This window comes from Pseudoalteromonas amylolytica (assembly GCF_001854605.1).
GTDB lineage: Bacteria > Pseudomonadota > Gammaproteobacteria > Enterobacterales > Alteromonadaceae > Pseudoalteromonas > Pseudoalteromonas amylolytica.
This window is the reverse complement of the sequence record NZ_MKJU01000005.1, coordinates 173,015-230,685: the sequence shown is the minus strand read 5'-3', so window position 1 is coordinate 230,685 and position 57,671 is coordinate 173,015. Positions and strand designations below refer to the sequence as shown.

Below are 57,671 nucleotides of genomic sequence, written 5' to 3'. Positions count from 1 at the left end.
TGGGATGGTATTGATAATTAAAAAGAGAAACCGATTTTGCTCTTGAGGAAGAACCACAACATCAGCTTGAAGCTTTTTTAAGGTTAATGTAATTCGAGTGTGGGCCCACGAGTGCAGTAATGGCAGTGTCGGTTCTTCTGAAAATCCAAAGTACTGCTCTACGGGCTGATTTTTAACCTCATCAACTTTCAGCATGAGTTGCATTATTGCGGCATCATTTAGGTCCAGTATGGTTAGGTCATCACCGATGAGCAGCGCAGGGGTTTTGGTTATCTCTAGTTTCATAGCGGTTGCCAATCCAACATTATGTTGTGTTACGAATGTACGTTACATTTTTCTACAGCCTTCAAAATGGATTGCTTTGTTGAAGGTTTTGCTATGTAGGCTGCAAGCCCTAAACTTGCCCACTTTCTAATCAGATCTTTATTTTTATTACTCGTTAACGCAATAATTGGGATGGATTTACAGTTTGGTATGTTGCGTATGTTTTTGGTGGTATTATAGCCATCTAATTCTGGCATGAATAAATCCATAAAAATTAGGTCATATTTTTGTTTTCTAAGCATTTTTATTGCGGTTAAACCACTACTTACACTTTCCACATTATGTCCCTCATCGCGGAGTATTTTACTGATCATCTCGCGATAAATTTCGTTGTCTTCAACCACCATAATTTTTGAGGTTTTAGGTCTACTTTCTACTTCTGGCTCGGGCGCAGGGCTCGGTTCCAATTGGTCTTCGTAACTCTCTTCATAGCTTGGTTGCTTGACTGCGGTAACAACTCTGGCTTCTTTGAGTTGTGATGCGTGGTGACTGGTATTGGGAATGGAACGTTCAGTTAATAGGGCGGACAGCTCTGCGACAGATATTTGTTTGTTCTTCAGCCTGCTTGTAAGTTCAGCAACACTATCTGAGAGCTGTGTTTCAAGTTTGTCCAGCAAAGGGGTAATATGTTGTTTTTTGAGTTCCTGAATAAGCGCCGTTTGTACTTCATTGATGCCTTCTGTTTGGTCTAGATTGTCTCTGGCGTCTTTGAGCGTTTGCTCAGCGGTTTTGTGATACTCGGCCGCATCATCGATGAGCTGCTTCAGTTCATCATCAATTCGACCAAAATGTTCTTCGCTAATATTAGTGACTTCACTGGCTTCTTTGCTGCGAATGAGAGCATTGTGTAAGATCATTCTCAAGCGATAGTTTTCATACATGGGCTTGTATATAAAGTAATCGCGGAAAATGCTTTTCATACAGCACCTAAAACCAACACCTGATTCTTTGTTTTCACATAACAGAATATTTTCATGGGGGTAGTCCAACACCCCTTGCTTGGCCAGTTTACTGTATAGTTCAACACTGCGACTAACACTCGACATGGCGATAATAATCACAAGCGGAGCGGCTTCTAACAGCACTTCTTGCATACTGTCGTAGTTACTGAGCGTTCTAAATGCTGTAATTTGTGATGAAATAACCTCAGTAACGCCCCCCAATTCTTCAACATCATCGCAAAGTAATACAACTTTGGGGTGCCGCTCTACGTGCTCAACTTCTTTACGCGCCATAATTTCACTTCCTAGTTAGCAATATAAGAAAAGGGTCAGCTCTTATTGTTTTTTCAACATCGCTTTTTTAACTAAGCTTGTTTTATGCAGTATTTAATATGCTCAGTATAGTTGTTAATTATAATTTTCGCGTACCGAGTAAGGTTTTTGTTGCTCTAACGTTTTTAAAAAGCTGACTTTTTTTAAAGGCAGTGCAAATAAGTAGCCTTGGCCATAATCAATTTTGTAGTGATTCAAAAAGCCTAGATCATTGGGGTTTTCGATTCCCTCTGCAACAATCTTTAATTGCAACTTATGAGCAAGTGCAACGGTTGCTTCAATGATCGCCTGTTTATCTTTATCTAACGCACAACCATGGATAAAGCATCTATCTAGCTTCAATTCACAAAATGGTATTTGGCTGAGTTGTTTTATCGAAGAGTAGCCCGTGCCAAAGTCATCAATAGACAGTGAGAACCCCTTAAGCCTGAGTCGCAGTAACACATCTAATGATTCCGCTAGGTTTTCAATCAATAGGCTTTCAGTTACTTCAAAAGAGATCATTTGTGGTGGAACGTTGTAGCTGCTGGCTAATTCTGCTAATCGTTCTGGAAGGTGGATATCTTCTAAGTTCTTGACACTTAGGTTGATGTTAAATGTTAGCCCCTTAAGTTGTGCAAAGTGCTCTTCTATAAAAGCAAAGGCTTCATCGACAACTAAGATTGAAAAATCGTGTACGAGATCCGAGTGCTCGACAATATCTATAAAGTAATAGGGCGTCAGTACACCAAACTCTGGGTGGTTCCAGCGTACTAAGAACTCCCCTCCCACGATATTTTCTTCGGGTAATGACATTTTAGGCTGTATATACAGAGACATTTGTTTGTTGTTGAGTGCCAAACTGACAGCATCGTAATCAAAAGTATGCGTACTTAACTCCGTATTGGATGGTGTACCTTCATCGAATAACGATGACATCAGTTGTTTTATCTGTATTTGCGTAATGGGTTTGTCGATCCCCGTAATAACGTTTAACTTGCGTAATTGAGCGAGGTTTTTAGCCATTTTTATAATGGTATTGTCTTCACCACTGAGCAAAACAATGGCGGACTTAACGTTGAGATCCGACAAGTATCTGAGCACCTCGATACCATCCATGTCTGGCATGTTGAGATCTAGAAAAATAACATCAACATGATGTTTGGCGATCATATCTAGCGCGTCAGGGCCATTAGTAAAACCAAAAAACTCTACGGAGAAATTGTGTCTTAGCAACAATCGTAGTTGTGTGAGGATCAGGCTATTATCATCTATCGCAACAATTTTGAATGTCTTTGTGGCATCCATTAAACAACCTTAAGAACTAATTTCAGAACAGGAGCTAATCACTAGAATTTAGTATAGATGTTATTTCAGAACATACTGCATTAAACAGGGAAATACATTGTGGGAACAAGCTATCGATTCTATCTTGGCTTTTATCCTTGGCAGCGGCTTCCAGCTCGTGATAACTCTTGGCTAATTTAGCGGCGCCCACTGCTTTGGCTGAGGATTTTAACTGATGTGCAAAACTTTGAACTTGGCTAATGTCAGACAGTTGTTCAGCGAGCGACTTCATCAGTGCTGATGAGTCAGACATGAAACTTTCCAAAAACTGGTGCTGTGTGCTTTTATCGTCACCCACAAACTCGCTTAGCTGCCCAAAGTCAATAAGCTTGTTGTGTTGGGTGTCATCATGATGATTTATGATGTGCTCAGGCTCTGTGCTCGATGCTACACAGGACATCCACTTATGAATAATTTGCTTTAACTTTGTCAGCTCAATTGGCTTGGAGATGTAGTCGCTCATGCCAGCTTGTAAACATTTGTTGCGCTCGCCACTGAGTGCGTTTGCGGTCGCTGCGATGATGGGGGTTTCTTTGGTTAGCTGGTTTTGTTTTTCTAGCTGACGAAACTCTCTGGTAAATGTATAGCCGTCCATGACTGGCATATGACAGTCTGTAATGATCAGAGCGAATGAGTAACTCTCTAAAAACTCCAATGCCATCGCTCCATGTTCAGCTATCATGCATTGGTATCCCAATAAGCTTAACTGACGCCTAAACACCTCTTGATTGTAAGCATTGTCTTCAATTATCAAGATCAGCTGATTGTTAAATTGTGCTTGCTCAATACTGGGTAGTTCAAGCTGGTTAAGTGTCGCGACAGGTTCAAGTTTAACTTCAGGGCTTATAATGCCTTCTCTAACAGCGAGCTGCTCAATGATTTTAAAACTATAGTAAGGGTTGTAGAAGATAGGTTCAAAACAGCTTTCTTTTGGTAGTGGGATGGTGAAGTTATCGCCAACAAGAATGATGTATACCGTGTTGTCATGCTTAGGCTGAAATTGATAGTCTGAGGTGACGATTTGCTGATAACGTTCTAACGTTACTATGATGTAGTTGACATCGAGTGAGTTGATTTTGCTGTTGTTTACATTCACCCAGCTGTCTATTTGACATTCCGCTCCATGGGCTATTAGATTGGCACGCAGATCCTGCTCGAACACATCATCATCGCCTAATATGTAAACTTTTGTGTTGTTAAAGCGAATTTCTATTTCCGATGCATCTTGATTGACTTCATGGCTTTGGTAAGGCAGCTCTACAGAGAATGTGCTGCCGACGTTTTCTTGGCTTTGGCATTTGATATGTCCTTGCATCATTGCTACGAGCTTTTGGGTGATTGACAATCCTAACCCAGTTCCGCCAAATTGTTGATGAATAGTGCTATCAGCTTGTGTGAAAGGCTGAAATAACCTTGTTTGTTGCTCATCTGTCATACCTTTACCGTTGTCTTTTACGCTGATCTGTAGCTGATTTTGCTTATCACTTATGCGGCCTACTTGTATTTCGATAACGCCAATTTTACTGGAAGTTGTTTTCGTGAACTTAATCGCATTGCCAATCAGGTTGAGTAAGATCTGTCTAATTCTTATGGGATCTCCTAACTGCCAATAACTAAGCTCTGGGTCAAACATAAAGTACAATTGTAGGTTTTTTTCTTTCACCTGATGAGAGAGCAACTCGGCAATTTCTTTGACTAAGTTACGCCAATTAAACGCCACTTTGTCTATGGCCATTTTGCCAGCTTCTATCTTAGAAAAGTCTAGAATGTCATTGATTATTCTAAGCAGCATTAAAGCGGAGTTTTTTGCGACTGATGTCAGGTGGTTTTGTTCCTGACTAAGTGGGCTTTGATGCAGCAGGTCCAACATGCCGACAACGCCATTCATGGGCGTACGGATTTCATGACTCATTGTTGCAAGAAAACGAGATTTGGCATCGCTTGCCAGCTCGGCTTTAGCCTTGGCTTCTTCTAAAAGAGTGGAATTTTTTTTCCGTTGTGTAATGTCGTGTTGGTACAACAAAATAGCTTTGTCATTATCAGTTTCAAGTGTGGTTATGATTACTTCATACCAAAGAGTGATCCCATCAACGTTGTATTCACATTCAAGCTCTTTGACATAGTTATCTTGATATTGAGCAGCATTGACTGCATCTAGCAGTGGACGTTTTTGTTTCAGTGGTAATGAATTTATAGCATCTAGGCAGCTATCGCCCACGCGAAAAAGTGTATTCAAAAATAGCCCCGCGTGAAGCTGATCCGTATGTTGCGATTTAAACCCATACTGATTAACAAGCTTAATTTTTGCTTTTGAATCAAGGAGCAAAATGAAAGCTGGGATACTATCGATCGTTTCTTGTAGCAGTTTTTCAGTTTTCTTGTTTTTCGCCAATGAAGATTCAAGTGCTTTGCGTTGTAACTCAGCCTCTTCCATCTTCCTCAAAGCAGCCTCTCTTGCTGCTCTAAGTGCTACTTGCTGTTGTTGTTGATGATGTTGCTCTTTGACCATACGGGTGACATTTTTAACTATTCCAACTAAGGTGTTGGTTGTGTGGCTACGTCCATTTTCTTGGGGGCTGTGAACCACCTGCCAATTTGCCGCAAGCCCAATATGAGTGATGTCGATTAGGTTTTGGGTGGTGAGCTGCATCTTGATTGGTTGCAGTTCATGATGTTTTTTAAGCTCTTGGAACAGGGCCTTACGGCTATGTGCTGTTAGGAAGCGTAATAAACTTCTCAAAGAGCATGTTTGTACATCGATGGATGGGTTGAGCATATTTGCCAGTTCATTTGAAATCAATACGTCTCTTTGACCAAACTGCCATTCCCAAGAACCCATATTGGCGATCTGCTGAGCTATGTTGAGTTGAATTTTGTCTTTCTCTAGTTGTTGCTCAGACTGGCTAAGTTTTTCAATTGCTCTATTTTGTACTCTAAAAGCGGCAAATAATGCACCACTGCTTAGCAATAAGAGCATAACTAATTGTATAGTGAACTCATTCTGTACATTGTCTACCAGCGAATTTATTGCAGAAATTTTTCGCTCTGATCCTATCCCAATACCTAATTCATTATCCCAGGCAAATACGCCTAACACACTTTTACCTATAAAGTTGTCATACGGTTGCAACATTTGCGTGCCCAATTGTGTGAGCGAAGTGTGGTTGTTAGAGAAGTTCTTTTCAAACCAAAGGCTTGTATATTCATGAAAACTGGTAACAATATGGCGTTTGTCAAAATAAAATGAGGTCGAGTCCGATGACAAAAAAGGTGACTTTAAGAGTGTTTTGAGCGACGTAAAATCGCTTTGTGAATACCATATCAAGTAGGGACGGGTGCCGTTTTGACTTACGGCGGTGGTTGTAAAATGTGCGCTCAGCGTGTCGTTCAGTAAAACCGTTGTTGAAACAATCTTTCCTTGTTTGGCGAGCTGTAATTTGGATTCTGCTTGCTGTTTAGCAACATCTAAGCTATCGCTACCGTTGATTAGCCAAGCTTGTTTACTAAGGTCATATATGGCTAGGTTATTGGCGCTCAGATATGTCTGGAGCGTTGTATTATTGTTCAACTCATTGTCGGATACTTTAGACAAATATGCTTGAGCTTCTGTTAATCGTATTTTAACGGGCTTGTACCAGACTTCTTTTGCACTTTGTAAGGTGTGGATAGCATTGCTTCTAAGCTCACCCGCTAATTGAGTATTTAAGTCATCGTTTAAGATACGTTGGCTAAAACGATGCGTCACTAATATAACGAGTATAAAAGTAACGAAAATAAGTGCTAACTGCCAGTAACTCAAAGGGAGGTTTTGACCATCTTTGTGGCTCATCATAATCCCCCATGCTTTGTACAAAATAACAGTGATGAGCAGCGCTAACGTCGCGATAGCAAATGTGAGCAAGACCAGGTGGTGCTGAGAGCTTGCTTTATTTTGGGTGGCGCTATGCAAGTGTTGCTGCGCAATAGAATCTGATAATTCAATCAATTGATTAATATAATCGGTACTAATGAGCCACCAGTTTGACGTCTCTAATTTTGCGTTACCTGTTGTTTGAAAGCGCTCAATTATCCCGTCAATGAGACCTTTTTCTGTGGTGTTTAAGAGCGCCAAAATAGCGTTTCTTAGCTTTTCGTTGGTAGAGACTGTTTGCAGCAAATGGTTGTGATTAGCATGTAAGTACAAGATATTCGCAATTTTTGTTGCACTTTTTTGATGGGGGGCATTTAAATAACGTCCAACATTAGCTCTTAGTTTACCGGCATATTCTATGCTATAGAGCAAATTCAAATAGCCAGAAAAGTCGCTGCTTTTAGTGTCTTTTGTCGCATTTATACCACTTTGCAATATGGTCAATTGGGTACTAAGCAGTGAATCAATTAGCTTAGTATAACGCTGGAATAGCTCACGCTCCGTGATTTCCTTGTTAAGTGCTTGAGCTCTTAGCTTTGCCAGCATTTTTGGTGCACTGTTTAATGCTGTGATAGGACCTTGTAAATGTGTAGTAACCTTCTGCTCACTAAAGTAGTGGGTCGCTTGTGTTAAGCGTTGGTCGGTATCTTTTTTATATTGATTGAGTACTTCAAAACGGCTTAGATCTTTTTGTGCATAAAAAATTAAGCTAGTTCCTCGCTCTCGTTGCAAGGAAAAGACAAGTTGCCCTACCAGTAGTTGTTGTTCGCTACTAAAAACAACTTGTGTGTGGGCGATATGAGCAAGTTTTGCTTCATCATAAAGACTTAGAAGGTGGTCAAGTGTTAAAAAGCAACCAAATAAGGCAATAAAGCAAAGTAACTTTTTGATCTTTTTTAGCATAGGAGTAGAACATAGCCAGTTTAATAAACTACTATAGAACAAGGTTAATAAATTGCTATCAAACACCGTTATGAAAAAGCCGCAAAAACCTAAAACCGAACCGTTGCGAATTCAAACACTTAATGAATTGGGGTTGCTGGATTCAGAGCCTGACCCACAATTAGACCGTTTAACTGAGTTTGTGGCACATGTATTTTGTGTACCTGTTGCTCTAATTAGCTTGGTTGACAGCGATAGGCAGTGGTTTAAGTCTAAAGTTGGGCTTGAGGCATGTGAAACATCTAGAGATGTATCATTTTGTGGTCACGCTATTTTGGGCCCTGATGTCTTTGTTGTACCCAATGCGCTTAAGGATGAACGCTTTAAGGATAACCCGCTGGTAACTGGCCCACCGTATATACGGTTTTATGCTGGAGCACCATTGATACATAATAATGGTAGTGCACTAGGAACACTGTGTCTGATCGACATTGAGCCTCGTAATTTCGATGACGACGATATTAAAGTGTTGCGTGAAGTTGCGGATAAAGTGATGTGGGAGTTTTGCCATTAGACAATTGTGGTTAAGTATTAGCCTAAATGAAGGAAAAAGCCGTGATCTATTAGGTTTTTGATGCGCTGCGATGCAAAAGTCGCTACAATTGTGATTTTATATCATTACCGACCTCGGTGCATATCAATTTTTAAGGTTTTCCCCCTGTAGATGACTGACATCACAACTCACCAAGCTTCTCGTAGAAGATTGCTGATTGCATTAGCAATCACTTGCTCATTCATGGTTATCCAGTTGTTTGGTGCATACTATGCTAACTCTTTAGCTGTACTTGCTGATGCTGGGCATCTTTTTGTGCACAACAGTTCATTATTTATTGCGGTTATTGCGTCCAGTATCGCGGTGTACTTGGCTAAGACGTTTAACGATGGCTATAAAAAAGCAGAATATATCGGCGGACTAATCAATGGGTTACTCTACCTAGCTATCTCAGTACTGATCATAATAGAAGGCTCCGAGCGGTTTTTTCACCACACTGAAGGGCATCAGTTAGAAGTTAACTCATACTTAATGTCTGTGATTGCTGCAATTGGCTTCCTTTTTCATGGCCTATCAACGTGGATATTATACAAAGGCAGAAAAGACAGCATTAATGTATATGCGGTGTTTTTACACTCATTTTTTGACTTGCTCTCCACAGTATCGACGTTCATTGCAGGTGTACTCATTTATGTTACAGGGTGGGAATTAATTGACATCATTTCCAGCTTGCTGATCTCGGTATTTGTACTGGTAACCGGCGTCAAGGTGATACGCAGTTGTGTGGTAGGTCTATTCTTTGTTGAGAAAAAACTACCTAAGATATCTGCATTGGAAAAAGCAATATCAGGTGCAGAGCATGTTGAAAGCGTGCACAATATCACGGTGAGCAAGCTAGAAGGGCAGTTGGCTGTAGGAGCGCATATTGTATTGAAACATCACTGTACGATAGAGCAGCATGACGCGTTATGTAGAGTAACGGTGGAAAAGTTACTTAGAAGCAAATTCAACGTTGAACAATGCGTTCTACAAATAGAAAGTCATCAATGTCCAGATCACTAAGGAAGTGACCCTTACGCGGGCGAGCAGTTGTGTTATTCAAATGTGCCCAAGTACCACAAATAAACTAGTAAAAACGTCGTAATAGGTTGGCAAATGGTGGGTTTTCTTTTACCTTTAGTAGGGTAGTAGCTCTGGGAATTTTCTGTGCCTAATTATCTTCACAAATATATGCCATTGATAATGACCGTCCTTCTGGGAATATCAGGTGGTTTAGCTAACTTATTGCCGTTTTTCTTTTTAGACTCCTCAGAGTTTCTTTTTGGTCAACTTTTTGTTTTATTAACTTTAATGCTATTTGGCTGGCGCTATGCGCTGGTTTGCGCCGCCATTGGGGCTGGGTTTATCTTCTATCGCTGGGGCCATTGTTGGCCTTCTTTGGTATTTGTGCTCGAAGTGATTTGGTTGCAAACATTGTGTGTGAGAAAGGGAAAGCCTTTTTTCATTCGGGGGTTGGGTTTTTGGTTAGTGTTCGGGATCCCGATATTACTCATTTTTGGCTATTACATTTTAAGTTTGCCCAACTTGGTGGTTATCACTGCATTAGCAAAGTATTTTATTAATGCGGCGTTATATCTGGCGATTGTAGATTTACTCAGTTTTTTCTTCATACGCCACTTGTGGCGTACACAGCCACTCAATGCAATTCTCAATTACACCATTAGTCTTCTAATTGTTTTGGTGGTGCTGATAACTTCAATCGTGTTGACGAACAATAGTAATAGTCGTATTGAATATGAAGTTAAAGAACAGCTACAAGGTTCAGCGAAAAACATTAGCGTGCAGCTTAGTGATTATCTTAAAGGCTATCGGCGCTCGGTTGTGGGCATTGCACAAAACGTCGAACAGGGCCTAGACAAGCAGGTAGCACTTAGAACCTTAATTGAGTTACAGCCAGATTTACGCACAGCTATTTCTGCTAATGCAAAGGGGATGGTTGATACTTTCTATCCCAGTGTTTTTAAAAATAACCGTATGGAAGAAGCGTTGTCTGTTGTAGATAGGGAGTACTTTGTACAGGCTCCATTTTATCCAAATGGATATATCTCTCCTATGTTAACAGGGCGTGGCTTTGGCAGTGACCTTATCATTGCAATTTCAGCGCCTTTATTTAACGACGGCCAGTTTGATGGGATTGTTGAAGCTTCTCTTATTTTCGACTCATTCGCTCGGTTCAGACCAAAAATTCTAGTAAATAGTGGTGATTTGATATTACTAGATAACACCAACCAAGTGGTATACAGCTCATTGGCGTCTTACAAAGCATTGGATATTTTGCCGACAGATGTATTAGACGCTTGGTTGGATGACACTAACTCCACTTATACCGACCCTCAAGGTAAGGTCCTATACCGTTTTGCGAGTAAAATTGAGGGTTTAAACTGGACGGTGGTAACACTACTTGAAGGTCATCATATTCGTTTTGCTGCTGCATCAGCATGGGGAAAGTCCTTAGTACTAGCATTAGTGATTATTGTGTTAAGTAGTATATTTGTCAGTCAGCTTTCTCGTTATTTAGTAAGACCTATTGCGGCATTGAGTGAAGATATTAATCACTTTGAACCCAGTTCTTTGTTACGTAACTCCGCAGGCGAGCACGCCAGTTGCTTAGAAGTAATTACTTTGCAACAACACTTTAATCAGCTTGCCTTTAAACTCAATATGAACTTTTCAAAGTTACAGCGAGCCAACAGTGAAAATGAAGAACTTAATAAAAAGCTGACAAACTTTAACCGCGAGTTAGAACAGCAAGTTAATGAAAAAACAGAAGAGTTACTGGCTGCTGTTGCCGCTGCAAACAATGCCAATAAAGCCAAAAGCCGCTTTTTAGCAAATATGAGCCATGAGATCCGCACACCTATGAACGGTATTATTGGACTAACGGGGATCCTTGTTGAGCAGAAAAAAGGCGACGAGGAAACATTAAAACAGCTCGAAATTGTTCATACTTCGGCGCAGAATCTGTTGCTGATCCTCAATGACATTTTAGATTACTCCAAAATTGAAGCAGGTGCACTAGCTCTTGATTTGCATGCAACAGATGTATTTAAGCTATTTGATACGATAGCGACGCTATTTGAGCAAGCAGGGCTAAAACAGCAGGTTATGTTCGAGTATCAACTATCTTCCAAGCTGCCGCCATGTTTGTTGATTGACTCTCTAAGAGTCAATCAAATCGTCAATAATTTACTTCATAACGCCGGTAAATTTACAGAGGAAGGAGCTGTATCACTATTGGTGGATTACCAAGATAATCATTTGATAGTGAGTATTAAAGATACAGGTATTGGTATATCACCCAACCAGCAAAAGCTATTGTTCAATGAGTTTACCCAGTTGGATGTGTCTACCACCCGCCGTTATGGGGGAACAGGGCTTGGGCTAACTATCTCACAGCGTTTAGCTGAGTTGATGGGGGGGAAATTGGAAGTTGACAGCGTGAAGGGTGAGGGCAGTTGTTTTACTTTGAGAATACCCGCAGCTGTGGCCCAGCTCCCCCTAGAGACAGACGCATTAGTGCATGTGCCTGATTTAAGTAATACATCAGTTTTGATAGTCGAAGATAATATCGTAAATCAGGTTGTACTTGAGAAGGCATTGCAAGACACACAGTGTATTTTACATAAAACCATGGATGGGGTTGAAGCCCTATCATTTTTAAAAGAGCACAGTGCAGATATTGTTTTAATGGATTGTCAGATGCCAAACATGGATGGGTATGAATGTACCGAACAGATAAGAAAGGAGCCGAATATATATGGTAAACCTTATATTATCGCCATTACTGCCAACGCATACAGTGAGGATCGCCTCAAGTGCCTACGAGTGGGGATGGATAACTTTGTTGCTAAACCTATTGAAAAAGACACTTTGTATCAAGCGATTGCAGAAGCACTGTCACACATTAATTAACCTCTGCGGTTTCACATCCAAAGATGATCTTTTGTTCAACATTAAGGCGTTTTTGCGAAGTAATAGCACGCTATTGCAAGTAAAGATAGTGTGCAAAATAGCCTTATTGGAACAATTCTCTTCTGTGTAGTTGAGGTTACCTAGCAAACCTATTCGTTAAATCTGCTCTATAACCTGAGCAAGCTCTTCAGCTCCAACAGGTTTTGAAAAGTAGTATCCCTGCATGTAAAAACAACCAAGCTCCTTTAAAAATGCCAGCTGCTCGGTATTTTCTACCCCTTCTGCGATACAGGACATTTGCAAACTTTCGGCGAGTAAGTAGATGGTGCGTATTATAGACTTATTACTGTTTAGACTGTCCATCTTTCTGACAAACCCTTGGTCAATCTTGATAATATCAATCGGGAATTGATTGAGGTAGGTTAAAGATGAGTAGCCTGTTCCAAAATCGTCCAACAGTAAAACAAACCCTGCTCGTTTTAGCGCTCTTAAAGACCGTTTTGCCTTATCAGTATCTTCCATAAGTGAGCTTTCGGTGATTTCAAGCCGCAGCACACTGGTACTCAAATTAAAAGAGTTGAGAATATTGACTAGGTTCTGAGCAACATCAGATTTTAGAATATGGACGGGAGAGAGGTTAAGTGATAAATAAAACTCACTGTCACGTTCGATAAACTCTCGTAGCTCACGCAATGCTCTTTTAAGGGCTTGTTCGGTCATTAATTCAATTAAACCAACCTCTTCAGAGATTGGAATAAAATCCATCGGAGAAACGTTTTCACCTTCATATTGCCAGCGCATCAACAACTCAACACCTATGACTCTGCCACTCATGATATTTACAATAGGTTGGTAATGGTTATAAATCTGCTCATCTCGATACGCAGTTTTTAGTGCATTTTCCAAGGTGAGTTTACGTGAAAACTGGGTATTCATTTGTGTTGTGAAAAACTTAAATCCGTTTCTGCCAGCTTGTTTTGCATGGATCATAGCTATGTCTGCGTTACGGATCAGCATTTCTGGTGTTTTTGCGTCAAAAGGATACATTGCCACACCAATACTTGCCGAAATACTCATTGTAATACCGCCGATCTCAATCTTTTTAGGCAGGCTGTAGAGTAGTCTCGTCGCCAGTTCACTTAGTTTGTGAGGTGAGCGAACATCTTTAACCAGCACAATAAATTCATCACCACTTTGGCGGCCTAATACACAGTTTGCGGGGAGTACATGGTTGATCCGCTCCGTGATCTTGATTAGAAGCTGATCTCCCGTATGGTGTCCGTAGGCATCATTAATCGGCTTAAATTTGTCTAAATCAATGAATAGTAAAGCACAACTTCGCTCTGACGACTGTGCGTGATGTAGCGCAAACTCGATGTGTTGTAGCATTAGGTTGCGATTCGGCAACTTAGTAAGCGCATCAAAATTCGCCAAATACCGCAGCTCACTTTCAGCCTGCTTTTGCTCTGTAAGGTCAGAGATCACGATTACATAGTGTTCGATTTGACGATTATTTTTAGAAATCGCATTAATGCTCAAGTGGATCGGATGCGCGTCCTGATGCGAAGTTTTCACCGTTAGTTCTTGCCTAATATGGTGATTTGGTCCTAGTTTTTTAATTCGTTTAAGCAAATTGTTGAGTTTTTTATAACCAACCACTTTGGTAAACTTTTTGAAAGAAAGGTCTTTCACGGCACTCTCTTCATCAAGTTCAAAAGCGTGACAAAAACTTGCGTTTACCGATAATGGGTGTAAATCTACGTCTAGAATAAGGATCCAATCACTGACCTGACTAAAGGCTTCACCAAGAATTGTAGCCCGTAGATCTGTCGCTTTTTGCTCGGTAATGTTGGTATAAATCCCCATGATGTCTTTGACTTTGCCCTTTTCATCATAGCTTTGTACCTGCCCGATGTCATGATACCAAAGCCAAGGCTCATCGATGCCTTTGACGCGGTAGGTTAAAGACAGCTGCTTATCTGTTGGAGAAGTAATAAACTGTTTCCAAACTCGTTGTAAATGCTCTTTATCATCTGGGTGGACGCGTTCAAAGTAGTCATTAAGTATTGCTACCTCGGTGTCGGCGGTCATGGGTAAACAGTCAAAGTTTCTGCGCTGTTTAACCGTTTTTGATGTGAGATCTACTTGCCATATGCCACTTCGGGTCGTATTAAGTGCCATTTCAGTTTGCTGCTTGCTGATGGTCATTTCGTTAAGCGCCGCTTTGATCGTGCGTTGCTTTTTATTGTTTTGCTTGAGCCAAAGCAAGACTACGCTGAGTATAGATAAGGCGTAAAAAGTCCAAGCAAGTGGCGAGTTGAATAATGAGTGTTCAACATTAAAAGATAAGGTAATAGCATCTTTTATCTGTTGATTACCAAGTGTGAGTTGCTCAATCAGTAGGGTGTACTTACCTGGTTTTAAGTGATTGAAAAATAGATAATTAGAGTTCAAGTTACTAAATTCTATTGAGGTTGGGCCTGTTAGTTTTGCGCGGTAGTGAAAAACGAACTGATTAGAAAAATCAAAATTGCTAAACATAATCTTCAAGCCCAGGTCGTCGTGGTTAAGAACAAGCGGCTGGGTTTCAAGGAATGTTGGATAGAAGTCAATACTACGAGACATCAAGTTGATGTCTGTTATTGCCAATTCGGCTTTTGATAAGTTGTTTTCAAGAAAATCAGCGGGAGAAAACCAAACTACGCCATTGATGGTACCAAATGCCATTAGGCCGGAGTCCAAGATAGTACTCGCTCCAGCGTTAAACTCGCTATTCGGTAAACCATGGCTGGCGTCGAATTTTTGCAATTGTCTGTTGCTGATATTGAGTCGATACAAGCCGGACTGACTGCTAATCCATAGGTAACCGAAGTTATCAGCAATGAGTTGATATGCAGATTGAGGTTCAGAACCGTCAGCAATTTTTACCTTATATTTGAGCGTCAAACTTTGCTCGTCTAGTGCAATCACGCCATCAACTGAACTGGCAAGCCATAGTGTACCGTCTTCGGTATAGACCCAGTGATCGATCACGGAAAATCGCTCCGCGTCTTGCTGATCGAATTGGTAAATAACGGTTAACTCGCCACTACGCTCATTGTAACTGATCAAGCTGCGCTCTGTACTGAGTACATACTCCCCCTGACGTGATGGCAGAGGAGGGAGAAACTTGTAAGCGCTGTCTACTTCTAGCTTTTGTGTTAGATCTACTAAGGGGCGAACACTTTTATTAAGTGCATCGTAGACGAAAAAGCCTTCACTACTGACGAATGCAATTTCATTTTTACTGACCGAAGCCGCTCCCCAGTTCAAGCTTACAAATGGGCTTTCTTGTTGCTTGTTAACGGGGGGCAGGCTAATGGTATCGTCAGTTTTGTTCAATACGCGTAGGCCAGACAAAGTTTCTACAAACAAAACGTTGTCATCAATATGATTTAAAGCGATGGTTTTGTATATCGCATTAGTCGCGTAGGCGGCTTTAGGGTCAGTGTTTTTATAGTAGTGTTTGGGATTGGTGTCTTGTAAGCCGTTGAACAGAAGCAAACCATTATCAGTACCTACCCAGATCTGATTTTCGCTCTGTTCATAAATAGACCAGATGTTGTGGTTTATGAATGCTTTATTCTCAGCTTTTAATGTCTTAAAACGAAGTGAAGTTAACGGCCAGTAATATGCCCCCTGATTGAGTGTTGCCATCCATATATTGCCATAGGTATCAAACATCAAGTCAATAACGTTACTTTGTGCTAGCGCGAACTTACTATCTTTTAGTGATAGCAGTAAACTGGCAGACTGGCGTTTTCTGTCTACGGTATAAACGCCACGCTCGGTTGCTATTAGCTCGCCGTACGGCGTCACTACGTGGTCCCAGATATTTAATTCTGGTACAAGGGTATAAGCCGATTCTAATTGTAGGGTTTTGTTAATGATAGGGATGCTATACAACCCTTGCACAGTGCCAACAAGTAATCCGATTGCTGGATCAAATTTTAGCAGTTTCACATTGCTATTCAGGCTATTGCGCTGTTGCTTGGGCAAAAACTGTTGCTCAACTAATAGCCGGGATTCAAAATTATAGGTGAAAAAGCCCTGATTGGTGCCTATCAGTAACGCCTTATCAAGTCGTACGATGGTTCGAACATAACTGTGTTTTTCAAAACTTGTCACCAAGGTGGAGCGTTTGTTGTTTAAATCAATCTTGTATAAAAAATTGTCTATACCTGCGTATAGCATGTTACCGATTTTGAACGCGGCGGTGATTTCGGAAAAGGCGTTAGAATTAGTGACTAATCTGCCAGAATAAACTTGTTCGACCTCTAAAGTATTGACGTTGACCAAGTAAGCGCCACTAAAGGCAGTTGATACTAGCAGTAAATCAGCGTCAACAAGCGTGATGTAGGAAATGTGTTTGGTTGCTAGATTAAACTGGCTTTTAACCAAAGTGATATTGTTACCGTCATATCGGTTAAGGCCTAACTGGGTACCAATCCAAACATAGCCATGCTTGTCCTGCACGATGCCACTGATACTGGCCTGTGATAGCCCTTCTTCCGTTGACAGTCGGTTAATTGTATTACCTTTATTTTGCGCAAAAGCTTTACCTTGCAGCATGGCTGTAAAGCACAAAAGTAGAATGAGCGCAAAGCAACGATACATGAATTAAGCCTTTGAATTAAAATTGTTTATATATAACTGTCTCCTGACTACTTAAGCGTATGCTAGCTACGTAATAGCATTTTCCACAAGTAGGTAAGTCCGTTTGGTTAAACCGAGGGTTCAAATCGTTAATTTAACACAATATTTATGTTTGTGACTATAAGCTTGCGATATTAACTTGTCACGGCACACAAACACACATCTTTACTTACTTATATATCCAAACTTTAGCCTACTTTTTCACTAATCACATGAGAATTATGGAGAAGTTAAAAAATAATAACGCTTTTGTTGGCGTAGGCATGAGCAACGCCATGAAAGCTAAATGACAATAATTATCATTTTTTGACTTTTTGTAGTTGATAACTATTTTTGTTTAGATTAAACTCATCAGCAGTTAATGTTATTGAGATTGGTTTGTATTCATGTATATCTGCATTTGTCACGGTGTAACAGATAAAAAGATTGCTCAGGCGATTGATGATGGGGCGACCAGCATGCGTGAATTAAGTAAAGAGCTAGGTGTGGGGACACAATGTGGTAAATGCACGAACTGCACAAAAAAGATCTTGAACGAGAAGCTTATTGAAATTGTGGATATTACAGATCAAGTTGCATAATCGAATAACATAGATGTTTATGATACAAAAAAGGGCCTGTTGGCCCTTTTTTGTTGCTTATGGTTACATCTGCGTCTGTAAGTAGTTCTCAATACCCATTGCTTTAATTAGACTTTGTTGGGTTTCCAACCAGTCAATTTGTTCTTCTTGCTCATTAAGAATAGCATCCAGCGCTTCGCGTGAAATATAATCACGTTTTTGTTCTGCAAGTTCAATGGCGTTTTTCAGATCAACTAACGACAGTTGTTCGAATTCCATGTTTGCAGCTATCATCTCTTCGCTATTTTCACCGATACGTAAACGGCCTAAGCTTTGCAGATTTGGTAAGCCTTCTAAAAATAAAATGCGCTCAATTAGGCGATCTGCATTTTTCATTTTTTGAATTGAGGTCTTATAATCAGCCTTGTCTAACGCTGTAAAACCAAAGTCTTTAAACATACGTGCATGTAAAAAGTACTGATTGATACCTACTAACTCATTAGCAAGAACTGCGTTAAGTGCCGCGATGACGTCTTTGTTTCCTTTCATATCGGCTCCTAACCTACTTGAGATTGAATATAATTTTGGATGCCAATCTTATCCATTAGCCCCAGTTGTTGTTCCAGCCAATAAACGTGATCTTCTTCGGTATCGAACAATAGCTTCTCAAGCGTCTCGCGTGATTGGTAGTCTTGCTCTTGTTCACAAATGGCGATAGCTTCTTTAACGCTTTCAACGACTTCTAACTCAAGGGTTAAATCATTTTGCATCATTGAGCGCACATCATGGCCAATTAAAAGATCTCGGCGTTTGGTCATATTGGGCACGCCTTCAAGAAATAGAATACGCTTTATCAACCAGTCTGCATGGGTCGTTTCTTCTTCCATCTCGTGGTTTAAACGCTCATATAGCTTATTCAGCCCCCAGTCGTCATACATGCGCGAGTGGATAAAATATTGATCAATGGCTGCCAGTTCATTGGCTAATAGTGCATTAAACGCATCAATAACTCTTTGCTTACCTTTCATAACGTCCGCCTTAAAAAGATTAATTGCGGCCAGTTTATCTAAATCAGTGATGCTGTCAATAAAAAACCCATAAAAATCATATGGTTAAAAATTGATTATGATTCGTATTACAGTTCATTTTTGTATCATTATAGGGATTATTGACGCGCTTACGCTTGGCCTTGAGTCTTGATGCTACTCAAAGCCAAGCCAAAGAATTAGCCTTGCTTCAAATGAACATACCGGTGTTGAGAAAATTTGCTGTACAGCACGGGAAGTACAAAAAGCGTGAGGCAGGTTGAGCTAATTAACCCACCGACAACCACGCTGGCCAGCGGCTTTTGGATTTCTGCGCCAACAGAGCTTGCCAGTAGCATAGGAGTTAACCCAAGTGCAGAAGTTAGTGCTGTCATCAGCACAGGCCTTAGCCGTGATGTGGCTCCATTAAAGATTGCAAGTGACTCAGACTGCCCAGATCGTATTCCTTGATTGATACTTTCAACCATCACCACACCATTTAACACGGCCACACCAAACAAGGTGATAAAGCCAACCGAGCTGGGGACGGATAAATACTGCCCACTCAGGTACAAGGTAAACACGCCACCTATGACCGCCAGCGGTATATTCAGCAAAATAAGCATCGCTTGAGCGATTGAGGAGAACGCAAAATATAGTAACAGCGCAATTAATGCCAGCGCCAGTGGTACTACAATACTGAGCCTTTTTGCAGAGCGTTGCTGACTTTCATATTGGCCGCCAATTTCCACAGAGTAGCCAGAAGGCAATTCAATGGCGCTATCTATACTCGTTTTAATTTGCTCTACAACGCTTCCCATATCGCGACCTTGAACATTGGCCTGAACCACGACGGTACGTTGAACATCTTCGCGCCGGATCAGCGGAGGGCCGGATTGCATGCGAATATCCGCAACGTCAGCGAGCTTGACCCATGCACCATTGGCAGCTAGGAGTCTCAGCGATTGTATTGAGGTAATGTCTTTTCTGTATGACTGGTCTAGTCGTACATAAATGTCATAGCGCTCATTGCCATTAATGATTTGACCAGCAGAGCGACCACCTAGGCCATCTTGTACCACTTCCATTACCTGCGACACAGATAATCCGTAGCGGGAGAGCTGTTGTCGGTTTGGGGTAACGACCAGCTGTGTTTCGCCAACTATCTGCTCAAGCGCAACATCTGTTGTGCCATCAATGGTTTTTACTAGCGCTTCGATTTGCTGACCTTTTTGTGCCAACACATCCAACTGTGGGCCAAATAGCTTTATGGCTAATTGGGCTTTTACCCCTGACAGAAGTTCATCAACTCGGGTCGCGATTGGCTGAGAAAAGGTGAACAGTAGTCCTGGGTAATCTTCAAGCTTTTTGGTCATCAGGTTTTGTAACTCAAGTCGGTTGGAGGCACTTTGCCATTGATGTTTTGGTTTCAATCCGATGTAAATTTCAATGTTATTAACAGGTTCAGGGTCACCGCCTAACTCCGGCCTGCCAATTCGGCTCAACGCATACGTTACCTCAGGAAACGCCATCAGTGTTTGTTCCAACACTGGGGCTACATCTAGCGCCGTTTGTAAGCTTGCTGACGGGGCTAAGGTGACTCTGAGATTGATAGTTCCTTCTTCTAGCTCGGGTACAAATTCAGTGCCTATCTTTGGCAGGATTATCAATGCTGCGCAAAATAGTGCAATAGCGCTGCCGACGATGATGCTTGGGCGGTGTATCGCCTTGCTCAGCAGGTATTGGTAGCCTTTGTCTAGTGGTTCGAGCAGAATGCTTGTCCTATTATTCACTTGATATTTAAACAGATAACTTGCCAGAGCAGGCACCACTAAAATAGCGACAATAATCGCGCTAATAATAGATAAAATTATACTGATAGCCATAGGCTGAAAAAGCTTAGCCTCGACACCTTCAAAGCTAAATAGTGGCGTGAATACCAATAATATAATGAGTGCTGCAAAAATTACTGGGCGAGCCACTTCTTTGCCTGCTAGCTTAATGGTTTCACTGCTATTAGTAGATGTTTCTTGGTTGAGGTGTTTGACCATGTTTTCAACCATTACAACTGATCCATCTACGAGCATGCCAATCGCGATGGCGATTCCACCCAAAGACATTAAGTTTGCTGACATACCAAACCAAGCCATAAACATAAGCGCCAAAGCGATGGAAACAGGGATTGAAATAAGCACTAACAAAGTGGCGCGTAAACTCATTAAAAACAAACAGAGAATAACCACAATGAGTATGAGCGAAAGTAGCAGCGCTTTAACAACGGTACTGAGCGCCTTTTGTACTAAATCAGCTTGGTCGTAAAAGGGTATCAAACGCACGCCACTGGGAAGTGCACGTTGAATGATATCAAGTCTTTGATTTATCCCATCAATGGTTGCTTTAGTATTTGCCCCCATACGCTTGAGTACGATACCTGTTACAACCTCGCCTAAGCGTTCAACACTACCTTGTTCATCACGGCGTGTCATGGTGACTGCACCTTGGCGAATTTCACTTCCCAATTGAACATGTGCAACATCGGACAATGTAATGACCGTGCCATTAATGCTTTTTAGTGGTACTTGGGAAAGTTCTGCCAGCCCTTGTTCACCACTTGCATACCAGCCCATTCCACGGATAACCAGTTGTTCTTGGCCGCGATTCATATACCAGCCACCCACGTTTTGGTTGTTTTGCTCAATTGCATTGATAACATCTTGTTGGGTGAGTGAGTAGGCGAGCAACTGAGTGGGATTAATGTTAACTTGATACTGTTTTACATCCCCGCCAAATGATAGAACGTCGGTAACGCCATCAATGGGCATCAGCAACAATTTCACAACCCAATCATTGATGCTGCGAAGTGCCATTGTATCAACATCTGCATTAGGCTCTGCTACGAGTAAATATTGGAATATCTGTCCAAGCCCTGAAGTGTTTGGGCCCATTTCTGGTGTACCCAGCCCCGTCGGAATGAGTTCTTTAGCGCTTTGCAAGCGCTCGAAAACTTGTTGCCGTGCAAAGTAGATATCAGTTCCTTCTTTAAAAACGATTGTGACACCGGACAAGCCGGTTTTTGATACCGAACGAACTTGTTCTACGCTTGGTAGTGCGTACATCACCGCTTCTATGGGATAAGTAATGAGCTTTTCAACTTCTTCAGAAGCAAGTCCAGGTGCTTGCGTATTGACCGTTACCTGCACATTTGTCACATCTGGAAAGGCATCTAGGTTGAGTTTAGGAATCGTTACTGACGCCACTGCTAAGGTGATTAGCAGTGCCAGTACCACCACCATGCGACAGTTAACAGACCAATCAATTAAGCGATTAAACATTTTTGGCACCTCGCTTAATGGTTGTGTGGATCAAAGCTGCTTTTAGCCAGCTGTGACGATATAAAAAATGCGCCCTGAGTGACAACATGTGTGCCCTCAGGAATTCCGATGACTTCGATTTGCTCCCCAAAAGCTCGACCTCGTTGCACTTGCACCGCTTCAAATTGATTGGTTTCATCAGTTACAAAAACCTGCCAGTCTCCATCAGTTGAACGCACCAACGCAGTTTCCGGAACTGTCACTATTGGCTGTTGTGTTGGCAGTAGGAAATGGACATTCACAAACATGCCAGCATGAAGTTGGTGGTCTTGATTGCTCACCTGAAGCCGAACGTTGCGAGTGCGTGTGACAGGGTCGATGGTATGGGATTCCTGAATTACTTTGGCAGGATACGCTCGTCCTTGATACTCAACAACGACTTGGCTTTGTTGGCTAATTTGCTGGCTATCGTTAACAGATAGACGAGCTTCAACCCATAAGTTTTGCTCATCAGCCAGTAGCATGAGTGTTTGCCCTGTGCTGACTCGTTGCCCCTGAGCAAAGTCATCTTGTAGTACAATCCCTGCTATTTGCGCGTATAAGCTGTATTGGCCCAGTTCAATATTTGATTGTTCGTCAAGCTGACTAATTGCATGTGAACTTAACCCCAAGGCCGTGAGTCTGCCCATATTAGCAAGATAACGAGTTTTGGCTTGAACACGTTGGCTGTCACTTAGTGACTGATCAGTTAAATTTTCAAGGCGTTTCCATTCGCTTGCTGACACCATGTAGTCGGCTTGAGCTTGCGCCATTGTTTCGCTGTAAAGCGTGATCAACTTATCTCCAACCTTAACTCTCTCTCCCAGCGTGGTATGACGAGTAACAATGACAGAGTCCGTTCTTGGTGATACGACATAGCTGGTATAACCGTTTTCTTTAAGCTCACCTGGTGCATAGAGCTTTTGGCTAGGTTTATGTTTTTTAAGCGCTGTCACATGTATGTTTGCCAGTTGTTGCTGGACGGTGCTCAAAGTGAGGGTGGGGGTTTGGTCGTGTTCAGTATGTGTATCAGCACTGGCTACGGAATCGTGGTGATTGTGCGACTGTGCTGATTGTGCGCTATTGCTGATAAATAACTGGGAGAAAGACAAATAAATAGCGCCCACTAGGTAAAATTTACGCATAGTAATCTCTTATCTATATATAAAATAATGTTAAGAATATCCATCGAAAAAACGCATACAGCTGTGGTGCTGAATGGTTTTGTATCACGGATTAATTTTTCATGTTGGGCCATCAGACCCAAAAAGATAACGAGATTAGGCTTTTGGAGGTTTAAATTGTGGCTCGTGCCTATATACAGTATGAGAAGGCGTTTGCGAATAAGCGCCCTGTGTAAGCTCGAAGGACAACTGACAAGTTGGCTTAGTAACGTACCAGCTCAAGTGGGTGCCACTACAATGACCACAGTGATGACAGTCTTTGATGTTATGGCCATCTTCATCGTACAGTGCTTCACCTGCATTGTATTGTTCGGCATGACTATGTTCGGTTTGTAGGTGTTCGAGGTCAATTTGATGAGTTTGGGTCGCAGACGCCATTGCCCCCACCGACTGTAAAGCAATCGTTAGTGTAATGATTATGCTGATAAGTACTCTCAAATTCACGTGTGTCTATACCTAAACATTGATACATCGCTAAGCTAACAAACATTGCAAATTGGGTCAATGTATATGTTTTGACGACAAAAGTTAGATTTAAACGTTTAGTTCCAGATATGGCGATAGTGAAGTGTTTTTTGCGATACACTGGCACTATTATGATTAAATTAGAACGTGATTATGTTTTCTCCTGAAGTCTGCCAAAAAGCTAGAAAGAGTCGCGACCATCGCTTTGATGGGTTGTTTTATGTTGCTGTTAAAACAACGGGTATATACTGCCGGCCGATCTGCCCTGCACCGGCGGCACACGAGAAAAATGTAGAATATTACGAACACGCTCATAATGCAGCGGACGCAGGATTTCGTCCATGTATTCGCTGTCGTCCAGATTCTGCGCCGGGCAGTTATGCTTGGCTTGGTACTCAAACAACCGCTGTGCGCGCAAAAAAGTTGATTGATGAGGGCGCATTATCCAGCCACTCAGTGGCTCAGCTAGCAGACCGCTTAGGGATCACGCAAAGGTATCTGAATAAATTGTTTGTGCAATATTATGGCACTACGCCCAAACAGTACGCACTCTATAAACAATGTGATTTTGCTAAACAATTATTGCAGCAGGCCAAGTTAAGTGTTGCCCACATTGCTTTTGCCAGTGGGTTTCGTTCGCTACGCCGTTTTAATGACGCATTCGTTCGCTTATTTCAGCTTACGCCTAGTCAACTCAGAAGGGAAAGTGAGCAGGTTCAATCCCACATTACGCTGCACTTGCCGTTTCGACCTCCATACAACTGGCAAGCCTTACACGGGTTTCTATCCAAACGACTCATTGAACCTATGGAATGGCTGACAGACCATAGCTATGGGAGAACATATCGACTTGATGGTTATGATGGTGCCTTTGAGGCGCATTTTGACGAACCTAACCACAGGTTTAAGGTAGAAATTACAATCAATGACATCGCTGGCTTGCACTTGGTTGTCAGTAACATTAGACGAGTATTAGACTTGGATGCCGATCCGAATTTTATTCATCAGCATTTATATCAATCGTTGCCCGAGTCATTTCAATTGACAGCAGGTTTACGCCTTCCAGGGATCTGGAGTGAATTCGAAGCCGGTGTGCGTGCGGTACTGGGCCAGCAGGTAAGCGTTGCGGCTGCTAGAAATTTGTTAATCACGCTGATAAAGGAACTTGGTGAAACAAACCACCAAGGGCAAGTGTTGTTTCCTTCTTCTGCGGTAATGGCGAACTGTGAGTATGAGTTTTTTAACATGCCACAACGGCGTAAAGAGGCGTTGGCATATCTTGCGCAATATAGTCAGCAAAACCCACTTAGCAACGAATTAGATGAGTGGTTGGCTATTAAAGGCATCGGTCCTTGGACCGTCGATTACGCAAAAATGCGTGGGCAGAGCAATCCCGATATTTATTTGGGGTCAGATTTAGGTGTCAAAAAAGCATTTTCTCAATGTGGAACACTGGATATCGATGCATGCGCTCCATTTCGAAGTTATCTAACATTTCAACTATGGCAACAACTATGATTTATCAGCATACAATGAATACCCCTATTGGTGAGCTTTTCATACAGGCATCCCAAAGAGGGTTAACTTATGTAGGGTTTAAACCAATACACTTGCACAGTGAACAGCATAATACTCATACACAAAAAGCTTTGCAGCAACTTAAGGAGTATTTTTCAGGTACTCGATACGAATTTGATGTGGAAGTTGATGTGTATGGTACGGCGTTTCAAAAATCTGTTTGGGAAGTACTTATGATGGTGCCATACGGAGATACAAACACGTATAGCTGGATGGCAAATCGTTTGAATAATCCAAAGGCTGTGAGAGCAGTTGGTAGTGCAAATGGTAAAAACCCGATCAGCATCATTGTGCCATGCCATAGAATCATAGGCGCAAATGGTACGTTAACAGGTTATGCCGGAGGCGTTGAAAAAAAAGCTTGGTTACTTGAACATGAGCAGCAAAATAGAAAAACTTAGATATACTTAACTACAAGTGAACAAACGTTAGGGGAACAAAGGATTGCTAGTACGCTGGATTATTTACTGTTACTTGTTGCTACATACGCAGGCTTTATTTGCCCAGACCCTAGCCTTTTGCTACGAGGACAAAGAGCTAGCTCCATCCTATATGGGCAAGGGGCTTGAGGTTCCTCCAATAAACCCTGGAGCAAGTATCGAAGCGCTTCAGGCTGTAGAGGAGAACATAAGAGGGCTTACTATTATTTTTGTGCGCCAGCCATGGCAGCGTTGTTTACACGATATCAAGCGTAATAAAGTAGATGCCGTTATAGCTAGCTATGTAGAAAGCCGACAAGAGTTTATGATTTTTCCCAGCAGCGAAAGCGGACAATTAGACATCACACTGGCGTTGAATAAGCTTGGGCGATGTTTAGTTGGCAGTAAAGAGTTTGTGTCGCAACTGGACGCGAATGAAGGTACTTTTAATATTGCTATTCCAAGAGGGTACTCGTCTGCCGATCGAATAGCGGACCCGCGTTTCACCAAAGTAGACACCCTATCGCAAAAAGATGCTTTTGACTTGGTGAGTAAAGAAGTAGTCGATGGCACGTTTGGACTATGTATGATAAACGGTGAACAGGTCAGTGCTTACCCCTACGCAGATGTTTTACATGCCAAATACCCACCATTTGATATGAGTTATGGCTTTTTGGCTTTTTCTAAAAACTTCTACAAAAATAACAAAGAGTTAGCTAAACAAGTATGGGGGGTGTTAGCCAGCTTTCCATTTGCAGAAGTGTACATGAGATACCTAGAAGAGAATGATAAGAAGGTGCCGCAAGAGAGTGACCCTCAAAGTGCAGCAAGCTCACAGTGACGTAGTAAACAATATGAACTTTGGGTAGACTAACGGCTTTTCAAGCTTTAAGACTCTCAAATGGCACAACTTTATTTTTATTATTCAGCAATGAATGCTGGTAAATCAACCACTTTATTACAGTCAGCGTTTAACTACCGTGAACGAGGCATGACACCGTTTATATTAACAGCGGCAATTGATAATCGTGCTGGTGTAGGTAAAGTCGCATCACGTATTGGTTTAGAAGCTGATGCTCATATTTATGACGCACACACAGATCTTAAACATTTGGTCGATGAGCATCATAGCGAGCAAAAAATTGATTGCATTTTAGTTGATGAGTGTCAGTTTTTGAGTAAGGCGCAAGTCAGCGCTTTGACTGATGTTGTTGATGAGCTACATATACCGGTTTTATGTTACGGTTTAAGAACTGACTTCAGAGGTGAGCTATTCGAAGGCTCTCAGTATTTGCTAGCATGGGCTGATAAGCTTATAGAGCTTAAAACCGTATGCCATTGTGGGCGAAAGGCCAATAGAGTGCTGCGCACGGATGAGCACGGCGTAGCAATAGCTGATGGCGCTCAGGTAGAAATTGGTGGTAATGATAGATACGTCTCAATGTGTCGTGAACATTATAAGGCTGAACTAAGCAAAGTTTCAAAAAACTAGTTTTTGCAGGCGCTTACAAATTAAACAAAGGGAATGATATGGCAGGGGCAAGTTTACTTTCGTTGTTAGATGACATCGCGACATTGTTGGATGACATTGCACTGATGTCTAAAACGGCGGCGAAGAAAACTGCGGGTGTGTTAGGTGATGATCTTGCGCTCAATGCTCAGCAAGTGACGGGAGTGTCGGCAGATAGAGAATTACCAGTCGTATGGGCTGTTGCAAAAGGCTCTTTTGTTAATAAGCTCATACTGGTACCCGCAGCGCTTTTAATCAGTGCTTTCTTACCATTTCTAATCACACCTTTGTTAATGCTTGGTGGATTGTTTTTGTGTTTTGAAGGCGCCGAGAAGGTTTTCGAAAAATTGTTTCAAGGTGAGCAACCTCATGACAGCGAAGCCAATGCATTGATTACGGACAGAGTTAGCTATGAAAAGGATAAAATCAAAGGTGCTATAAGAACCGACTTTATTTTATCGGCGGAGATAATCGTTATATCTTTGGGCACAGTAGCAATGCAAAATTTGACTATGCAATTGAGCGTTCTCAGCATCATTGCCGTCGCAATGACAATTGGTGTATATGGCCTTGTGGCACTCATTGTTAAACTTGATGATATTGGCCTTTATCTCCTCTCTACACCCAATGTCAGCGGTCTCAAAAAAGCGTTGGGCTCATCACTTCTGATCATAGCTCCTAACTTGATGAAAGTGCTGGCTGTTGTTGGAACCGTTGCCATGTTTATGGTGGGCGGTGGGATCTTGGTTCATGGTTGGCATACACTATCGCTTTGGATAAACTCCATCAGTGCAGATATCGCCACATTAAGCTTCTCATGGTTGGAATATATTTTGCCCAGTATAATGAGCGCAATATTTGGCTTAATCGCGGGCTCGGTAGTTGTTTTGTTAGGCTTTATTTTAGCTAAAATAAAGCCAAAATTAGTGTGAATGCTAACGGTAATTACCGCTAACATTCACTTTTGTGCGTAGCGACTACCATCCTTGGTTCAGCTAGCTTGGCGGCTAGTAACTCCAAGCCAAAAATCGGCTAATCTTTTGGCCTTGCGTCATTTTCACCGTTTTGATTTTCTTGGGCTGTTGCTTTTTTAGTGTGAGCTTCAGCGATGATAAGTTCTCTTTATTGGAGACCAGACAGGTGAACCAGCCTACTTGATCGGCATAATCTTTACTTTCTCGGATCATAGTTTTAATAAAGCGCTTCTCACCACCGTCGCACCAAAGCTCCTGACTTTGCCCTCCAAAGTTTAATTTACTGGTAGGTTTTTGTTTTAGATTCTGCCATTTACGACGGGTACCAAGCTCTGCTTCTTTTTGATTTGCGTGAAACGGTGGATTACACATGGTTAGGTTGAAGTACTGACCAGGCTTTATCACATTATGGAAAATATGCTCTGTGTTGGGCTGTTGCTGTAACCTTATGTCCAGAGCATTGGCCTGAGCGATGGCTTTAGCACATTTTAGTGCTTCTGGGTTGATGTCTGAGGCTGAGAATTGCCACTGATACTCAGCATGGCCTATCAAGGGGTAGATGAGGTTGGCCCCAGTACCAATATCTAACACCTTCACAGCTGAACTTTGTGTAACCTCTTGCTCATTAGCGTGGAGCAAATCGGCTAACGCATGAATGTAGTCCGCTCGTCCTGGGACTGGTGGACATAAAAAGTCTTTTGGCAACGCCCAGTATTTAACGTCGTAGTAGTGCATAAGCAGCGCTTTGTTAAGGCATATTAGTGATTCTCTGTTGCTAAAATCGATGCTGGTATTGCCCTTTACCGTGTTGATGAGGTGGTTTGCCAGTTCAGGCAAGGTGGTGCAGAGAGCATTAAAGTCGTAACCATTGCGATGTTTGTTTCTACTGTGCATTGTTTGAGCGCTATGTATTAAGTGGCTGGCCATTATATCGCTGAGTTACTATCGGTGACAATTAGGTATGCGTTGCGAGTCAGTTTTACTACTGGTAGGATGAGTTAATAAGACAACAATTAGAATAAATTATGATTGAACAAACGTCTCTGTTAGCGCCCCTTAGCGAAGAGCAATCATTACACCTAAGGTACATAGCTCAAGCTGGCAGCACTGGGCCTGCTGTATTTTTCATGCATGGGGCTGTGGAAAATGGCAAAATCTTCTACACCAAGAGCAATAAAGGCTTAGCACCGTTTTTAGCTTCGCAAGGCTATCGCTGTTATGTCGCTGACTTGCGTGGTAGAGGTCAAAGTTTGCCAGCAATATCGGCAAACTCGGAGTATGGCCAAACTGAGTCGATCTTAGAAGACATACCTGCAATGTTGGCGTATATCGAACAGCATAGTGGAGAATTTCCTCGTTTTTGGGTTGCTCACTCGTGGGGCGGAGTGCTGATGAACAGCTATTTTGCACGTTTTCCGTCCCAAGTGAAGAAAGTGGATGCATGTGTTTACTTTGGCTCTAAACGTAGTTTGCACAACAAACACATTAGTAAGTACTTTCAAGCAAATTTGATTTGGTATGGCCTTGCGCCGCTATACACCAAAAAGCATGGCTACTTACCGTCAAAAGCGCTCAAGTGGGGTAGTGATGATGAAACGGCAAAGTCACATCGCCAGGGTATGGAATGGGCCAAGCGCAAACCTTGGGTTGATAGTGACGATGGCTTTGACTATGCGGCGGTGCTCAGAAATATGCGCTTGCCAGCAACGTTACACATTGCGGGAATTAAAGACAAAGCACTCGCTCAACCTATCGATATTAAAAAGTTTATGGAGGAGTCTGGGCAAGGTGTGCAACAGATGAAGCTATACGGCCGAAAGCATGGCCATAAACATGATTACGGCCATATCGATATGCTCACGCACAAACATGCTGTGCATGATCAATTTAAGGACTTGCTAGATTGGTTTGCGCATTATGATCGTCATTAAGTAGCTCGGACATATACTTTTCGTAATGGTGCCAGTTAGTGAGTGGCGCCTTACTTATTGGCTTTCGAACTTGCGCTTTGCTCAAGGTAGAAACGGAGCGTTTATCTAGGTAAAACTCTAAGCATTCAGGCTCAAATTTTTGCTCAAGAAAGTGTAGTGTTTGATTGAGTGCCTTAGCAGGATGTTTGAGTAAATCTTCGTAGCTTAATGTGAATATATTTTGTGGAATGTATTTTTTAAAGTGCTCCATCATATCGATTTGCGCCTGCGCATACAGCTTAAACTCAGTTAGGGAACAAAAATAGGGCTCGTTGGCACCAAAGTGATTGCTAAATACAGACCAAGCCGTGGCACCAAAATTACGTGTTAAATGGATAAAACGCGCATTGGGGAAAATTTTATAAATCATACCAATATTTTGGAAGTTTGCAGGTAACTTATTGATCACCACTTCGTCACCAACACGCATATCTTTGATCTCATCAATGTATAGATTACGGCAATAATCGAGCACGGAAGTATTTAAGTTAGAGACACAATAAGGGAAAGGTGCCTCTGCACGTTTAGCCAAAAATGGCACGATTGTGTCACTCAGTACTGTGCACTCACCAATCGAGCCAATGTTGCTGTGTTGTATTAGCATTTGCTCAAGCAATGTTGAACCAGTTCTGGGCAAACCAACTATGAATGTCGGTGTAAATGTCGTCGTTACTTTATTGGTTGGCTGATTAAAGTAGGTATCGGAAAAGTGCTCTCTGAGCTGGGTGAAAAAAGGCAGCATATCTTTGGTTCGAAACTCGCACAATTGTATCTGTGTGTCATTTGCCATCTTAAATGCATCAAAAGCCTGCTGATAGTTGCCTAAACGGTGTTGGCATTTACCTAAGGCATAGTAAATCACCACCTTTAACTGTTGATCGTTGCTGTATATTTCTAAAAGGTGCTCAAGTTTTGTGACATATGAGGGCAGCTTAGAGGTTGCACTGAGCTGAGCTGCTTCATAAATAATATGCGGGGTGACCGGTTCGTTTTCGCAGCTAATGCCTTCTTCAAAGGTTTTTCTGGCGTTATCAATAAAGCCGTGGTCGAGATAGAACTGGCCAAGCTCATAGTGCGCGCGTGCGCTGGCTCTAGCGATGGACAGGGTATATTCCAAGACGGTTTTGGCATCAACCGCGGATCCAACGATAACAAAGCAATTTGCTAATGTGAACAATGGGTCTAACTCTCTGGGAAGATTTTCACAAGCTCTTCTTAAGTAGTAAATTGCGCTGTCATAGTCAGCGAGTTCGATACACAATTGCCCTAAGCCAAACAAGGCGTGACCATTATTGTTATTTTCTTTGAGAACTGCTTTAAACATAAACTCGGCTTCACGAAGCCTGTTTTCCGCCATTAATTCATAGGCTCTTTGGATCAGTAACATGTTTTGACTATTTCTGACTTAATATATTTAGATGATAAAAACAAAAAGGCGAAATAGCCAATGCCATTTCGCCTTTACTGCTGGGTTACAGTAAAAATTAGAACGTGTAAGTTGCTTTCACGTAGTAGAAGCCGCCGTTAATACCATACGGAGACGTCTCATAGTATTTACCACCCCAATTGTTATTAGGAATACCTGTGGCTCTTTCAAAATCAAGCTTTTCAGGTTCTTGATCGAAGATGTTATTTGCACCAACTGTTAAGCTAATGTTTTCAGTTGCGAAGTAAGTTAACTCAGCGTCAAATGTTACAGAAGGGTCTGCCATGATTGCAGTTGCATCATAGTCAACGTGTACACCTTGGTACTCACCGAAGTAGTTGTAACGTACGAAGCCTGTGAAGTCTTCCCACTGTTGCGTCCACGTTAGCGTAGCACGGTGTTGTGGTAAGTCCTTCTCTAAACGCTGTACTTTGAAATCACCAGTGATTGCTGAGAATCGGTCTACTTCTGTTTCATTCCAGTTATATGCGAATGCAAACGTTGAATAGCCGCCAAGCAAGTCCATTGAGTAGTTAGCTACAAGGTCAACACCTTGAGTTGTTGTATCGAAGTCATTGGTGAAGAAACTAACCTGAGCGATGCTGTCTACGTTTGGTACACCATCCGCTTTAAGTGCAGCTTTTTGCTCTAACGATAGGTCGATTTTATTTGATTGACTGATGCGATCTTCTACTTGGATGTTGTAGTAATCGATAGTCATGAATAAATCGCCAGACTGATATACCGCACCGAATGTGTAACTTTCTGACTCTTCAGGTTGTAACTCCGAACCACCAAGAATTTGTGACACTGGGTTTGTAGGTGGCAATAGCGCTGAGTCTACCAATACACCGCTGCTTAGGTTCGTTTGAACGTTACTTACGTTTGCTTGACCTACTGTTGGTGCGCGGAAACCAGTACTGATTGAACCACGGAATGACAAGTCATCAGTTGCTTGGAATTGACCTGTGATTTTGAAGTTTGTTGTTGAACCAAATGAATCGTAGTCTTCAAAGCGAAGTGCCCAACCCATTAAGAACTCTTCAGTGAATGGCGTTTCTACGTCAATGTAAGCTGCGTAGTTGCGACGTGTAAACTCACCTGCTGCAGAAGGCTTAAAGCCTGGGAAGCCGTTAGAGCCGATACCGAAGCCTTGCTCTGTCAACGGACCTGCGATGAATGATGCTTCATCACCAGCGATTACTTCGAAGGTCTCTTCATGCCATTCTAAACCACCCGCAACGTTTACATCGTAAGCTAAACCAAAGTCGTAGCCTTTAGAGATGTCAGCGTTAAAGTTTTTCTCAAGTTGAATATATTTACCAGGGCTGAAGTCCATCGGTGTCTCAGCACCCAATGAAGCGTTCACTGTGTTCGTGATGAAGTAACGTGACTCGTTGCGGCCAACTGAACCACTTAAGTCATAGTAGGCGCCTTTCATAAAGCCATCTCTGATTTCACCTTTGGTACCAATGGTGAAAGATGTATCAGTGATATTACCACCGAAGAACGGTGTAAAGCCCGCTGGTAAAATTTCATTAAACGCGAAACAGTTATTTGCTGCAAGTGACGCTAGAGCATCTGGATCTGGTAGGCCATTTGACTGAATTTCAACAACTGGACAGTCTAACTGTTGATCATAGCCATCATTTGAACCGACTAATACAGTGGGTGTTGCTGCATCCCACAACGCCTGTTGATCCGCATCTGTTGCGTGTCTTCTCGTTGGTACGCCGTTTACCAAACGAATTGTACCGCCGTACACGCCAGGACGTGTTGTTGGGTTACGATAGTAGAAACCACCTTTAACATCACGCTCAGAATAGTTACCAAACATATAAAATTGAGAGTCGTTTGACAGGTCTAAACCAACATTACCAAATAGACTGATGTCATCTTTAATTTCTGGTGCACCCCAAACCTGTGCTGGGTTTCTAACGCCTTCAAGACCTGCTGCTGTGAACGCTGCAGCGTCTGGACGTTGTACGCTTCGGCTTGTTGCGTCAGCATTTTTGTATTGAAAGCTTAGGTTAGCAAAGCCGTCATCAGTGAATGGTAAACCAATATTACCTTCAAATGTTGTGGTATCCCCATCACCTTCAAAATATTGTCCTTGCTTCACAGAGAAACTACCGCCCTCTGAAGCATCTTTTAATACGAAGTTGATTACACCTGCAATCGCATCAGAACCATACTGAGCGGCAGCACCGTCACGTAGTACTTCAACTTGCTTTAATGCAATACTTGGAATAACCGAGATGTCTGGACCTTGTGCACCATCGTTGATACCACCACCTAGGAAGGCGATAACAGAAGAACGATGACGTCGCTTACCGTTTAGTAGTATTAAGGTACTGTCAGCAGGCAGACCACGAAGGTTAGCAGGGCGCACCAGTGAAGCTGCATCACTGATTGGATTTTGGTGAACGTTTAAAGAAGGTACTGAGCCTTTTAAAAGCTCAAGCATATCATCGCCACCCGCCTTGCTCAGTTCGTCACCGCCGATGATATCGACAGGTACCGGTGAGTCACCGACTGAACGAGGTGCAGCACGCGAACCAACGACCGCTATCTTCTCAATCTTTTCTTTCTTAGCGCCTTCCTCTTCTGCATATGCAGTTGTAGATATCATACCTACTGACGCAGTTGAAGCGATAGCATAAGTTATTGCACGACTAATCGCGTTTAATTGTAGTTTCATCCTGTTTCCCCAGTTTGATTATTGTTGTCATAAGCTTTAAACAAAACTCATGTTTGCTTTTTATCGCAACTTATATATACATATCATTAACTTGTGATGCAAACATTCTTTGCACCCGATTTAACCGTAGCATTGATTTAAATAAAGGCAAATTTTTAAATAACTTTTCTTGAAATGCCCTAAATACGGGTAAATTAGCGCGGATATGGGGTGGGGAACAACGAAAAAATAATTTTTAAAATTCATTCTGTTTGGTTGTTATTTGTACAGATTGTTTTCTGTTGCTGGTATTTCAGCCACTTTTGTCTTTCTTGCCGGTACGTATCCCAAACGCAAGGACAACAACTCCCGCCACCACAACACTCATCAGATTTTGGTTTTTTGGGCTCTTTAACAGGGGCTAATGTGGAGTTGATAGACATGATTGTTTTTGCTTAAGACTAAAATCACATAGTACCATTAAATAAAATTTTGCTAAACTCGGAGCAACGAGTTTTATTGATGGCACTTTTTATGAGGCTTATCAAGGTAGTACACAAAGCACCTATTCGGGTAGCGAAAATCTCCAAGCGTCGACAGCAAATGAGGCTACGACGTGCAATGCTTGAACTCAAGCTGGCTTTATCTCAGGAAAAGCAAGAAACCAAGGAGATGGTGGATATCTATAAAAGATATAGTACAGGTAAAGCACATAAAGAAGAGCTCAAAATCGCTAATAAGCAGTTTTTTGATTTGCTTAAAGGACTGGGGTTGGGTGTGTTTGCATTATTGCCATTTGCGCCGATAACGATTCCATTGATTGTGAAACTTGGTCAATGGGTCGGTGTAGATGTTTTACCCAGTTCGTTTTCTTCAACTAATAAACCTTCTCGTAAATGAGTGATTTACGGCTTGTAACTTGTTATTCTTAAGTTAGACTTTATACAGGTACGGGACACATTATAATGCGCGGATTACTCCTTCAAGCAGACTCAGGTATACCTATTCATTTTATTCTTAAGTCACAGTTAGATGAATGGTTAACTAGCCAGTCTGCGATAACTCAAACTGTCATTACATCAGCAAAAACAAACAACGCCAAATTATTCCTTATTCCAGATATGCAAAGCAGTGGCCTCAGTAGTGTTGTGTGCTTGGTCGACTCTTTAGATTCAATGTGGTTGGCAGGTGATCTTGCTAAGCAGTTACCAAAAGGAGTTTATCAGTTACAAGGTGAAGAGCAGTTTGTTGAGCAGCAAGCCTTTAGTTTTGTATTAGGGGCCTATCAATTCTCAGTTTATAAATCAGCGGCTAAAGTAGAGGCGCAACTGGCACTTGAAGATAGCGCCATGTTGGAACGTGTAACGCAAAGCGCTCAAGCGATTTATTTAGTGCGAGATTTAGTTAATACCCCAGCTGCGGATATGATGCCTCAACATTTGGCGGAAACCATGTCTGAGTTAGCTGAGCGATTTGACGGTAAATTTACACAGCTAATCGGTGATGAATTATTAGAGCACAACTATCCAACTATTCATATGGTAGGCAGAGCAAGTGACAATAAGCCCCGCTTGTTGGACCTTGTGTGGGGTGATGACAGTCACCCAAAGCTAACGCTTGTAGGTAAAGGTGTATGTTTTGACTCGGGTGGTTTGGATTTAAAACCAGCTTCGGGTATGCGAAATATGAAAAAAGACATGGGCGGTGCTGCGCATGTTATCGGCCTAGCACAAATGATTATGGCGGCTAATTTACCCGTACGGTTACGTGTTATGGTGCCTGCAGTTGAAAATGCGGTATCTAAGAATGCCTTTAGACCGGGAGATGTAATCAAAACGCGCAAGGGGATCACGGTAGAGATAGATAATACCGATGCTGAAGGGCGTTTGGTGTTGTGCGATGCCTTGGCTGAAGCACAAAGCGAGACCCCAGATCTATTGGTTGACTTTGCAACCTTGACGGGGGCTTGTCGTGTGGCATTGGGCACAGAGTTACCTGGCTTTTTCTCGACTGACAATGAAGTCGCAGCGCAGCTGGTTGAGTATGGCATGAAATCTCAAGACCCTGTATGGCAATTACCGCTATTTGATCAGTATAAAGAATTGTTTAAGAGCGATGTTGCGGATATAGCTAACTGTGGTTCGTCCCCATTTGGCGGTGCTATAACCGCTGCGCTATATCTAAAAGAGTTTGTTCAACCAGAACAAACGCCTTGGATTCACTTTGATGTGATGGCATGGAACGTACGCGCTCTACCTGGCCGCCCAGTGGGTGGAGAAGGTTTAGGTTTACGTGCAACCTTTGATTACTTAGTTAATCGTTATCAAGGTTAAATCATAGTATTTAAGCAGGCCAGATTACGGCCTGCTTTTTAAACTATACTATTTGCGAGGGATATTCGCTAAAATTGCTTTCATTTGCTGCCAATACAAGCCCACGGTATCAATCTTAACCTTTTCATCAGGAGAATGTGGGAACTTGATGGTGGGTCCAAATGAGATCATGTCCATATGCGGATAAGGTTTTTTAAACAAACCGCATTCGAGGCCTGCGTGAATGACCATAATGTCAGGTTTTTTACCGTAAATCTCTTCGTATACATCACGGAAAATATGCAGTATTTCAGAATCAGGGTCCGGTTTCCAACCTGGGTAAGCACCTGAAAATTCAATATCCGCACCGGCCAGTATGGCCAAAGAGCGTAATGTACCGACAACATCCTCTCTACCAGAATCAATTAGTGAACGGACTAAACACAGTACTTCGACTTTATCTGAGTCAGTTGTGATCACGCCCATATTAAGTGAAGTTTCAACGACGCCCTTAATGTCGTCACTCATTCTGACTACACCATTTGGACAGGCGTTTAACAATGCCAATAGCCTAGATTGTGATGCTACATTCATTGGCGAAAGTTCAGTGTTGACCTCATTTAATGTTAAGGTTAATCCTGTTTCAATAGAACTTAGCTCGCTTTTTAATATGATTTCAAAAGCTTTAAGGTGCTGCTGAAATTCCTCTAGCTGAGATGCTGGAATCGCTACTTGAGCAAAGGCTTCGCGTGGAATAGCATTGCGTAACGAGCCACCTTTTATAGACACTAACCTAAGGTCGATACCTGAAACATGGTTTTGTAAGAAGCGGGCAAGTAGTTTGTTTGCGTTTGCGCGGCCGGTATGAATGTCAACGCCCGAGTGGCCACCTTTGAGGCCTTTTAGTACCAACTCATAGGTGCTTAAATTAGGCTGAGCCTCTCGTTCTATGGCTACTTTCAGGCTTGCGTCTATACCTCCTGCGCAGCCCATATAGATCTCACCTTCTTGTTCGGAATCGGTGTTGAGCAGAATCTCTCCCTCTAACCAGCCTTCTTCCAGACCAAAAGCGCCAGTCATGCCGGCTTCTTCATCGATAGTGAGTAAAACTTCTAGTGGGCCATGTGGAATATCATCCGCAGCCAGTACAGCAAGGCAAGATGCCATGCCAATACCGTTATCTGCACCTAGCGTGGTTCCGGTGGCTGTTACCCATTCACCATCGATATATGGTTTGATTGGATCACAGGTAAAATCATGCACAGTGTCATCATTTTTTTGCGGAACCATATCAATATGGGCTTGCAAAACCACGGCCTTGCGGTCTTCCATTCCAGCCGTTGCAGGCTTCTTAATAAATACATTACCTGTTGTGTCTCGATGTACCGATAGGTTTTGAGATGTTGCCCAGTCAACAATAAACTGAGCCAAGGCTTCTTCATGTTTAGATGGGTGTGCGATAGCACAAATTTGGTCAAAGAATTGCCAGATAGCTTTAGGCTCTAGCTGGCTAATTTCGCTGTGTGGTTTAAACACAATGTTTTCCCTACTTAAATGAATAATCGAAATTTTATCATTCAAGTAGGGCTGCGAAAAGCGCTTGCTTTATTGGCAAGCTTTCACTGCGGGTTCGATTAACTCTAAACCTGTTTGGTTACACTCAGGTAGAGTGGCATCACAGGTTGCAATAGGCGTAACTCTCTCTCCCCACTTGATGTAGCTTGCGGCCCAAGTTAGTCCGGCGCCAAACGCAGCTGACATAATGTTGCTGTGTGGTTTGATAAGACCATTTTCGACTGCTTCACACAAGGCAATAGCGATAGTGGCCGCTGAGGTGTTGCCATATTTGTCGATATTTACCATGACTTTATCATCACTAATATCTAAGCGTTGCTGAATCGCTTGAATGATGCGCAGGTTCGCTTGGTGAGGAACTAGTACATCAATATCACTCAATTGCAAATTAGCTTGTGAGAGCACGTCATCGCTGGCTTCGCTCATCCCTTTTACCGCTCGTTTGAAAATTTCACGCCCTTCAAATAGCAGATCAGATGGGCCTGCAGGCTGATATTTGTCCATATCCGTACCATAGTTACCGATATGTAAAATGTCTCTATCTGAGCTATCACAGCCAGTTTTTGTGCCCATTAAGCCGCAAGGCTCATCGCTGGCTTCAAGAACAACTGCGCCAGCTCCGTCACCAAACAGTACTGCGCTGTCTCTTTTGGCCCAGTTGACATACCAAGTCATGCGCTCGGCAGCAACAACCACGGCACGTTTGATCATACCAGCTTGGATCTGAGCTGTGGCGTTTTGCAGAGCGTATAAGAAACCAGAACATGCTGCGTTGGTATCACAGGCTGCGGCACCAACAGCACCAATATTTTTTTGTACTAATGAAGCTGTGTTGGCAACCATAGTTGATGGAGTACAGGTGGCAAGTAATACTAAATCGATATCTTCACCTTTGAGGCCTGCACAAGCAAGCGCATGTTGACTTGCAACGGTTGCTAGTTCTGCTGTTGTAACGTGACTTACACGGCGTTCTTTTATGCCCGTCCTAGTGCTTATCCACTCGTCGTTGGTGTCTACAATTTGACTTAAATCTTCATTAGAAATTGAAGCCGGCGGAATACATTTCCCCCACCCTGTAATTTTTGCGTAAATCATGCGGTTCTCTTTAACTCTAGTCTGACCAGTGGCGTAGCGTGCCATTATATAGCAAAATCATTTGCGATCACCAGCCGATATTGTCTTTAGAGTTTAGTCTAGACTAGACTCATAAATAAAGTAGAGATTGTTCCTCAGGGTATTATGTCTAATAAAATCAAAGCAGATTTGCTACAGCAACTCATAGAGCTAGAGCGTCAGTTATTGGAACCCAGCGTTCGACAGTCAAGCGAAATGCTCGCGCATTTACTCAGTGACGACTTTTATGAAATCTCTGCAAACGGTCTTATATTTAACAAAGCACATGTCATGTCGCGCTTACCTGATGAAAAAGTGCCCCAGTTTTACAATCAAGCATTTAATGGACGCATGTTGAGTGAAGGATTGGCACAGCTAAGTTACCAAGCGGCTTATCGGCGTAGTGTAAAATGTCAGCTAAATTATTCAGTGCGAATGTCTTTGTGGCGTTTAGAGCAACAAAGCTGGCGCTTAGTGTTTCATCAAGGCACGCCTTGTGGGGAGTTCATTTTACATTTAGACGATTAGATTTTTCTATTTGTACTTGTTATTTGAAGCAAAATCATTAGATTTACTCCTTTGCTTACGATGATATTCTCATATGATTGCTTTTTCCCCAAACTCAGCGATTGGTCGGTTGTTGCTACTGAGAACCATTGCCATAGTGGTACAACTGTTGATGGTTCTGTTAGGAACCTTTTTTTATTCTAAAAATATAGACATATTGCCAGCTTTATCTGTTATTTCGCTAGAATCACTCTTCCAGTTGGCGAGTGTGTATGCTTATCGTAAAACTCATGAGGCAGCCCACCTTGGTATGTTGTTGCAATTGTTGGCTGATATTGTTTTTTTAACGATGCTACTGTCCCTCTCAGGTGGAGCAAGCAATGCTTTTGTGTCGTTACTACTGCTACCAATCATGATTGCTGCGGTGATTTTACCAAGATATTATGTGCTAATTACCGCGTTTAGTGCGATTGTGAGTTACTGCTACCTGTTTTTTACACTTCCAGACCAACACCTTAACCATATGGATATGCATCAACACTTTTTGGGTATGTTGGTAAACTTTGTTTTTAGTGTGTTCGCTGTGGTGCTGGTGGTGATGGTACTGGCAAAACAACTGCAAATACGAGAGAAAAAACTAGCACAAGTTCGAGAAACGCAATTGAAAAATGAACAGATGATGGCATTGGGTGCCGCCGCAGCACAAGCAACACATCAATTGGCCACACCCATTGCTACATTACATCTATTGTTTGAAGAAGTGCAAGAATCAAATCCGGACCTGCTAGTTTGGGATGACATTGCGTTAGCATTAGAACAGTGCAAAGCACAGTTGAATAGTTTCAGAACACAAGCGGATTACCTGAAAAGCACAAAAGTTGAAAACGTAATACCAATTGAAGATATTTTGCAGGAACTTAATACATTAATTGTGTTGCAATACCCTGAACAACAGTTGGTTATCAATAACAATCATCATGATGCTGTCGTTTTGTTTGATCCGATGCTTATACCTGCGTTGCTATACATTATTGCTAATGCGGCACGCGCAAATGACCAGGCGGGTGATGATAAAATAACCATTCACAGTAGCGTAAAAAGTCAAAAATGGTATTTAAACATCATAGATAATGGTGCCGGTATTGAACCGCAACAACTATTAAAATTGGGGCACGAAATGGTGCAAAGTGATCATGGTTTGGGTATGGCGTTGTTGCTGTCAAATGCAACGTTAGAGCGTTTACATGGACATATGACCATAGAAAATAATCAACACAGAGGGACGACGACCCGCGTTGTACTTCCGCTGGCAAAGGGCAGTAAAAATACATGAAGTTGTTGATCATTGAAGATGACATTGCGTTTGCTAATGCGTTGGCACGTAGGCTTAAAAGATATAACTTTGACACACGAATAGTCAGCGCTGAGGTGGATATTCAGTCTCAATGCCAACAATGGTGTCCAGATTTTGTACTACTAGATATGAATCTCGATGGTGTATCAGGGCTTAATTTTATACCTATGATCCGCAAGTTACGGCCAAAGTGTCGGCTGGTTTTGCTGACAGGTTTTGCCAGTATCGCGACGGCGGTACAAGCGGTTAAGCTAGGTGCTGATGATTATTTGTCAAAGCCTGCTGATAGCACTTTAGTAGCACAAACCCTTTTAGGTCAAAAGCTTAGCACAACTTATGAGCCGAGTACCGAGCTAATGTCAGCGGACCGGCTTGAATGGGAGCATATTCAGCAAGCGTTAAAGGCAAACGATGGTAATGTGTCACAAACAGCGAGACAGTTGAATATGCACCGCAGAACATTACAGCGTAAACTTCAAAAGCGACCCGCTCATAAGTAATTAGTTTGTCAGGTCAAATTAAGCTGATCATCTATATTGTAAGTGCATACTGGCAATTTGCCCATTCGTGAATAGTTGCCTAAATTTAAACAATAATGTTAAGAAAGATGTTTTTATGTCAATGTTCGACTTGAACTATTGGGCGGTGTTACTGGCGGCGCTCTCTTCATTTATGCTTGGTGGAGCTTGGTATTCGCCATGGTTGTTTGGTCGACCATGGATGGAGGGTTGTGGTTTAACTGAGGTTGACCTACAACAGAGCGATCCAAAGTTGATTTATGGCGTTGCGTTTTTGTTGGCGTTGTTTGCAGCATTTTTTATGTCAGTATTGCTTGGACAAGATCCATTGCTAACGGATGCCATTGTATTGGGTGTGTTGGTAGGTGGGGGATTGGTGACAACGGCACTGGGCATTAGTTACATTTTTGAGCAGCGACCTTTGAAGCTGTTTTTAATTAATGGTGGATACTATACCTGCCAATTTGTTTTAATGGGGGCTGTTTTAAGTATTACTGGGTAGTAGATGGCAAAGCCAAATAAGAAAGGTCCTGTTCGTACGATAGATATATTTTGCGCTAACTGTTCTCAACCGCTTTTTAAATATAGAAAAGGTGGCAAAGGGGCGTTAGTAAAGTGTTTTGTAGAGCGTATCGTTAAAAATCATACTCGTGATAATCTTCACTGTCCTAACTGCGAACAAGAGTTTGCCCGCAGTACACTCATCCGAGGCACGCCTGCTTTAAAGTTCGTGGGTGGCAAAGTCAGGTTCAAATAAACAAGCGGACAAATATCCTGTCTCTGGATTATCGAGCTGATAATATTGGCGCGTTTGTGCTGTTTCAACGATTGAAAGTCACCCTTCCCATGGAGCGGGCCAGTGATGTTTGGGTGAAATATTGATGGCCAGTAATATGGCATTTTCTATGGACAAAAACATGATTGATATATTGTTTGATGTGATAGGTATGAGCGGAACAGGGTTAGTCGTTGGCGCATTTTTTATGCTGCAACTGGGTAAAGCTGCGCCTGAAAGCCTAACTTACAATCTTATGAACCTTTCTGGCGCAATCTTATTGCTGATCAGCTTGTGCTATAACTTTAACTTGGCAAGTTTTGTTATAGAGTTGTTCTGGATAGCCGCATCTATTATCGGATTGGTGAAATATTTCAAAGCCAAAGAAGCTATAGCCACATAATTTTCAATAAATTACATCTTAAAGCTTGCACAGCAGCCTATCATTTGTATTATTAATATGATGTGAAAGGTCGCTGTGCTGTTGTCAATTTGAACAATCTGGTTTCAGTCAGTGTACGTAGCTTGGCTGAATCATGATAAACTACCCACACAAATCGCTATCTCTGTTTTTTGCTTGGCTTTTGAGCGCTCCATTTCTGGCATATAGCTCTGAACAAGATCTATTTACGCTATCTTTTGAAGAATTGCTTGATGTAAATATTAATTTAGCGACAAAAACCGATGAAACCCGCGCTACGGTTCCGTCCAGCACCACTGTTTTCACTCGCCAGCAAATTGAACTACTTGGTGTAAATAATGTTTATGACTTGATGAATTATGTGCCCGGTTTTCAGTCAACTAGGGGAGATTGGGTCGGTGCTGTGCCAAAAGAGCATACTCGTGGTGTGTTTCTAGACAGTGGTAATGTATTAGTGATGCTCAATGGACAACGTCTAAATGAAGCATCATTTGGTAAAGCGTCGGTATACATGCCACATGTGTCTGTTGATATCATTGATAAAGTTGAATTTATTCGTGGGCCAGGCTCCGCACTGTACGGCAGCAATGCATTTCTAGGCGTGATGAATATTATTACTTTTCAACAGCGCAACCAAATGAGTATTGGCATTGGTGAACACGGTTACACGCAGGTCGCAGGCAGTTTTCACAAAACACTCTTTGAGCAGACATATGTGTATGGCAATGTTTCTTGGCAAGGCCAAGATGGCGAGAAGTACTCTCAAGGAGTCAGGGATCCACTTGCCAGCTACTTTTTAGAGTTTGGTGCAAAATGGCGCGAGTTCAACGTGTCTGTGTGGCATAACCAAACGCAGCTAAATGGCTTTGCTAACTTAGCTGGGTGGTCTGATGAAAACAAACATAAAAGCCAAAACACCGCACTTTCGATGACTTATCATTGGTTAGCAAACAATGACTGGGATATTAGCAGTACACTTAAACACATCGAACATGATATCTATTCAGCCGGGTTAATAGCCTCAGGTGAAGAGCTTGGGTTAGTACACGACTTTTTCGTTGGGCCGTCGTGGCAATCCAAAGATCTAGCGCTTAACCTTGATATTGCTTATCGCTTGAATGCATCTACATCTTTTAATATGGGTGTGGAATACTCCGAAGAAGAGCAGTCAGAAGCGGGGATCAATACCAGTTACTATGATTTTTCACGTGGTGATGTGTTTATTGACGAGCCATTTTATCAAAATGGCACTATTACGGTGAAACCTCATGAGCCGTTTAATAGTTTATTACAATCATTTGACTCAACAGCAGCTTACGCGCAAGTTAAGCATATTTTCAGTGATGACTTAACACTATTCGTCGGGGCGCGATATGATGATGTTAAAGACATTGATAGTAAGCTATCCCCGCGAGTTGCTGCGATATATAAGCTCTCACCAAGTAATACTTTAAAATTGCAATACGGTGAGTCTTTTCGTACTCCTGTTAGCAATGAGTTGAATTCTAATGATGACGTAACAGTTGGTAATCCCAACCTTACTTCAGAGTATGTGAAAACCACCGAGCTAGTTTGGCACACTAAAAAATCAGATTGGGAATTGGATATTGTATTGTTTGACAATCAATTGAAAGATTTTATTAATTTAGTGCCAATTCGTGGAATGGCTTCGCCCAACGAGCAAAGACGCTTTACATTCATGAATACATTTAATACCAATATGCAAGGGTATGAATTAAATACAAAGTTAAATGTATCAGATACAACATGGCTCGAGGTGGGCTATACACACTTGTTTGATGAGCCATTCAGCCCAAGTTTTAAACGCTTTGCGAGCCTATCTTTCACCCATAACATGGAACCTTTTCAACTCAGCATTAACACTATTTGGCGAGATAGCGTGTTTGTGCCCAGTCCTGAGCCTGATGTTATTGACCACGTAGACCAGAGCGCTTATAACTTGGTTGGAGCCGTGCTTTCGTGGCGTTTAGGAGATAACCGCTCGCTTTCAATCAAAGCGCAAAATCTGTTTGATAAACACTACATTGTTTTTGAGCCTCGTATGCTGGATGGTAAAATTCAAGGCGCTGGGCGTCGTATTCAACTCCAATATTTGCAAAAGTTTTAGAGCTAGTAAGCTAAAAGAGTAAGTCAGGGATCTGTGTAACCCCTCAGTAGTAGAAATACTTGCTAAATCGGCGTCAGCATATTACTGCATGTCATTAGCAACCCTTCGTAGTCAATGAAATTGCCAACCTTTACATGCACTTCCTTAATTTTCGAAGCGTTTGTTCCATTGCTAGAGCAAGTCTCTAAAGCAGCAATACTGTTTTAAAACAACAAACCACAATTTGAGTCTGACGTTTAGGTACCTGAGTGGGTTTGTATGACAATGAAAATAAATAATTATGACATCTCAATGCTAAGCACGTTAGGGGAGTGAACGCACTTTTCTAGCGGTTTTGCACAAGTAATGAGCAAGTTTGCGGATGGGTGTTGTTCATGCTTTACGAGAGTCTGAGCATTTAGTGAATTTGTAAACGAATAAATCGACCAACTTTAGCTGCTAGCTTTAATTAACATACATAATCCATTCTTTAATATTTCACCTTTTGACTAACTGAGACCCTTGCCAACACTTTTCAAAGTTTTATGTATCACAGTTGTTAATATTTGTAACTTCATCTTTACGTTTTTACCCAAAAAATCACGATAAGATTTTTAGGTGCTTCATAACTGTATGTTTTTTAAATTTATATTTTTTATTTCTGAAGTGTTTATTTTTTGTTAAATTGATTGCTTTTTTTTTGTTCACTCGTCTACTCTGGATAAGGTGGTGAAACAGCACCACTGAAATCAAAGCTTGAATAAGAAGCTTGAATAAAAGTCAGGAACCTGACGGATACAACATAAACAACAAATTGGAGCGTAAACGTGAAATTATCACATATCACTTTAGCCACACTCTCAGCGCTAGCATTAGCGCAAGCAGGTACAGCATCGGCTGCAAGCAAGCAGTTTCTAAATCAAAATACAAATGTCCTCAATGTCGTCAATTCTCAAGCGGCTGGTGTATTGTCATCTCAGCCTGCACAGGTACTAGGCTTGGGCAACGACAGTGAACTGATACTGCTTAAAGAGTTTAAACAATCCAATGGCGGTGTAACACGTCGTTACCAACAGATGTATAAAGGTATTCCCGTTGTTGGTGATACAGTGATTTTATCATTTGATAAAAATGAGCAGTTAAAATTTGCACACGGTGCTGCGGTATATAATATCGCTGCTGACGTACCATCTGTTACACCAATGCTTGATAAAGCGATGGCAATGGCAAGTGCTGAGCAAGCGCACGGTATAGCGGCTGTGAATGCACAGGGTAAAAAGCTTGAAAAGCACAACGAGTCTTCAAAGTTAGTTGTATGGGTTGATCCTAAAAGTCAAAACGCACACTTAGCGTATGAAATCGAATACGTTGTTTATGGTGACAGCCCATCTCGCCCATATCAAATTGTGGACGCTAACACGGGTGAGGTTTTATTAAGCTATGAAAACCTGCAACACGCTGATGCAACAGGCCCAGGTGGTAATGCCAAAACGGGTAAATACATGTATGGAACAGACTTTGGCTATTTAGATGTGGCTCAATCTGGCAGCACATGTACGATGAACAACGCAAATGTTAAAACTATCAACCTTAATCATGGCTCTTCAGGGTCAACGGCTTATAGCTTTACATGCCCAGAGAATACACATAAAGAAATTAATGGTGCGTACTCTCCTTTAAATGACGCACATTACTTCGGCAATGTTGTGTTTAACATGTACAACGACTGGCTAAATACAGCTCCGTTGTCATTCCAACTTAAGATGCGTGTTCACTACGGTAACAGTTACGAGAACGCATTCTGGGATGGTAGCGCTATGACCTTTGGTGATGGTAAAGATAGATTCTATCCTTTGGTTAGCTTAGATGTTTCGGCGCACGAAGTCAGCCATGGTTTCACAGAGCAAAACTCAGGCCTTGTATACAGTGGTAAGTCGGGCGGTCTAAATGAAGCTTTCTCTGATATGTCAGGTGAGGCTGCTGAGTTTTACATGAAGGGTACAAACGATTGGTTAGTTGGCCAAGAAATTTTCAAAGCCAATGGCGCGCTTCGTTACATGAACAATCCAACTCAGGATGGTCGTTCGATTGATCATCAATCTGATTACAGCTCAGGTATGGATGTTCACCACAGTTCAGGTGTATTCAACAAAGCGTTTTATAATCTAGCAACTACGACAGGTTGGGATACTAAAAAAGCTTTCTTAGTGATGGCAAGAGCTAACCAGATGTACTGGAGTGCGAGCACGAACTGGGATCTAGCAGGTAATGGTGCGATTGATGCGGCTTGTGACTTAGGTTTTAATACTGACGACGTAAAAGCAGCACTTGCTGCTGTGGGTGTAAACTCAGATGCAAGCTCAGGTAGTGATTGTGGTGGACCTGTTACCGATGAAGAAATCTTCAACGGCGTACCTCGCACTGGCATTTCAGGCGCTTCAAAAGAACAGCAGTTCTTTGTTATGAATGTACCTGCAGGTGCATCGAATCTACAGTTTGCAACTTCTGGTGGCACAGGAGACGCTGACTTGTATGTGAAGTTTGGCTCACGTCCTTCATTAAATACTTATGACTGTAAGAGCACTAGCTCTACCTCAACTGAAACTTGTGCTATCAGTGCGGCCCAAGAAGGTACTTACTTCGTCATGGTAGAAGCTTGGAACCAAATCTCAGGCGTTACCCTAACAGGTAGCTATGGTGATGGTGAGGGTCCAACGCCAATCAATCGTACAGAGTCTGATATTTCGGTTGCTCGTAGCGATTGGGCGCGTTATACCCAAGAGCTAACAGCTGGTTACTCATCGTTAGAAGTAACTATCTCAGGTGGTACGGGCGATGCTGACTTGTATGTAAACTTCGGTTCTGAGTCAACAACCTCAACTTACCAATGTCGTCCTTATAAAAATGGCAACGAAGAGACTTGTACTATTACCAACCCACAAGCGGGCACTTGGCACATTGACCTACGTGGCTACTACGCTGCAAGCGGTGTTACGCTGAATATCAAAGCAAATTAATCTACAAAGTGACACAGGGGGCTTCGGCTCCCTTTTTTATGCAACTGTAAAGGAAATAAACATGAAAACCGCATTGAAACTGCCCTTTATTGGCGCCAGCATTTTTGCAAGCTTTGTAGGGATGGCTGAGCAGCCAAACGACAATGTATGGGTGACAATAGGTCCACAAGCAGCTGGACATTTTCAGTTAAAAAGCATGCTTGATGGAGATACAGTAAAAAAATATGCCACCGAATTAAGCACGGTAAATTTGATGCAGGTTAACTTAAATAAAGTTAACGAGCTAAGTACTTTCATGCATGATAACTACCATCGCTGTGGTGGCTTTGTTGCTCATGAATCATATGACGAAGCACAACAATATCTAAAACAATTGTCTTTGGTCGATCAAGGCTTAGTGAGCGCACAAACCGTTGCTTACAGTATTGATAACCCTGATCGTGTGAACGCGATGCTAGGGCAAATCACAGCCAACAACTTAACCAACACGGTTAATACTATGAGTGCGTTTCATAACCGTTATTACACGCAACAAACCGGTGTTGATGCTGCCCAGTGGCTAAAAGACCATTGGCAACAACTTAGTGCTTCACGCAGCGATATTAGCGTAGATTACTACGCGCACAGTTGGTCTCAGTCTTCTGTTGTGGTAACCATTCCCGGTAGTGAAAAAGCAGATGAAATCGTTGTAATTGGTGGCCACTTGGATTCAATTAACTCTTCAAGCCCAAGCTCAGGTAGAGCACCCGGTGCAGATGACAATGCGTCGGGTATTGCCGTATTAACAGAAGCACTGCGGGCGGTGGTTGCGACTGACTTTAAACCAAAACGTACCATTCAGATCATGGGCTTTGCTGCTGAAGAAGTGGGCCTGAGAGGTTCTAAAGCGATAGCTCAAGCTTACAAATCACAAAATAAAAATGTTGTAGGCATGGTGCAATTTGATATGACGGGCCGAAATGGTAGCGTACAAGACATCGTTATGATGACCGACTACACCAACAGTGCGCAAAACCAATTTCTAGGCCAACTAATAGATACATATTTGCCTGCAATTAGTTATGGCTACGACCAATGTGGTTATGGTTGTTCTGACCATGCCTCTTGGTACCAACAAGGCTATGCTGCCTCGATGCCATTTGAATCATCCATGTCAGACGTCAACCGTAAAATACACACTATTAATGACACGGAGTTCGATTCCACTCATGCGAGTAAATTTGCAAAACTTGCCGTTACCTATTTAGCTGAATTAGCCAAAGACGCGGGTAGTGTTGACCCAGAGCCGGACAATAAGCTAGAAAACGGTGTTGCTAAAACAGGCATCTCAGGCGCTGCTAAAGCACAGATGTTTTATACCTTAGAAGTACCTGAAAATAGCAGTAACTTAAATTTTGTGACAGCAGGTGGCACAGGTGATGCGGACTTGTATGTGAAGTTTGCCTCGCAACCGACGTTAAATAGCTATGATTGCAAGAGCACGACCTCCAGCAGCAACGAGCGTTGTGATATCAGTAATGCTCAGGTGGGTACTTATCACGTGATGGTGGAAGCTTGGAATGAAATTAGCGGTGTAAGCCTCACTGGCAGTTATCAAACCAATGGCGATGGTCCAACACCAATTAACCGCGAAGAAGCAAACCTAAGCGTTAACCGCGGTAGCTGGTTGAACTTTGAACAAGCACTGGATGCAGGCTATTCGAATCTGACGGTAAGTATTTCTGGTGGCTCAGGTGACGCTGACCTGTATGTGAAACACAATGGTCAGGTTTCCGATACGGTGTATGACTGCCGACCATACAAAAATGGTAATTCAGAGTCATGTAGTTTTGATGCACCAGCCTCAGGCACTTGGTACATAGGTATTAAAGGTTATAGCGCCAGTAGTGGTGTAACGCTCACAATTAGTGCTCAGTAGCGCTGCATTACATTGCACAATAAATACGGGCAGAAACACCGCCCGTATTTTTCTCTAACGATTTATTCACTTTTAGGCTTGTTGTCAGCTACTTGCTCCTTCATACTTTGTCCAAAATGTGCTTATACACTAGCGCCAAGAAAAAGTAGTTGGCTATCCTTTTATGACAGAAATAAAAAATAATAACTTTAATATCAATATATTGTTGCTCTGGCTTGCACCAGCCTTGTTTTTAATCACTTGTATCACACAACCTCCTACGGGATTGAGTCCACAAGCGTGGAGTACGGCGGGGTTGGCGATTTGGCTGGCGATTTGGTGGGTGAGTGAAGTAGTTCCCATTCCTGTGACTTCTTTAGTGCCTATCTTAGCGGTGCCATTAGCTGGGATCAACGATATCAAAGCGGCAACCAGTCTCTATGCCCACCCACTTATATTTTTGTTTTTAGGTGGGTTTTTGATTTCTATCGCGATGGAAAAATGGCAATTACATAAACGAATTGCGCTGCACACTATGCTGCGTTGTGGCAACAATGCTCGGGTGCAAATCTTAGCAATGATGCTAGTGAGTGGCTTTTTATCTATGTGGATCAACAACACGGCAACCACCTTGATGATGCTACCCATCGCGCTCTCTGTTATCCATGTTCTTCAGGAAAATAAAAGCAATTGTGATAACTACGGTAAAGCTCTGTTATTAGCAATCGCTTATAGCGCCAGTATCGGTGGGGTAGGTACATTAATAGGTACCGCGCCTAATGCGTTGATGGCGGCATATTTGTGGGAAAGCTATCAGATAAAAATTGGCTTTGCACAATGGATGGCTTTCGCCGCGCCTTTTAGCGTGCTTATGATAGTGCTGTCATGGTATTGGCTGACGCGCTTTGCATTTAAGATAAAAGTAACCTCAAGCGACGTTGATTTAGCGCAGTTGTTTGCTAAGCAGTTAGATTCTTTGGGCAAAATGTCTGTTGCTGAAAAAAACGTGTTTGCGGTATTCGTTTTCGCCGCGGCTAGTTGGATCTTACGTCCTTACTTGGCTCAATGGACGGGGTTGAATATCACGGATACTGGGATAGCTATCGCCGCCTCATTGTTACTATTTGTATTGCCCTCAGGCTCCAAGGGGCAAAAAATCATGGATTGGCAATCAGCAAATCAGCTGCCTTGGGGAATTTTACTCCTGTTTGGTGGCGGATTGACGCTAGCATCGCAAATTAAGAGCTCTGGTTTGGCCGATTATGTTGCAAACTCATTGGCTGGCGCCTCTGCGGTTCCTCTTATTATCGGCGTGCTGTTGGTTGCCGCCCTAATCTGTTTCTTAACCGAGCTTACCAGCAATACGGCAACAGCAGCAGGGTTTTTACCCTTGTTAGGCCCCATTGCGGAACAAATAGCAGGTACACCATTAATTTGGGTGATCCCGGCCGCCATCGCCGCCAGTTGCGCATTTATGATGCCCGTTGCAACTCCACCCAATGCGATTGTATTTGGCTCCGGTGAGATCAAAATTAGAGAAATGATCAAAGCGGGCTTTGCTATGAATATTTTAGCAATTGTACTTATCACCGCGCTTACCATGACATGTGGTGCATGGCTGTTTGGTTACTGAGTCAACCATATGTGCTTCACATAGCTACTTTTTGCCGTTATATATCAAAGAGTTTCTAAGCTCGCTGCCTAAAGCAAGCTTAGGCTTCGCGGCCTAGTTGCTATGTAGAGAGGTTGAACCTGTGGAGGCGGGTATGAGCGAACCAGCCGACATTCAAAGTATTGACGTAAACACAATCAAGTCTCGTTATGTAATGTTATTCATTCTCAATTAAGTAAATTGTCGGTTATAGGGTAGTCTAAACAATTGTAATTGCTTGTAGCTATGTGTAAGTTATTAATAATTAGATTATTAAGAATCGTATTATGATAATTTCGGCAAGAGATATATTGAGTGTTAACAAGAATTCTCGATAATATGCTGTTATGTGCCACGGAATGTTTGAATGATATTAGCTCTATTTGGTTTAGGTATGTTTGCTCTGGGTGGCATCATGCTCGTGAAGCCAATCGCTTTTGCAAATGGCATTTCAGAGTTCAGCAGTAAATCTTGGTTCCACAACTTTGAAATAGCTAGTCGTCTTATTGTTGGGCTATTATTCATTTGGCAGTCAAAATATTCTGCATATCCAGTGTTATTTTTGGTGCTGGGTATCATTCTTTGCTTTGTTAGTATCATTCTTTGCTTTGTTAGTATCTTTTTAGTTTTAGTCGGCTCTAAGCAGCACAAACGATTTGCAATATTAACATCCAAAATTGGTGTTTGGTTTCGTCCATTAGGTGTTTTCGCGCTTTCGGCTGGCTGTGTACTAATGTATCTTGGCTTTTTGGGGGAAGGCGTATAACAAACGCCAAAAGCAAAGGACGCAATACGCTTAGATACCTTTAGAAATTTGGAGAACTCATTGAATAAAAATAACTTATTAGCAGTCAAACAAGCGATGTTTATCCCTGTATTCGCTTTTTACAACATATTCGTTGGGCTATTGGTATCAGGTTATAGTGTTGTATCTCAACATATTAGTGAACTAGCTTTGGAAGCTCAGTTTTTTGCTTACTCTCATAGACTTGCTGATGTGTTAATTGGCTTATCTATGTGCCTATTCGCAATAGCTTGTCTTTCGATTGCTAGAGCCAAATTTACTTTTTTAACCATGTTTTCATTTGGCATAACATGGATTTTTGCTGGTATATTTATATTAGGTAGTCCATTGCATGACCTGTATGGTCTAACAACGATATTAATAGTAGTTCCTGTTTTATTTGCCTTAGAAATGCGTGAATATTATTCCTCAAAAAACTTCCAAAATTTCTGTGTTTTAATAACATTAATTCATATTGTTTTCTTCTGGTTCTTTAGTTATGGATTCATGCCTATTGAGTATAAAGGAGTTACGCAACGAATTTGGGTTGCAATTACTCTTGTATGGTACGGGTTAGCTGCCTACCAAGTTGTATCGGTAGCTAACAAAAAAATAAACAAGGGCACGTAACAGTTGGCTGCGTTCCGCTTCGCTACACATTTTAGCCAAGCTTTATCAGCCCCTTAGTTGGGCGTTACGAAGGCCTACTTCTGACACATATCCTATATCTAAAACAATAAAAGTAATCACATCATGTACTAAAACGAGCTAGTTGTAGGTTTACATCTGAAAACCGCGCACCGTATAACGCCTCACCTTTGTGTGTATGGTCATATAAAGTGAATATATTGCGTTCTTTTGAGCGCTTGTTATAGTGGTCTAATCACTAATATGGATATATAGCATATGCAAGTAGAGTCATTATCAGAGCTAAATAAACAACTTATGTCACTGCAGGCTGGTTTTTTGCAAGAGCCCTACAAGAGCTATCAAGCAAGGTGTGAGTTGTTAAACACACTTAGGCGTCGTGTTGTTGATAACAGTGACGCCTTGGTTGCGGCCGCTGATAAAGACTTTAATGGCAGGACTGAGTTTGATTCCATTTTTGGAGATGTAATTCCAACTCTGAGTGTGTTTGACTACATTTTAAAACACCTAAAAAGATGGATGAAGCCTGACAAAAGGCAAGCCGGCTTTTTGCTGTGGCCGTCAAAAGCACATGTGCAATATGCGCCAAAAGGCGTTGTGGGTGTCATTGCGCCATGGAACTACCCAATACAGCTTGCATTAACGCCAGTCATTACGGCATTGGCTGCTGGCAATAAAGTGATGCTAAAGCTCAGTGAGTTTACACCTAATGTAAATCAGGTCATTAGAAACATATTTGCTGACATACAAGAGCATTGCATTGTTGTTGAAGGAGATCACCACGTCGCTGCGGCATTTTCAAAATTGAAGTTCGATCATCTATTTTTTACAGGTGCCAGTGAAATAGGCAAGAAGGTTATGGCTGCAGCCGCTGAAAACTTGGTGCCTGTGACATTAGAACTTGGTGGTAAATCGCCGGTGATTGTGGCTGATGACGCAGATATTGCCCACACAGCAAGAAGCATATTGTTTGGTAAGTTACTCAATGCGGGGCAAATATGTGTAGCACCCGATTATGTCATGGTTACAAAGCAATGTGCACAGCCGCTGATTAATGAATTAAAGGCGTGTTACCAAGCCTACTATCCTGATCAGGAAAATGACTCAAAGATAACCAGCATCATCAATGAAAAGCAATTCAGTCGTCTGCATCAGGTGTTAAATGATGCACAAGAAAAGGCTGCGACTATATGGCCGCCAATTAAGACGCAGTATCAGCCTCAAAGGATGGGGTTACATTTAATCACAGACGTCAAAGAAGATATGGCCGTGATGCAAAATGAGATATTTGGGCCTCTCTTACCGATTGTGATTGTAGATAATATTGATGCCGCTTTGCGAAAAGTGGAGCTGGGTGAGCGGCCACTGGCAACATACCTGTTCAGCAATGATGACAACTTAATAGATAGGGCGAACAAAACCATACGTACTGGCTCTCTTGCAATCAATGAGGTTGTTCTTCAGGTTACCGTTGAAGATTTACCTTTTGGTGGAGTAGGGAACTCTGGTATGGGTCAATATCATGCAAAAGAAGGGTTCTTGACTGTGAGCCACGCGAAAAGCATTTTGCATAGCGATAGAAAAACTCAGCTACGAACCAAGCTTATGGTGAAGCAATCTAAGATACTGATTAATTTAGTTAAAAAGTTGATGCTTAAATAGTTAGTCAATGGGCAAAGCCATTGACTAACGTTTAATTCTAGTAAGCAGCTTTACGGGGCCTTGCTTCTGGGATGTACTTACGTTCTTGAATTTTATAGTAAATATCAGTGGCTTTTTCAGTCGCTCGCTCAATTTGTGAAGGAGATAACTGTTGCTCATCCAACTGTCGGCTTTTGGCCGCTTGACGGCTGCCGTTATATTCAGCAACTGTATTCCAAATATAAGACTTTTCAATATTTTTGCTAACCCCAAGCCCTTGATAATACATCAAGGCTAAATTGAACTGGGCAAGGGTATAATTGCTGGCTGCGGCTTTTTCATACCAGTCCATCGCAGTGTGATAATCTTTAATGACACCATCACCGTTGGTATACATAACGCCTAAATTAAATTGTGCTGCCGCTAAGTTCTTTTTAGCTGCACGGGTATAGAGTTCGACAGCCTTTTGCTTATCTTGTTTTACCCCTTCGCCATTTTCATACATAACAGCTAAGTCAAACATGGCATCGGCGACACCGGTATTGACCGCATCTTGCAGTAGCTGCGCTGCTTTGCGAAGGTCTTTAGGAACCCCATGGCCACCTTGGTACATTTTGGCCAACTCGTAAATACCTGGACCATAGCCCATATCTGCTAGGTATCGAAATTCCTTAAGCGCTACCTCAAACTGACCACTGTTAGCGGCTTCGATCCCTGATTCTAGGCTTGCACTACAGGGTGCTGTCCAAGCTAACATGCCGATACATACGGCGAGTCTCACTCTTGAATACCACATGTTATGCCTCCTGAATATTTCATAATGCTGGTTGTATTCAGAATACCAAAACTCTATAAAAGTTTGGATCACCATAATACAAACAAAGTAATATATTGGACCACTAATCGTAAGCTAAGTGCAAGTAAAGATTAAAACCTTAGCTGTTAAATCATGGCTTCTGGGCGCATTTGGTATTTTATTAGCCATATTACTAATAATAAACTTTGTATCAAGGTTCTTTTTGATCTTTAACTTTGGGCGGTATCGTGATGTGTGATAGGGGTTTATCACATTTTGCATAGCTTAAACGCGTAATAGCGCTCGTGCTGTGATATCTATCTAGCCCACTGAGCGCTACGGTATTTAAACGTTCTAAATCCACAAAGCCATCATCACAGTATGCAAGGTCGTCTTCTAAGTAAATATCTGTGATTTGACCTATTACTAGTTCTGTTTGGTTCAACTCAATGGTTTGAGTGCTCATAAGTTTTACCGCTATTTTTAGTTTGCTTTGCAAAACAAAGGGCGCTTTACATGAACCTTTGTATTGAGCCTGCAAGCCAACGGCATCAAACTCAGAAATATGCTTGTCGTAACGAGCGGAGGTTTGGTGTGCTTGTTCAATTATTTCATTATGTACATGATTGATAGTATAAACACCTGTCTCAATTATATTTTCTAGTGTATGCCTAGGCACAGAATGGGGACGAATGATCATACCTATCAGTGGCGGATTCGCACCAATATGGAACACAGAACTGACAATGGATAGATTTTCTTGCCCACGCTTATCAGCAGTACCGATGAGGTTTGCGCTTTTAAAGCCACTCAGTGAGTTAATTAAATTTACACGGGTTAACTTGTCTAGATTATCGATATCGGTTGAACAAATATGCATAAACTTTCCTGTAAGAATCGAGAGAACCACTTTTACCAATTAATCGCTTTACCTTGCCAGTCAATGTAGTCAACTTGGCCATTGATAACTCGTTGGGCGAGCAAATCGCTTAATTGCCCAGCTACAAATTGTGGGTCGAACAACTTGCCGTTAGGGACATTTTTTTGAAAGGGTTTAGACAGAGGGGTGTCGGTTGTACCCGGATGAAAAAGTACACATTTACAATGTTTAGCACGACGAGCCAGCTCAATAGCGAAGGTTTTTACCGCCATGTTTAACGCAGCTTTGCTCGCGCGATAACCATACCAGCCTCCGACTGAATTATCATCAATACTGGCAACTCGCGCACTGAGACAAGTGAGCACACATTTGCTGGAGTGGCCCAAGTGTTCACCAATATATTTAAGCCAAAGCAGTGGGGTGATGGTGTTCACTTGAAATAGCCACTGCAAATAGTCACTGTGAATGTCTTCCAAGCGTTTTTCTGGTTTGAAGTGGGCATTATGAAGCTGGCCATTGAAAATAGTGACGCTTTGAGCATTGGTAATTTGGGCTGCAATGGTTTTGACGGTTTTGGTAATTTCAACTGGCGAGTTATCGCAAACGATATGCTCATGAAACGCCTTAAAAGATTCGCTTTGGCATGCGTCATCATATTCGCTTAGATCTTCCAGCGCGCTTCGACTAATCGTGATGATAGGATGCTGTGGATAGCGTTTATGTTGCTCGCTTATAAATGCTTTGGCAATAGCACTGCTTGCGCCAATAATGATGATTGCAGAGTTAGTCATTGAGATCACACCTTTGATTCTGACAGCGGTTTGGTAATAACAGATGAGACAAACGCATACGATTTCTGGCAAAAAGCCAGTAACAGCCATCGGCAATCCAACGTATGGGCCGAATACGCAACACTTTAAGCCAGCGATGTTTGCCAACGATTTTCCAGGCTTGATATGTCGCATCTAGGCCCAGAAAAATCTGTCCATCATCGCTTTGCGCATGCAATATGCGTAGCGCTTTGCATTTATCTATGTGTGGATAGTGAGTTGCAAAATTTTCGTCATGCAAGTCAATTAGCATGATTTTTTTGTGGTGATCGAACTGGTGTAGTTTCTTCATTTCAGCGACGCACAATGGACACCGACCATCATAAAATATTTTCATATCAAATCGTTGACTAACTTTGTTAGAGTAACTTACGTTAAAAACGAACAAACAGATCGCTCGTAAATCGAATTAATCTCGGTATAGTGAGTAGTATAAAATATCGACAAAGGATGCATCATGACTGAGCAATATCAAACATTACGTACAAATGTCAGTATGTTGGGGGAGTTGCTAGGAAAAACTATCAAGCAAGCCCAAGGCCAAGAAGTGCTCGATAAGGTTGAGCAAATCCGTAAGCTTTCAAAATCATCTCGCAGTGGCAACGAGCAAGATAGAGCCTTACTTATCGAAACTTTACACGCACTTACCGATGAAGAATTATTGCCTGTTGCGCGTGCCTTTAACCACTTTTTGAATCTTGCGAATGTCGCTGAGCAATTCCATACCATTTCGAAACAAGGCGCACCGCAAGGGGCACTGAGTGCGTT

At 42.1% G+C, this 57,671-nt stretch carries 46 protein-coding genes (2 of these 46 running past the window's edge); 26 read left to right on the top strand and 20 right to left on the bottom strand.

All coding sequences use genetic code 11. From position 1 onward, the window contains the following. The 4 genes from BET10_RS01670 to BET10_RS01655 all read right to left on the bottom strand — a co-directional run. Positions 1–285, bottom strand: the 5' portion of a protein-coding gene (locus BET10_RS01670) for an ATP-binding protein (RefSeq protein WP_070983085.1). Its footprint begins 2,412 nt before the window's first position; only the first 285 of its 2,697 coding nucleotides appear in the window; it begins with the start codon at positions 283–285; its stop codon lies off the left edge, out of view. Between the two features lie 29 nt (positions 286–314). Further along, the gene (locus BET10_RS01665) at positions 315–1,559 is read right to left on the bottom strand and encodes a response regulator (RefSeq protein ID WP_070983084.1); all 1,245 of its coding nucleotides are present in this window, start codon (positions 1,557–1,559) and stop codon (positions 315–317) included. A gap of 114 nt (positions 1,560–1,673) precedes the next feature. Continuing rightward, positions 1,674–2,885 (bottom strand): EAL domain-containing protein, encoded by a 1,212-nt coding sequence (locus BET10_RS21945; RefSeq protein ID WP_070983083.1) that lies wholly within the window; start codon positions 2,883–2,885, stop codon positions 1,674–1,676. A gap of 34 nt (positions 2,886–2,919) precedes the next feature. Beyond that, entirely contained in the window at positions 2,920–7,737 is a 4,818-nt protein-coding gene (locus BET10_RS01655) for an ATP-binding protein (RefSeq protein ID WP_070983082.1), read from the bottom strand. Between the two features lie 70 nt (positions 7,738–7,807). Here BET10_RS01655 and BET10_RS01650 point away from each other — a divergent pair, with 70 nt between their 5' ends. The 3 genes from BET10_RS01650 to BET10_RS01640 all read left to right on the top strand — a co-directional run bounded on the left by BET10_RS01650 (position 7,808) and on the right by BET10_RS01640 (position 12,241). Continuing rightward, positions 7,808–8,290, top strand: coding sequence for a GAF domain-containing protein (locus BET10_RS01650; protein ID WP_070983081.1), 483 nt, complete (start codon positions 7,808–7,810; stop codon positions 8,288–8,290). A gap of 150 nt (positions 8,291–8,440) precedes the next feature. Next, a complete protein-coding gene (locus tag BET10_RS01645; RefSeq protein ID WP_070983080.1) occupies positions 8,441–9,331 on the top strand; it encodes a cation diffusion facilitator family transporter in 891 nt (296 codons plus the stop codon). A gap of 180 nt (positions 9,332–9,511) precedes the next feature. Further along, positions 9,512–12,241: a hybrid sensor histidine kinase/response regulator gene (locus BET10_RS01640; RefSeq protein ID WP_240503615.1), complete on the top strand. Its 2,730-nt coding sequence runs from the start codon at positions 9,512–9,514 to the stop codon at positions 12,239–12,241. Between the two features lie 156 nt (positions 12,242–12,397). Here the strand turns inward: BET10_RS01640 and BET10_RS01635 are convergent, their stop codons facing one another. Then, the gene (locus BET10_RS01635) at positions 12,398–16,897 is read right to left on the bottom strand and encodes an EAL domain-containing protein (RefSeq protein ID WP_070983078.1); all 4,500 of its coding nucleotides are present in this window, start codon (positions 16,895–16,897) and stop codon (positions 12,398–12,400) included. A gap of 425 nt (positions 16,898–17,322) precedes the next feature. Here BET10_RS01635 and BET10_RS01630 point away from each other — a divergent pair, with 425 nt between their 5' ends. Beyond that, positions 17,323–17,517 (top strand): bacterioferritin-associated ferredoxin, encoded by a 195-nt coding sequence (locus BET10_RS01630; RefSeq protein ID WP_070983077.1) that lies wholly within the window; start codon positions 17,323–17,325, stop codon positions 17,515–17,517. 63 nt (positions 17,518–17,580) lie between these two features. On the opposite strand, the gene bfr (BET10_RS01625) is transcribed toward BET10_RS01630, so the two are convergent. The 5 genes from bfr (BET10_RS01625) to BET10_RS01605 all read right to left on the bottom strand — a co-directional run bounded on the left by bfr (BET10_RS01625) (position 17,581) and on the right by BET10_RS01605 (position 23,499). Continuing rightward, positions 17,581–18,045, bottom strand: a complete 465-nt coding sequence (gene bfr, locus BET10_RS01625) for a bacterioferritin (protein WP_070983076.1) — start codon at positions 18,043–18,045, stop codon at positions 17,581–17,583. A gap of 8 nt (positions 18,046–18,053) precedes the next feature. Next, on the bottom strand, positions 18,054–18,524 hold the full coding sequence (bfr, locus tag BET10_RS01620) for a bacterioferritin (RefSeq protein ID WP_070983075.1): 471 nt from the start codon (positions 18,522–18,524) through the stop codon (positions 18,054–18,056). A gap of 197 nt (positions 18,525–18,721) precedes the next feature. Continuing rightward, on the bottom strand, positions 18,722–21,853 hold the full coding sequence (locus BET10_RS01615) for an efflux RND transporter permease subunit (RefSeq protein ID WP_070983074.1): 3,132 nt from the start codon (positions 21,851–21,853) through the stop codon (positions 18,722–18,724). A gap of 14 nt (positions 21,854–21,867) precedes the next feature. Next, complete coding sequence (locus BET10_RS01610) at positions 21,868–23,016, bottom strand: efflux RND transporter periplasmic adaptor subunit (protein WP_083330388.1); 1,149 nt, start codon at positions 23,014–23,016, stop codon at positions 21,868–21,870. A 135-nt stretch (positions 23,017–23,151) separates the two neighbouring features. Next, positions 23,152–23,499 (bottom strand): hypothetical protein, encoded by a 348-nt coding sequence (locus BET10_RS01605; RefSeq protein WP_070983073.1) that lies wholly within the window; start codon positions 23,497–23,499, stop codon positions 23,152–23,154. A gap of 174 nt (positions 23,500–23,673) precedes the next feature. On the opposite strand from BET10_RS01605, the gene BET10_RS01600 reads away from it, so the two are divergent. The 5 genes from BET10_RS01600 to BET10_RS01580 are packed head-to-tail and all read left to right on the top strand — an operon-like array spanning position 23,674 to position 27,959. Continuing rightward, entirely contained in the window at positions 23,674–25,038 is a 1,365-nt protein-coding gene (locus tag BET10_RS01600; protein WP_070983072.1) for a DNA-3-methyladenine glycosylase 2 family protein, read from the top strand. Continuing rightward, entirely contained in the window at positions 25,035–25,499 is a 465-nt protein-coding gene (locus tag BET10_RS01595; protein ID WP_070983071.1) for a methylated-DNA--[protein]-cysteine S-methyltransferase, read from the top strand. Before BET10_RS01600 ends, BET10_RS01595 begins: the two co-directional genes overlap by 4 nt. 43 nt (positions 25,500–25,542) lie before the next feature. Beyond that, the gene (locus BET10_RS01590; RefSeq protein ID WP_139158570.1) at positions 25,543–26,358 is read left to right on the top strand and encodes a type 2 periplasmic-binding domain-containing protein; all 816 of its coding nucleotides are present in this window, start codon (positions 25,543–25,545) and stop codon (positions 26,356–26,358) included. A gap of 60 nt (positions 26,359–26,418) precedes the next feature. Further along, positions 26,419–27,009 (top strand): thymidine kinase, encoded by a 591-nt coding sequence (locus BET10_RS01585; RefSeq protein WP_070983069.1) that lies wholly within the window; start codon positions 26,419–26,421, stop codon positions 27,007–27,009. Positions 27,010–27,047: 38 nt separating this feature from the next. Beyond that, the gene (locus BET10_RS01580; RefSeq protein WP_070983068.1) at positions 27,048–27,959 is read left to right on the top strand and encodes a DUF808 domain-containing protein; all 912 of its coding nucleotides are present in this window, start codon (positions 27,048–27,050) and stop codon (positions 27,957–27,959) included. Positions 27,960–28,034: 75 nt separating this feature from the next. On the opposite strand, the gene rlmF is transcribed toward BET10_RS01580, so the two are convergent. Further along, a complete protein-coding gene (gene rlmF / locus BET10_RS01575; RefSeq protein WP_070983102.1) occupies positions 28,035–28,895 on the bottom strand; it encodes a 23S rRNA (adenine(1618)-N(6))-methyltransferase RlmF in 861 nt (286 codons plus the stop codon). A 131-nt stretch (positions 28,896–29,026) separates the two neighbouring features. Between rlmF and BET10_RS01570 the strand changes: the two genes are divergently transcribed. Further along, complete coding sequence (locus tag BET10_RS01570) at positions 29,027–29,932, top strand: alpha/beta fold hydrolase (protein WP_070983067.1); 906 nt, start codon at positions 29,027–29,029, stop codon at positions 29,930–29,932. On the opposite strand, the gene BET10_RS01565 is transcribed toward BET10_RS01570, so the two are convergent. The 3 genes from BET10_RS01565 to BET10_RS21055 all read right to left on the bottom strand — a co-directional run bounded on the left by BET10_RS01565 (position 29,889) and on the right by BET10_RS21055 (position 34,520). Further along, complete coding sequence (locus BET10_RS01565) at positions 29,889–31,358, bottom strand: tetratricopeptide repeat-containing sulfotransferase family protein (protein WP_070983066.1); 1,470 nt, start codon at positions 31,356–31,358, stop codon at positions 29,889–29,891. The genes BET10_RS01570 and BET10_RS01565 overlap by 44 nt on opposite strands. A 97-nt stretch (positions 31,359–31,455) precedes the next feature. Beyond that, complete coding sequence (locus tag BET10_RS01560) at positions 31,456–34,098, bottom strand: TonB-dependent receptor plug domain-containing protein (protein WP_070983065.1); 2,643 nt, start codon at positions 34,096–34,098, stop codon at positions 31,456–31,458. 242 nt (positions 34,099–34,340) lie between these two features. Further along, a complete protein-coding gene (locus BET10_RS21055; RefSeq protein ID WP_083330387.1) occupies positions 34,341–34,520 on the bottom strand; it encodes an oxidoreductase-like domain-containing protein in 180 nt (59 codons plus the stop codon). Between the two features lie 91 nt (positions 34,521–34,611). Between BET10_RS21055 and BET10_RS01555 the strand changes: the two genes are divergently transcribed. Together BET10_RS01555 and BET10_RS01550 are read left to right on the top strand one after the other, a co-directional pair. Beyond that, complete coding sequence (locus BET10_RS01555; RefSeq protein WP_070983064.1) at positions 34,612–34,977, top strand: hypothetical protein; 366 nt, start codon at positions 34,612–34,614, stop codon at positions 34,975–34,977. Positions 34,978–35,042: 65 nt separating this feature from the next. Next, a complete protein-coding gene (locus tag BET10_RS01550) occupies positions 35,043–36,410 on the top strand; it encodes a leucyl aminopeptidase family protein (protein WP_070983063.1) in 1,368 nt (455 codons plus the stop codon). 48 nt (positions 36,411–36,458) lie between these two features. Here the strand turns inward: BET10_RS01550 and BET10_RS01545 are convergent, their stop codons facing one another. After that, complete coding sequence (locus BET10_RS01545) at positions 36,459–37,925, bottom strand: aminoacyl-histidine dipeptidase (protein ID WP_070983062.1); 1,467 nt, start codon at positions 37,923–37,925, stop codon at positions 36,459–36,461. Positions 37,926–37,994: 69 nt separating this feature from the next. Beyond that, a complete protein-coding gene (locus BET10_RS01540) occupies positions 37,995–39,059 on the bottom strand; it encodes a ketoacyl-ACP synthase III (protein ID WP_070983061.1) in 1,065 nt (354 codons plus the stop codon). Positions 39,060–39,203: 144 nt separating this feature from the next. Between BET10_RS01540 and BET10_RS01535 the strand changes: the two genes are divergently transcribed. The 13 genes from BET10_RS01535 (at position 39,204) to BET10_RS01475 (ending at position 54,418) form a co-directional block, all read left to right on the top strand. Next, positions 39,204–39,605: a nuclear transport factor 2 family protein gene (locus BET10_RS01535; protein WP_070983060.1), complete on the top strand. Its 402-nt coding sequence runs from the start codon at positions 39,204–39,206 to the stop codon at positions 39,603–39,605. A gap of 73 nt (positions 39,606–39,678) precedes the next feature. Beyond that, the gene (locus BET10_RS01530; protein ID WP_070983059.1) at positions 39,679–40,917 is read left to right on the top strand and encodes a sensor histidine kinase; all 1,239 of its coding nucleotides are present in this window, start codon (positions 39,679–39,681) and stop codon (positions 40,915–40,917) included. Continuing rightward, positions 40,914–41,438 (top strand): response regulator transcription factor, encoded by a 525-nt coding sequence (locus BET10_RS01525; protein ID WP_070983058.1) that lies wholly within the window; start codon positions 40,914–40,916, stop codon positions 41,436–41,438. Before BET10_RS01530 ends, BET10_RS01525 begins: the two co-directional genes overlap by 4 nt. A gap of 115 nt (positions 41,439–41,553) precedes the next feature. Then, a complete protein-coding gene (locus BET10_RS01520; protein ID WP_070983057.1) occupies positions 41,554–41,958 on the top strand; it encodes a DUF1761 domain-containing protein in 405 nt (134 codons plus the stop codon). 3 nt (positions 41,959–41,961) lie between these two features. Continuing rightward, on the top strand, positions 41,962–42,213 hold the full coding sequence (locus tag BET10_RS01515) for a hypothetical protein (RefSeq protein WP_070983056.1): 252 nt from the start codon (positions 41,962–41,964) through the stop codon (positions 42,211–42,213). A 160-nt stretch (positions 42,214–42,373) separates the two neighbouring features. Then, entirely contained in the window at positions 42,374–42,634 is a 261-nt protein-coding gene (locus tag BET10_RS01510) for a CBU_0592 family membrane protein (RefSeq protein WP_070983101.1), read from the top strand. Positions 42,635–42,767: 133 nt separating this feature from the next. Continuing rightward, positions 42,768–44,780: a TonB-dependent receptor plug domain-containing protein gene (locus BET10_RS01505; protein ID WP_070983055.1), complete on the top strand. Its 2,013-nt coding sequence runs from the start codon at positions 42,768–42,770 to the stop codon at positions 44,778–44,780. 806 nt (positions 44,781–45,586) lie between these two features. Next, the gene (locus tag BET10_RS01500) at positions 45,587–47,776 is read left to right on the top strand and encodes a M4 family metallopeptidase (RefSeq protein WP_070983054.1); all 2,190 of its coding nucleotides are present in this window, start codon (positions 45,587–45,589) and stop codon (positions 47,774–47,776) included. A gap of 61 nt (positions 47,777–47,837) precedes the next feature. Then, positions 47,838–49,694, top strand: coding sequence for a M28 family metallopeptidase (locus tag BET10_RS01495; RefSeq protein WP_070983053.1), 1,857 nt, complete (start codon positions 47,838–47,840; stop codon positions 49,692–49,694). 163 nt (positions 49,695–49,857) lie between these two features. Then, the gene (locus BET10_RS01490) at positions 49,858–51,306 is read left to right on the top strand and encodes an SLC13 family permease (RefSeq protein WP_070983052.1); all 1,449 of its coding nucleotides are present in this window, start codon (positions 49,858–49,860) and stop codon (positions 51,304–51,306) included. 385 nt (positions 51,307–51,691) lie between these two features. Next, positions 51,692–52,090, top strand: coding sequence for a hypothetical protein (locus BET10_RS01485; protein WP_070983051.1), 399 nt, complete (start codon positions 51,692–51,694; stop codon positions 52,088–52,090). Positions 52,091–52,150: 60 nt separating this feature from the next. After that, positions 52,151–52,738 carry a DUF998 domain-containing protein gene (locus BET10_RS01480; RefSeq protein ID WP_083330386.1) on the top strand — a complete coding sequence of 196 codons (588 nt, stop codon included), beginning with the start codon at positions 52,151–52,153 and terminating at the stop codon, positions 52,736–52,738. Between the two features lie 276 nt (positions 52,739–53,014). Next, entirely contained in the window at positions 53,015–54,418 is a 1,404-nt protein-coding gene (locus BET10_RS01475; RefSeq protein WP_070983050.1) for a coniferyl aldehyde dehydrogenase, read from the top strand. A 37-nt stretch (positions 54,419–54,455) separates the two neighbouring features. On the opposite strand, the gene BET10_RS01470 is transcribed toward BET10_RS01475, so the two are convergent. The 4 genes from BET10_RS01470 to BET10_RS01455 form a co-directional block, all read right to left on the bottom strand. After that, entirely contained in the window at positions 54,456–55,193 is a 738-nt protein-coding gene (locus BET10_RS01470; protein ID WP_070983049.1) for a tetratricopeptide repeat protein, read from the bottom strand. 211 nt (positions 55,194–55,404) lie between these two features. Continuing rightward, positions 55,405–56,073 carry a flavin reductase family protein gene (locus tag BET10_RS01465; RefSeq protein ID WP_070983048.1) on the bottom strand — a complete coding sequence of 223 codons (669 nt, stop codon included), beginning with the start codon at positions 56,071–56,073 and terminating at the stop codon, positions 55,405–55,407. Positions 56,074–56,105: 32 nt separating this feature from the next. Next, positions 56,106–56,864: an SDR family NAD(P)-dependent oxidoreductase gene (locus BET10_RS01460; protein ID WP_070983047.1), complete on the bottom strand. Its 759-nt coding sequence runs from the start codon at positions 56,862–56,864 to the stop codon at positions 56,106–56,108. Further along, entirely contained in the window at positions 56,857–57,240 is a 384-nt protein-coding gene (locus tag BET10_RS01455) for a thiol-disulfide oxidoreductase DCC family protein (RefSeq protein WP_070983046.1), read from the bottom strand. Before BET10_RS01455 ends, BET10_RS01460 begins: the two co-directional genes overlap by 8 nt. A gap of 120 nt (positions 57,241–57,360) precedes the next feature. Here BET10_RS01455 and ppc point away from each other — a divergent pair, with 120 nt between their 5' ends. Then, positions 57,361–57,671 carry the 5' end (the start) of a phosphoenolpyruvate carboxylase gene (gene ppc / locus BET10_RS01450; RefSeq protein ID WP_070983045.1) on the top strand. It continues 2,323 nt past the right edge of the window, so the window shows 311 of its 2,634 coding nt (coding positions 1–311); it begins with the start codon at positions 57,361–57,363; the stop codon falls past the right edge of the window.

Bases quoted from the DNA above. Each gene is read 5' to 3' on its own strand.
- BET10_RS01665 (WP_070983084.1), bottom strand. From the start codon at position 1,559: ATGGCGCGTAAAGAAGTTGAGCACGTAGAGCGGCACCCCAAAGTTGTA.
- BET10_RS21945 (WP_070983083.1), bottom strand. From the start codon at position 2,885: ATGGATGCCACAAAGACATTCAAAATTGTTGCGATAGATGATAATAGC.
- BET10_RS01655 (WP_070983082.1), bottom strand. From the start codon at position 7,737: ATGCTAAAAAAGATCAAAAAGTTACTTTGCTTTATTGCCTTATTTGGT.
- BET10_RS01650 (WP_070983081.1), top strand. From the start codon at position 7,808: ATGAAAAAGCCGCAAAAACCTAAAACCGAACCGTTGCGAATTCAAACA.
- BET10_RS01645 (WP_070983080.1), top strand. From the start codon at position 8,441: ATGACTGACATCACAACTCACCAAGCTTCTCGTAGAAGATTGCTGATT.
- BET10_RS01640 (WP_240503615.1), top strand. From the start codon at position 9,512: ATGACCGTCCTTCTGGGAATATCAGGTGGTTTAGCTAACTTATTGCCG.
- BET10_RS01635 (WP_070983078.1), bottom strand. From the start codon at position 16,897: ATGTATCGTTGCTTTGCGCTCATTCTACTTTTGTGCTTTACAGCCATG.
- BET10_RS01630 (WP_070983077.1), top strand. From the start codon at position 17,323: ATGTATATCTGCATTTGTCACGGTGTAACAGATAAAAAGATTGCTCAG.
- bfr (WP_070983076.1), bottom strand. From the start codon at position 18,045: ATGAAAGGAAACAAAGACGTCATCGCGGCACTTAACGCAGTTCTTGCT.
- bfr (WP_070983075.1), bottom strand. From the start codon at position 18,524: ATGAAAGGTAAGCAAAGAGTTATTGATGCGTTTAATGCACTATTAGCC.
- BET10_RS01615 (WP_070983074.1), bottom strand. From the start codon at position 21,853: ATGTTTAATCGCTTAATTGATTGGTCTGTTAACTGTCGCATGGTGGTG.
- BET10_RS01610 (WP_083330388.1), bottom strand. From the start codon at position 23,016: ATGCGTAAATTTTACCTAGTGGGCGCTATTTATTTGTCTTTCTCCCAG.
- BET10_RS01600 (WP_070983072.1), top strand. From the start codon at position 23,674: ATGTTTTCTCCTGAAGTCTGCCAAAAAGCTAGAAAGAGTCGCGACCAT.
- BET10_RS01595 (WP_070983071.1), top strand. From the start codon at position 25,035: ATGATTTATCAGCATACAATGAATACCCCTATTGGTGAGCTTTTCATA.
- BET10_RS01585 (WP_070983069.1), top strand. From the start codon at position 26,419: ATGGCACAACTTTATTTTTATTATTCAGCAATGAATGCTGGTAAATCA.
- BET10_RS01580 (WP_070983068.1), top strand. From the start codon at position 27,048: ATGGCAGGGGCAAGTTTACTTTCGTTGTTAGATGACATCGCGACATTG.
- rlmF (WP_070983102.1), bottom strand. From the start codon at position 28,895: ATGCACAGTAGAAACAAACATCGCAATGGTTACGACTTTAATGCTCTC.
- BET10_RS01570 (WP_070983067.1), top strand. From the start codon at position 29,027: ATGATTGAACAAACGTCTCTGTTAGCGCCCCTTAGCGAAGAGCAATCA.
- BET10_RS01565 (WP_070983066.1), bottom strand. From the start codon at position 31,358: ATGTTACTGATCCAAAGAGCCTATGAATTAATGGCGGAAAACAGGCTT.
- BET10_RS01560 (WP_070983065.1), bottom strand. From the start codon at position 34,098: ATGAAACTACAATTAAACGCGATTAGTCGTGCAATAACTTATGCTATC.
- BET10_RS21055 (WP_083330387.1), bottom strand. From the start codon at position 34,520: ATGTCTATCAACTCCACATTAGCCCCTGTTAAAGAGCCCAAAAAACCA.
- BET10_RS01555 (WP_070983064.1), top strand. From the start codon at position 34,612: ATGAGGCTTATCAAGGTAGTACACAAAGCACCTATTCGGGTAGCGAAA.
- BET10_RS01550 (WP_070983063.1), top strand. From the start codon at position 35,043: ATGCGCGGATTACTCCTTCAAGCAGACTCAGGTATACCTATTCATTTT.
- BET10_RS01540 (WP_070983061.1), bottom strand. From the start codon at position 39,059: ATGATTTACGCAAAAATTACAGGGTGGGGGAAATGTATTCCGCCGGCT.
- BET10_RS01535 (WP_070983060.1), top strand. From the start codon at position 39,204: ATGTCTAATAAAATCAAAGCAGATTTGCTACAGCAACTCATAGAGCTA.
- BET10_RS01530 (WP_070983059.1), top strand. From the start codon at position 39,679: ATGATTGCTTTTTCCCCAAACTCAGCGATTGGTCGGTTGTTGCTACTG.
- BET10_RS01525 (WP_070983058.1), top strand. From the start codon at position 40,914: ATGAAGTTGTTGATCATTGAAGATGACATTGCGTTTGCTAATGCGTTG.
- BET10_RS01520 (WP_070983057.1), top strand. From the start codon at position 41,554: ATGTCAATGTTCGACTTGAACTATTGGGCGGTGTTACTGGCGGCGCTC.
- BET10_RS01515 (WP_070983056.1), top strand. From the start codon at position 41,962: ATGGCAAAGCCAAATAAGAAAGGTCCTGTTCGTACGATAGATATATTT.
- BET10_RS01510 (WP_070983101.1), top strand. From the start codon at position 42,374: ATGATTGATATATTGTTTGATGTGATAGGTATGAGCGGAACAGGGTTA.
- BET10_RS01505 (WP_070983055.1), top strand. From the start codon at position 42,768: ATGATAAACTACCCACACAAATCGCTATCTCTGTTTTTTGCTTGGCTT.
- BET10_RS01495 (WP_070983053.1), top strand. From the start codon at position 47,838: ATGAAAACCGCATTGAAACTGCCCTTTATTGGCGCCAGCATTTTTGCA.
- BET10_RS01490 (WP_070983052.1), top strand. From the start codon at position 49,858: ATGACAGAAATAAAAAATAATAACTTTAATATCAATATATTGTTGCTC.
- BET10_RS01485 (WP_070983051.1), top strand. From the start codon at position 51,692: ATGATATTAGCTCTATTTGGTTTAGGTATGTTTGCTCTGGGTGGCATC.
- BET10_RS01475 (WP_070983050.1), top strand. From the start codon at position 53,015: ATGCAAGTAGAGTCATTATCAGAGCTAAATAAACAACTTATGTCACTG.
- BET10_RS01470 (WP_070983049.1), bottom strand. From the start codon at position 55,193: ATGTGGTATTCAAGAGTGAGACTCGCCGTATGTATCGGCATGTTAGCT.
- BET10_RS01465 (WP_070983048.1), bottom strand. From the start codon at position 56,073: ATGCATATTTGTTCAACCGATATCGATAATCTAGACAAGTTAACCCGT.
- BET10_RS01460 (WP_070983047.1), bottom strand. From the start codon at position 56,864: ATGACTAACTCTGCAATCATCATTATTGGCGCAAGCAGTGCTATTGCC.
- BET10_RS01455 (WP_070983046.1), bottom strand. From the start codon at position 57,240: ATGAAAATATTTTATGATGGTCGGTGTCCATTGTGCGTCGCTGAAATG.